Source organism: Gordonia sp. SMJS1 (genome assembly GCF_029866425.1).
Taxonomy (GTDB): Bacteria; Actinomycetota; Actinomycetes; order Mycobacteriales; family Mycobacteriaceae; genus Gordonia; species Gordonia hongkongensis.
In genome coordinates, this window is record NZ_CP123381.1 from 171,276 (window position 1) to 228,946 (window position 57,671).

41 protein-coding genes and 3 pseudogenes (2 of these 44 cut by a window edge) are annotated in these 57,671 nt (G+C 69.4%); 29 read left to right on the forward strand and 15 right to left on the reverse strand.

The annotated features are described in order from the left end of the window. Positions 1 to 1,485 carry the 5' portion of a hypothetical protein gene (locus QAD21_RS00850; RefSeq protein ID WP_280360378.1) on the reverse strand. The gene continues 42 nt to the left of window position 1, outside the view, so the window shows 1,485 of its 1,527 coding nt (coding positions 1–1,485); its start codon is at positions 1,483 to 1,485; its stop codon lies off the left edge, out of view. Positions 1,486 to 1,490: 5 nt separating this feature from the next. Next, positions 1,491 to 3,296, reverse strand: a complete 1,806-nt coding sequence (locus QAD21_RS00855) for an IniB N-terminal domain-containing protein (protein ID WP_280360379.1) — start codon at positions 3,294 to 3,296, stop codon at positions 1,491 to 1,493. Positions 3,297 to 3,645: 349 nt separating this feature from the next. Here QAD21_RS00855 and QAD21_RS00860 point away from each other — a divergent pair, with 349 nt between their 5' ends. From QAD21_RS00860 to QAD21_RS00880, 5 genes are all read left to right on the forward strand, one after another. Next, complete coding sequence (locus tag QAD21_RS00860; protein ID WP_280360380.1) at positions 3,646 to 5,406, forward strand: Hsp70 family protein; 1,761 nt, start codon at positions 3,646 to 3,648, stop codon at positions 5,404 to 5,406. A 35-nt stretch (positions 5,407 to 5,441) separates the two neighbouring features. Further along, complete coding sequence (locus QAD21_RS00865; protein WP_280360381.1) at positions 5,442 to 6,530, forward strand: hypothetical protein; 1,089 nt, start codon at positions 5,442 to 5,444, stop codon at positions 6,528 to 6,530. Positions 6,531 to 7,642: 1,112 nt separating this feature from the next. Then, positions 7,643 to 7,933 (forward strand): helix-turn-helix transcriptional regulator, encoded by a 291-nt coding sequence (locus QAD21_RS00870; RefSeq protein WP_247450837.1) that lies wholly within the window; start codon positions 7,643 to 7,645, stop codon positions 7,931 to 7,933. A gap of 218 nt (positions 7,934 to 8,151) precedes the next feature. After that, positions 8,152 to 8,910, forward strand: coding sequence for an SDR family oxidoreductase (locus QAD21_RS00875; protein ID WP_247450839.1), 759 nt, complete (start codon positions 8,152 to 8,154; stop codon positions 8,908 to 8,910). A gap of 312 nt (positions 8,911 to 9,222) precedes the next feature. Next, positions 9,223 to 9,900, forward strand: a complete 678-nt coding sequence (locus tag QAD21_RS00880; RefSeq protein WP_280361861.1) for a hypothetical protein — start codon at positions 9,223 to 9,225, stop codon at positions 9,898 to 9,900. Between the two features lie 89 nt (positions 9,901 to 9,989). On the opposite strand, the gene arr is transcribed toward QAD21_RS00880, so the two are convergent. From arr to QAD21_RS00900, 4 genes are all read right to left on the reverse strand, one after another. Next, the gene (arr, locus tag QAD21_RS00885; protein WP_238994984.1) at positions 9,990 to 10,445 is read right to left on the reverse strand and encodes an NAD(+)--rifampin ADP-ribosyltransferase; all 456 of its coding nucleotides are present in this window, start codon (positions 10,443 to 10,445) and stop codon (positions 9,990 to 9,992) included. Positions 10,446 to 10,608: 163 nt separating this feature from the next. Then, positions 10,609 to 11,073: a hypothetical protein gene (locus QAD21_RS00890; protein ID WP_280360382.1), complete on the reverse strand. Its 465-nt coding sequence runs from the start codon at positions 11,071 to 11,073 to the stop codon at positions 10,609 to 10,611. Between the two features lie 152 nt (positions 11,074 to 11,225). After that, a complete protein-coding gene (locus tag QAD21_RS00895) occupies positions 11,226 to 12,557 on the reverse strand; it encodes an ATP-binding protein (protein WP_247450843.1) in 1,332 nt (443 codons plus the stop codon). Further along, positions 12,541 to 13,179: a response regulator transcription factor gene (locus QAD21_RS00900; RefSeq protein ID WP_247450845.1), complete on the reverse strand. Its 639-nt coding sequence runs from the start codon at positions 13,177 to 13,179 to the stop codon at positions 12,541 to 12,543. Before QAD21_RS00900 ends, QAD21_RS00895 begins: the two co-directional genes overlap by 17 nt. Before the next feature lie 156 nt (positions 13,180 to 13,335). On the opposite strand from QAD21_RS00900, the gene QAD21_RS00905 reads away from it, so the two are divergent. The 6 genes and pseudogenes from QAD21_RS00905 (at position 13,336) to QAD21_RS00930 (ending at position 23,074) form a co-directional block, all read left to right on the forward strand. Then, a complete protein-coding gene (locus QAD21_RS00905) occupies positions 13,336 to 14,328 on the forward strand; it encodes a hypothetical protein (protein WP_205333935.1) in 993 nt (330 codons plus the stop codon). A gap of 94 nt (positions 14,329 to 14,422) precedes the next feature. Beyond that, a pseudogene (locus QAD21_RS00910) lies at positions 14,423 to 15,837 on the forward strand (NAD(P)/FAD-dependent oxidoreductase). 54 nt (positions 15,838 to 15,891) lie between these two features. Further along, a complete protein-coding gene (locus QAD21_RS00915) occupies positions 15,892 to 18,093 on the forward strand; it encodes a DUF2254 family protein (protein WP_280360383.1) in 2,202 nt (733 codons plus the stop codon). A 49-nt stretch (positions 18,094 to 18,142) separates the two neighbouring features. Next, complete coding sequence (locus QAD21_RS00920; protein WP_280360384.1) at positions 18,143 to 20,878, forward strand: LuxR family transcriptional regulator; 2,736 nt, start codon at positions 18,143 to 18,145, stop codon at positions 20,876 to 20,878. Positions 20,879 to 21,001: 123 nt separating this feature from the next. Next, entirely contained in the window at positions 21,002 to 21,625 is a 624-nt protein-coding gene (locus QAD21_RS00925; protein ID WP_065631305.1) for a hypothetical protein, read from the forward strand. A gap of 45 nt (positions 21,626 to 21,670) precedes the next feature. Beyond that, positions 21,671 to 23,074: a carotenoid oxygenase family protein gene (locus QAD21_RS00930; RefSeq protein WP_280360385.1), complete on the forward strand. Its 1,404-nt coding sequence runs from the start codon at positions 21,671 to 21,673 to the stop codon at positions 23,072 to 23,074. 18 nt (positions 23,075 to 23,092) lie between these two features. On the opposite strand, the pseudogene QAD21_RS00935 reads toward QAD21_RS00930, so the two are convergent. After that, positions 23,093 to 24,206, reverse strand: a pseudogene (locus QAD21_RS00935) (alpha/beta hydrolase). A gap of 503 nt (positions 24,207 to 24,709) precedes the next feature. Here QAD21_RS00935 and gltB point away from each other — a divergent pair. The 4 genes from gltB to QAD21_RS00955 all read left to right on the forward strand — a co-directional run bounded on the left by gltB (position 24,710) and on the right by QAD21_RS00955 (position 32,600). Further along, entirely contained in the window at positions 24,710 to 29,293 is a 4,584-nt protein-coding gene (gltB, locus tag QAD21_RS00940) for a glutamate synthase large subunit (RefSeq protein WP_280360386.1), read from the forward strand. Continuing rightward, on the forward strand, positions 29,286 to 30,740 hold the full coding sequence (locus QAD21_RS00945; protein WP_205333930.1) for a glutamate synthase subunit beta: 1,455 nt from the start codon (positions 29,286 to 29,288) through the stop codon (positions 30,738 to 30,740). Before gltB ends, QAD21_RS00945 begins: the two co-directional genes overlap by 8 nt. A gap of 178 nt (positions 30,741 to 30,918) precedes the next feature. Continuing rightward, a complete protein-coding gene (locus QAD21_RS00950) occupies positions 30,919 to 31,806 on the forward strand; it encodes a cutinase family protein (protein ID WP_137809837.1) in 888 nt (295 codons plus the stop codon). 122 nt (positions 31,807 to 31,928) lie between these two features. Next, on the forward strand, positions 31,929 to 32,600 hold the full coding sequence (locus QAD21_RS00955; protein WP_137809838.1) for a DedA family protein: 672 nt from the start codon (positions 31,929 to 31,931) through the stop codon (positions 32,598 to 32,600). Between the two features lie 746 nt (positions 32,601 to 33,346). On the opposite strand, the gene QAD21_RS00960 is transcribed toward QAD21_RS00955, so the two are convergent. Beyond that, a complete protein-coding gene (locus QAD21_RS00960) occupies positions 33,347 to 33,592 on the reverse strand; it encodes an RNA-binding S4 domain-containing protein (RefSeq protein ID WP_065631301.1) in 246 nt (81 codons plus the stop codon). A 119-nt stretch (positions 33,593 to 33,711) separates the two neighbouring features. Between QAD21_RS00960 and lysX the strand changes: the two genes are divergently transcribed. Together lysX and QAD21_RS00970 are read left to right on the forward strand one after the other, a co-directional pair. Continuing rightward, positions 33,712 to 37,125, forward strand: coding sequence for a bifunctional lysylphosphatidylglycerol synthetase/lysine--tRNA ligase LysX (lysX, locus tag QAD21_RS00965; protein WP_280360387.1), 3,414 nt, complete (start codon positions 33,712 to 33,714; stop codon positions 37,123 to 37,125). A gap of 156 nt (positions 37,126 to 37,281) precedes the next feature. Then, entirely contained in the window at positions 37,282 to 37,803 is a 522-nt protein-coding gene (locus QAD21_RS00970) for a hypothetical protein (RefSeq protein WP_211539245.1), read from the forward strand. A 119-nt stretch (positions 37,804 to 37,922) separates the two neighbouring features. Here QAD21_RS00970 and QAD21_RS00975 read toward each other — a convergent pair whose 3' ends face one another. Then, positions 37,923 to 38,855, reverse strand: coding sequence for an MBL fold metallo-hydrolase (locus tag QAD21_RS00975; protein ID WP_242697019.1), 933 nt, complete (start codon positions 38,853 to 38,855; stop codon positions 37,923 to 37,925). Positions 38,856 to 39,231: 376 nt separating this feature from the next. Here QAD21_RS00975 and sigK point away from each other — a divergent pair, with 376 nt between their 5' ends. From sigK to QAD21_RS01010, 7 genes are all read left to right on the forward strand, one after another. Next, positions 39,232 to 39,846: an ECF RNA polymerase sigma factor SigK gene (gene sigK / locus QAD21_RS00980; RefSeq protein WP_068969995.1), complete on the forward strand. Its 615-nt coding sequence runs from the start codon at positions 39,232 to 39,234 to the stop codon at positions 39,844 to 39,846. A gap of 67 nt (positions 39,847 to 39,913) precedes the next feature. After that, positions 39,914 to 40,822: an alpha/beta hydrolase gene (locus QAD21_RS00985; protein WP_165629244.1), complete on the forward strand. Its 909-nt coding sequence runs from the start codon at positions 39,914 to 39,916 to the stop codon at positions 40,820 to 40,822. Positions 40,823 to 40,856: 34 nt separating this feature from the next. After that, a complete protein-coding gene (rraA, locus tag QAD21_RS00990; RefSeq protein WP_078111901.1) occupies positions 40,857 to 41,351 on the forward strand; it encodes a ribonuclease E activity regulator RraA in 495 nt (164 codons plus the stop codon). 68 nt (positions 41,352 to 41,419) lie between these two features. Beyond that, positions 41,420 to 42,973, forward strand: coding sequence for a succinic semialdehyde dehydrogenase (locus QAD21_RS00995; RefSeq protein WP_165629243.1), 1,554 nt, complete (start codon positions 41,420 to 41,422; stop codon positions 42,971 to 42,973). A gap of 446 nt (positions 42,974 to 43,419) precedes the next feature. Continuing rightward, positions 43,420 to 44,583 carry a PQQ-dependent sugar dehydrogenase gene (locus QAD21_RS01000; RefSeq protein WP_165629242.1) on the forward strand — a complete coding sequence of 388 codons (1,164 nt, stop codon included), beginning with the start codon at positions 43,420 to 43,422 and terminating at the stop codon, positions 44,581 to 44,583. Positions 44,584 to 44,585: 2 nt separating this feature from the next. Beyond that, a complete protein-coding gene (locus QAD21_RS01005) occupies positions 44,586 to 45,401 on the forward strand; it encodes a cyclase family protein (RefSeq protein ID WP_165629241.1) in 816 nt (271 codons plus the stop codon). A 22-nt stretch (positions 45,402 to 45,423) separates the two neighbouring features. Continuing rightward, positions 45,424 to 46,326: an alpha/beta fold hydrolase gene (locus tag QAD21_RS01010; RefSeq protein WP_165629240.1), complete on the forward strand. Its 903-nt coding sequence runs from the start codon at positions 45,424 to 45,426 to the stop codon at positions 46,324 to 46,326. Here the strand turns inward: QAD21_RS01010 and QAD21_RS01015 are convergent. Beyond that, positions 46,306 to 46,953 (reverse strand): hypothetical protein, encoded by a 648-nt coding sequence (locus QAD21_RS01015; RefSeq protein ID WP_165629239.1) that lies wholly within the window; start codon positions 46,951 to 46,953, stop codon positions 46,306 to 46,308. The two genes, QAD21_RS01010 and QAD21_RS01015, sit on opposite strands and share 21 nt — an antisense overlap. A 208-nt stretch (positions 46,954 to 47,161) precedes the next feature. Then, positions 47,162 to 47,854, reverse strand: a complete 693-nt coding sequence (locus tag QAD21_RS01020) for a DUF6474 family protein (protein ID WP_165629238.1) — start codon at positions 47,852 to 47,854, stop codon at positions 47,162 to 47,164. Positions 47,855 to 48,081: 227 nt separating this feature from the next. Here QAD21_RS01020 and QAD21_RS01025 point away from each other — a divergent pair. After that, positions 48,082 to 49,730 (forward strand): annotated as a pseudogene (locus tag QAD21_RS01025) (TM0106 family RecB-like putative nuclease). Between the two features lie 44 nt (positions 49,731 to 49,774). On the opposite strand, the gene QAD21_RS01030 reads toward QAD21_RS01025, so the two are convergent. Continuing rightward, on the reverse strand, positions 49,775 to 50,722 hold the full coding sequence (locus QAD21_RS01030) for a hypothetical protein (protein WP_165629236.1): 948 nt from the start codon (positions 50,720 to 50,722) through the stop codon (positions 49,775 to 49,777). A 293-nt stretch (positions 50,723 to 51,015) separates the two neighbouring features. On the opposite strand from QAD21_RS01030, the gene QAD21_RS01035 reads away from it, so the two are divergent. From QAD21_RS01035 to QAD21_RS01045, 3 genes are all read left to right on the forward strand, one after another. Next, positions 51,016 to 51,591 (forward strand): helix-turn-helix transcriptional regulator, encoded by a 576-nt coding sequence (locus tag QAD21_RS01035; protein ID WP_058253707.1) that lies wholly within the window; start codon positions 51,016 to 51,018, stop codon positions 51,589 to 51,591. Positions 51,592 to 51,715: 124 nt separating this feature from the next. Then, positions 51,716 to 52,228 carry a hypothetical protein gene (locus QAD21_RS01040; RefSeq protein ID WP_058253708.1) on the forward strand — a complete coding sequence of 171 codons (513 nt, stop codon included), beginning with the start codon at positions 51,716 to 51,718 and terminating at the stop codon, positions 52,226 to 52,228. Between the two features lie 42 nt (positions 52,229 to 52,270). Then, positions 52,271 to 53,446 (forward strand): MAB_1171c family putative transporter, encoded by a 1,176-nt coding sequence (locus QAD21_RS01045; RefSeq protein WP_165629235.1) that lies wholly within the window; start codon positions 52,271 to 52,273, stop codon positions 53,444 to 53,446. A gap of 61 nt (positions 53,447 to 53,507) precedes the next feature. Here QAD21_RS01045 and QAD21_RS01050 read toward each other — a convergent pair whose 3' ends face one another. From QAD21_RS01050 to QAD21_RS01060, 3 genes are all read right to left on the reverse strand, one after another. Continuing rightward, on the reverse strand, positions 53,508 to 54,269 hold the full coding sequence (locus tag QAD21_RS01050) for an SDR family NAD(P)-dependent oxidoreductase (protein WP_065631287.1): 762 nt from the start codon (positions 54,267 to 54,269) through the stop codon (positions 53,508 to 53,510). A 137-nt stretch (positions 54,270 to 54,406) separates the two neighbouring features. After that, positions 54,407 to 55,102: a TMEM165/GDT1 family protein gene (locus QAD21_RS01055; protein WP_165629233.1), complete on the reverse strand. Its 696-nt coding sequence runs from the start codon at positions 55,100 to 55,102 to the stop codon at positions 54,407 to 54,409. A 147-nt stretch (positions 55,103 to 55,249) separates the two neighbouring features. After that, a complete protein-coding gene (locus QAD21_RS01060) occupies positions 55,250 to 55,771 on the reverse strand; it encodes a hypothetical protein (RefSeq protein ID WP_058253731.1) in 522 nt (173 codons plus the stop codon). 213 nt (positions 55,772 to 55,984) lie between these two features. On the opposite strand from QAD21_RS01060, the gene QAD21_RS01065 reads away from it, so the two are divergent. Continuing rightward, positions 55,985 to 57,671: the 5' portion of a DUF2232 domain-containing protein gene (locus QAD21_RS01065; RefSeq protein ID WP_280360388.1), read on the forward strand. It continues 455 nt past the right edge of the window; only the first 1,687 of its 2,142 coding nucleotides appear in the window; the start codon lies at positions 55,985 to 55,987; the stop codon falls past the right edge of the window.

A 57,671-nucleotide genomic window follows, 5' to 3' on the forward strand; every position in this document is an offset into this window, starting at 1 on the left:
CCCGGTGTCTGTGTCGCCACCGAGGCCACCGGTCAGGCCTCCGGTGAGACCGCCGGTCAATCCGCCGGTGAGGTCGGCGGTCGTGTCGGCCACGCCTCCGACGGTCGAGTCGACCGCGCCGCCGACGGTGGTGTCGACCGCGCCGCCGAGTTCGGCACCGGTGTCGGTCACGCCGCCCAGGTCCAGGCCGCCGTCCGCGCCGGCACCGCCGCCGGCGTCCACGCCACCACCGACCACTGCGCCGCCGGTCAGACCACCGGTCACCCCACCGACGATGTCGGTGGTCGTGTCGAGGGTGCCGCCGACCCCGGCCTCGAGTGAGCCCGCGGCGTCGCCGACCACGTCCACTGCGCCGCCGGCCGTGCCGGAGATCGCGGTGGTCAGTTCAGATGTGACCTCTGCGGGCAGCTCGGTGTCGAGCGCACCGCCCAGGCCGAGGTCGCCGCCCAGACCGAGATCCCCACCGAGGCCTCCGCCCACGCCTGCGCCGGCGCCGAGAGCACCGTCGAGAACCGGACCGGCGGTGGCGCCCAGATCGGCCTCGCCGTTCCCGGCGCCCAGGCCGGCGAGTCCGGTCTCGAGGGTCCCCTCCAGGCCGCCCTGCAGAGTGCTGTCCAGCCCGGCGACCAGGTCCGTGCCGGTCTCGGCGACGGTGCCCAGGCCGGCCAGTGTGCCCGCGCCCAGGTTGCCGGTGAGGCTGTCGACCACTGTGCCGCCGAGGGTTTCGGTGACCAGGAGCGGTCCGCCCACGGTGATGGTGCCCTCGGGGGAGAGGATGAGGCTCGGGTTGACGATCGCCTCGAGTTCGCCGCTCAGCGCCCCGCCCAGGCCACCCGTCGCCTCCAGGGTCGAGTCCAGGGTCGCGACGAGGCCGTCGGTGGCCGACAGATCCACGTCGAGTGCGGAGCTGAGAACGGTGCTGAGGGCTGCCGGGAGTTCGGCCCCGCCGGCCAGCTGGCCGGCCAGCGAACCACCCAGCTCACCGCTCAGCGCGGTCCCGAGGACGGCGCCGAGGGACGCGCCGAGGTCGGCACCCACATCCCCGCCCGCAGCCAGCACGGCCTCGAGGGTTCCGCCGAGGTCGGCGGCGGTCTCGGTCACCAGGCCCAGTCCCGCGCCGGCGTCGAGTGCGGCGTCCAGCGCCCCGCCCAGCTGTGTGATGAGGGCGCCGTCGACGCCGAGTGCACCGCCGAGGTCCGCGGCCAGCAGTTCGCCGACGTTCAGGCCGGCACCGGCGGCGGCGTCGAGGATGCCCTCGATGCCTGCGGCCGCGCCCAGCACGCCGCCCAGGGTGGCGCCGAGTTCGCCCGCGAGCTCACCGCCGCCACCGACGATCGCGCCCAGTTGCGCGGCCAGGTCGGTGGCCAGGCCGCCCTCGAGCAGACCCGTGAGGTCGGCGCCGAGGACGCCGCCCAGTTCGAGTGCGCCACCCAGCGCGGCCCCCAGGTCGGCGCCCGCGGCAGCACCGAGGACGCCGGTGAGCACGGTGCTCAGCGCGGTGTCGAGGCGGCGCCGGCCGACAACAGTCCGTTGAGCGCGGCTCCGAGTTCGGTGCCGAGACCGCCCGCGACCCCGAGGCCGCCGCCGAGAGCGCCCTCGACCGCGCCACCGAGACCCGCGCCCAGTCCGGCACCGAGTCCCAGTCCCGCTTCGAGTGCGCCGCCGACACCGGCTCCGAGGGCACCGCCGAGACCGAGACCGGTTTCGAGGGCACCGCCGAGTCCGGCAGTCAGATCGGCGGCCAGGCCACCTTCGAGGGCTGCGGCCAGCGTGCCGCCCAGGGCCGCACCGAGACCGGCGGCGGCTTCGCCACCGACTTCGAGGCCGGCGGCCAGAGCGCCGGCGAGAGTCGTGCTGAGATCGCCGCCGGCTTCGAGCAGCGCCTCGACGTCGACGATCCCGCCGGCTTCGAGGACGGATTCGAGCGCCGCGGCGAGTCCGGCCTGTGCGCCGCCGCCGACACCGAGGACGGCGGTCAGGGCGCCACCGAGGACGGCGTTCGCGCCGGCCGCGCCGGTCAAGACCAGTCCGCCGGTCGCCGCGGCCGTCGACGTCAGGGCCACACCGAGTGCGGTGCCGACGGACGCGGCCGCGGTGCCGCCCGCGGCCAGGGTCGAGCTGAGCGCGCCGCTGAGGGTGGCGCCGAGTTCGCCGGACAGGTCGGCGATGGCCTGCGCGTCGAGCAGACCCGACAGCGTCGCCGAGAGGTCACCCGCGACAGCGAGAGTGGAGGTCAGCGCGGCGGTCAGATCGCCGGACAGTTCGGCGCCGAGACCGAGCGCGCCGGTGAGTACCGCCGAGAGCGCGCCGCCCGCACCGAGACCGGCACCGAGCGCGGCCGCGAGGTCGGCGCCGAGTGCGCCGCCCGCGCCGATCGTGGCGCCGAGCAGACCGCCCAGCGTCGCGCCGAACGAGCCGGCGAGTTCGCCACCCAGTTCGAGCGCCGTCGACAGCTGCGCGGCGAGACCGCCCCCGAGTCCGAGCCCGAGGTCGGCGCCTGCGGCGAGGAGTGCGTCGAGCGAAGCCCCGAGCTGGGCGACCAGGGCGCCCTCGGCGCCGATCGCACCGGCCAGCGTCCCGGCGATGACCGGTCCGATGCCTGCGGCGAGCTCGAGGCCACCGTCGACGACCGTCTCGAGCGCGGCTCCCAGCGCGGCACCGAACTGCGCGGCGATCGCGCCGCCGGCGCCCAGGCCCGCGGACAGCGCTGCGCCCAGGGCGACGGCCAGCTGGCCCGCGAGGTCGAGGTCACCGAATGCGATACCGCCGAGGTCGAGATCGGCCAGGGACAGACCCGAGAGGTCGATGTCGCCCAGTCCGATGCCGCCGAGGAGACCGCCGAAGTCGATGTCGCCCAGATCGATTCCACCCAGATCGAGTCCACCCAGATCGAGTCCACCGAGGTCGAGGTCGCCCAGTTCGAGCCCACCGATACCGCCGAGGTTCACGTCACCGAGGTTGACGTCTCCGCCGCCGACGTTGATGTCGCCGAACTCCAGGCCGCCCAGGCCGACTCCGACGCCACCGCCGCCGATCACGCCGCCACCGACCGCGCCGCCGCCGATCACGCCGCCGCCGACCGCCCCGCCGCCGGCACCGATGATCGCACCCAGGCCACCGCCCGCGGCCAGACCGCCTCCGGCGACCAGCGGGGCGGCTGCGGAGATGTCGGCGGGGGTGACGCCGGTGAGTCCGGCGCGATCGATCGCGGCCTGGGGATTGCCGCAGTAGGCGTTGAAGGATTCCTCGTCGCGAAGCAGACCGAGGATGAAGTCGAGTACCGCGTTGGTCGCCATGGCGTCGTTCCTTGCGTCGGGGAGATCGCAGTTCGATCCCGTGTCGAGTTCGACCGTATGGACTTCGGGGCCCGACGACATCGGGGTAAATCCCCAGTCCTGCCGACGACCGGGGGGTGGGTCATCCCCCAAGGGGATTTCGACCGGGGACGGGGTCCGGGCGCCGCCGGCATAGGGGGGTCGGGACTTTCCCCCTAATCCCCGGCCAGGGCTAACACCAGGGGGCCGGTCCGCGACACACTGGGTGAAGTGCGCCGCCGGGGCCGGGGCACGTGACATCGACGGATTGCCCGCACGACGCGGCACCGTCACCGCCCACCGTCTGCAGGTGCGAACAGGAGTGAGCGTCATGGCCATCGGGATCGGTGTGAAGATCGGGTCCGCGAACAGCGTGGCGGTAGCCGCCTCGGAACAGTCCTGGGAGGGCGCGGTCTCGGTCGAGACGTCCGCTCTGGTGGATGCCGACGACTTCCTCGGACGGGTCGGCGACCCGGTCCCGATGCTCGACGACCACGGCCGCACGATCGCGGCCGCCGACCTCTACGCCGACGCGGTCGCGGCGCTGGTCGCCCGGCTCGACCTCGGCACGGACAGCGTCGACTCGACACCGTCCGACGACGTGCACCTGACCGTCGTGCACCCCGACAACTGGTCCGATCAGGCCGTCGAAGACGCCCGGGCGGCACTTGGCGCCCACCCCGACTCGGTGCCGGCGGACGCGATCACCTGGGTGCCCGAGTCACGGGCGACCCTGGCCGCAGCCGAACACGCCGAGGGCGCCTTCGGCGACGGCGCGGTCGTCGTCTGCGACCTCGGCGCCACGGGGCTCACCGTCTCCGCCCTGGCCACCGGCTCCGATCCGGCCCCGGTCGGCCGTCCGTTGCATCTGGACACCGTGAGCGGCAACGAGTTCGACCGCCTGCTGCTGGCGCACACCCTGCGGGTGACCGGTGCCGACGCCGAGGTCGACGCGGGTCTGGCCGACCCAGCCCGGAGCGGCGCCATCCTCGACGACGTGAACCGGCTGCGGGAAGAGTGCCGCCGGGCCAAGGAGTCCCTGTCGGTGGACACCGACACCGTCGTCGACGTGCGGATCGGGCAGGTGAGCACCGAGGCGCGGCTGGTCCGCGACGACATCGAGGACCTGCTGCGCGCACCGGTCATGGAGGCGGTCGCGCTGGTTCGTGAAGCGGTCTCCGCGTCCGCCGTCGGCCACGACTCGTCGGGCGCGCACGCGGCCCCCGGGATGAAGCCGGCCGGGGTGTCCGCGGTCCTGCTCGGTGGCGGCGGTGCGGCGATCCCGCTCGTCACCGAGATGCTGTCCTCGACCCTGCGTCTGCCGGTAGTCCTCGACCCCGACCCCGCGTCCGCCTCGGCAGCCGGCGGTGCGCTGATGGCCGGCACGACGCTCGCCGCCCGCCGGTCGGCGAGCGCGCCGGCCGCCGCCACGACCGCGGCCCTCGTCTCGGCCGCGCCCGAGGAGCGGCCGCTCCGCGAGATCGTCCCGGCTCCGAGCACCCCAGTCGCCGAGCCCGCTCCCCGGTTCTCGCGTCGTAAGCGGGGCACCCTCATCACGGTCGGCGCCGCCGCACTGGCGCTCGTCACGGCAACCGGCCTCTCCGTCGGCACCGGACTCGTCGGCTCGGTCGGCGAGGCGACGCCCCCGCCCGCGGGAGCGGCGACCACCACGGCCACCTCGACGCAGAACCCCGGTGGCGCCCCGGGCACCACCGCGACCGGTGCGCGTCCCGGCACCACCGCGGCACCGGTGACCGGTACGGGGACCCGGGCTCCGGGTACCGCAACCGATTCGCCGCGGCGGACCGCGGCCGGCGCCCCGTCTGCGGGCGCCCCGTCTGCCGGCGCCCCCGCGCCCGGAAGCACCCCCGGCCGGCCTGCACCGGCGCCCGCGCCTGCTCCAGCGCCCGCACCAGCACCAGCACCAGCACCAGCGCCGGCGCCCGCTCCGGCTCCGGCACCAGCGCCTGCACCGGCGCCGGACTACCCCGAACCGGACACCGGCGGTGGCGGCATCACCCCGGGCGGGGTCCTCGACGGCACCGGCCGGGTGCTGTGCGGCGTCACCGGCGTCGTCGGCATCGACTGCTGAATCCGTTGACTCCCCGGTCACCCCTGGACCGTTCGATGACCCCGACGACACCGGTCTCCACGATCGGTGACCGTCCGGACCCGTCCTCGGCCGCGTCGCGCACCTCGTCGTGGGTGGCGAGCATCGTCGATCGCGCGCAGGCGGGCCATCCGCTGTGCGCCGTGGCCGTCGGCACCCCCGGCAGCGGACGCTCGGCACTGCTGAACGCCGTGCACGAACAACTCCGACGACGGGACCTCCCGGTGAGTGTGGGGCTGCCCGCCGCGGACGGCGCGGGTCCCGTGTTCGTGCTGGCCGACGACATGCATCTGTGGCCGGTGGCCATGTTCGAGACCGCGCTGGGCATGCTCGACGCGGGAACGATCGGGCTGATCGCCACGATCGAACCGCGGGAACTGGACCCGAACGTCCGCCGGTTGCGCGACCGCGCCCGACCGTTCGGGGCGGTCCTCGAACTCGAGGCGCTGGGTACCGCCGATGTCCTGACCCGCGCGTCCCGCGCCGGGCTGACCCTCGCGCCGACCACGGCATCGCTGATCCGTCGACGCTGTGGCGGTGCGCGAGCTCCCATCGACACTGTGCTGCGGGCGCTCCGGAGCACTTCGAGCAGCGCCTCGCGCGTCATAGACGAGCCGGGGGCCGACGAAATCGCCGTCATCGATCGGGTGTCCCGCGAGTGGCACCATCGGCTGCTGCGCGGACTCGATCCGCTCACGCTCGCGGTGCTGGCCCTCGCCTCGGTCCGGGCGCCCCTCGACCCCGACAGCGTCGCCGAAGCGGCGGGCACCGACCGAGCCGCCGCGCTCGAGGCGTCGACCGGGCTCGCGGGTGCGGCCTGTTACGCGGCGCGGACGTCTTCGTCTCGGCTGCGGCCGGTCCACTGCGTGATGTGTTGGGAGACAAGCAGATCGACGAGCTACGACGCAACTCGGTCGTCGTCGGACTGCGTGCGACCGAGCTCACCCCCGACACCGCGCTGCTCGCGGCCGAGGCTGGTGTCGACGACCCGCGGATCGTCGACGCGCTGCTGGCCGGCGCGGTCGACGCGACCGCGGCGCGGGCGGTGGTCCTCCTGCAGGCCGCCGATCGGGTGGAGCCGGGGCGTGATGACGTCCGGCTCCTGATGGCCCAGCGTGCCCTGGCATCGGGGGATCTCGACGGTGCGGGTGCCGCGGCCGACCGTCGGCTGGAGTCGGCCGCACCCACAGACGAATGGGTCGCGGAGTGGGTGGAGCTCGCCGCCGCAGTCGCGGCGCGGCGCGGACTCGCCTCGCACGCCGCCGACCTCTACCGCTGGACGGGACCCGATCTTTCTGCATCGCAGTCGTTGTCGGCTGCAGTCGCCCTGCTCGCGGTCGGAGACCGCGCGGCGGCCACGGCCATCGGCGCGGCCGATCGTGGCCGCGCGCCGGTGGCGAGTCGGGCCACACGGTCGCTGGTGGTCCGCGGGCTGCTGGCCACCCTCGACGACACGGCCGAGATGAGTACCGGCGACGCGGTCGACGTCGTGGTGCGCGGGATCTCAGCGGGAGCGACGTCGTCCCGAGGCCCGTCTGCGGCCCGAATTCTGCACGCGGCCGCCGCGGTGGCGTTGAACCTCGGCGACACCGCTGCCGCGCAATCGATCCGGACGGTGGCGGCGGAGCCGGCCCGAACCATTCTCGACGCCGAGGCCGCGCTCACCGTCGGCGATCTCGAAGCGGCGGCGCGTCTGCTCCCGACGGCGGAACCGCAGGGGATGTCCGAACGCCTTCGGGTGCAGGCCATCCGGCTCGGGTTGGCCCGGCGCCACGGTGACCTGTCCGCGCTGTCGGACGCGTGGCAGGACGGCCTGTCGCTCCTCGCCGCCATCGAGGTGGACCTCTACCTGTTGCGTTCGCTCGGCGAGTTCTGGATCGCCGCAGCGCGACTGGGTCAGATTCCCGCGATTGCGCGGTATGTGGACGCAGCCGACCGGTTGCTCGCGGATCTTGGCGACCCCCCGGCGTGGTCGGCGTCGTGGGACTTCGCGGGCGTCCAAGCCGTTGCCATCACGCGCGACCAGTCCGCTGTGGCGCACCGGTTGACTCGTCTCGACCTCGCCGCGCCGCAGAACCGCACGGCCGGGTCGTTGTCGACCGGTGCGCGCGCCTGGGTCGCGCTGAACGACGCCGGCGAATCAACGGAACCTGTCACAGCCGCCGTCGAAGCGCTACGGAGCATCGGATTACACTGGGAGGCAGCGCGTCTCGCGGGTATGGCCGCGTCTCGCGCCGACGATCCTGCGACCGCGGCCGGCCTCCTGGACACCGCTCGCTCGGCCGGTGAAGATCGGCGGCTGACTCCACAGGTCGGCGGGCCGCTCACCGGTCGCGAAGCCGAGGTCGCCCACGAGCTGCTGCAGGGTTTCACCTACCGGGAAATCGGTGAGCGCCTGTACATCTCGGCAAAGACCGTCGAGCATCACGTCGCCCGGATCCGACGCCGGCTCGACGCCGGATCACGGTCGGAACTGATGGCTGCCCTCCGCGCGGCTGGGTATCGGTAGGCAGGCTCGCGCCGCCTGTGCTGAAAACCGCCCGACAGCGGCCCGGCGCGAGCGATATGTTGTCTGTCCGTTTCTGTGGGGCGGTCTTCCGGGACGGAATGACTCAGTGCCACGGTCGAATTCGAGAACCGACAGCAGATGATCACGGCTATGACCGAAGATCGGGGCGAGGCGACCGCCGCCTTCCTGGAGAAACGAGCACCGAGGTACCGACGACGATGACTTCTGACCTGTTCGATGTGAGTGGTAAGACCGTGCTGGTGACCGGCGGGACGTCGGGTATCGGGGCGATGATCGCCCACGGACTGCACAACCGCGGGGCCCGGGTCCTCATCACCGGTCGCAACGACGACGCGCTCGCCGAGGCGCGCGCCGCGGGACTGACTGCGTTACAGGCGAATCTGTCGACGCCCGAGGGCGCACGAACCCTCGCGCAGCAGGTGGCGTCGGACACCGACACCCTCGACGTCCTGGTGAACAACGCCGGCGCGACCTGGGGTGCGCCCCTCGAAGAGTTCCCGGACTCCGCCTGGGACCGGGTGCTGAAACTCAACGTCCAGACGCCGTTCGTGCTCACGCAGACGCTGCTGCCGTTGCTGACCGGTTCTGCGACGGCCGAGAACCCGTCGCGGGTGATCATGATCGGCAGTGTCGACGGGATCCGGGTGCCGCGCACCGCGTCGTACTCCTACTCGTCGAGCAAGGCGGCCGTCCATCAGCTGACGCGGCATCTCGCGCGGGACCTCGGACCGCGTCACGTCACCGTGAACGCCATTGCGCCCGGGCCTTTCGAGTCCAAGATGATGGCACCGATCCTGGCCGAGCTGGGCGAAGAAGTCGCGGCAGCATCGCCGTTGGGCCGTATCGGTCGAGCCGACGACATGATCGGCACGGTCGTGTACCTCGCCAGCCGCGCCGGCTGTTACCTCACCGGGACGGTCATTCCGGTCGACGGTGGGATTGCGACGACGCTCTGAGTCCACGAGTCCAATTGACGAAATACGGCACACAGTCAACGAAATTCGATGCACAGTCAATGGGATTCGGCGCACAGTCACCGGGTGGTGCGGAATAGGCAGATAGCCGGGATTTCCGGATTTAAAAGCGAACATGCGACATGGTCCACTGATGCACTGTGCGTGCAGGTCAGGTTCGCTGTGTAAAGGTGTTCCTCATTCAGATGCCTTTAATCGCGCTGGTATCTGATTAATCCCTTTGTTAGCTTGCGGGAGTTCGATGGACCCGAACGACAAAGGAGGAAAGAACCAGTGCGAAGAAATCTCATTCGTGTGACGACGGCTGGCGCGACCCTCGGGGTCGCGGCTCTGATCGCTCCCGCGGTGGCAACAGCAGCCCCCGTATCGGAGGCGAACTGTGCCACGGTCTCCACTCCGGCCAATCCGGCGGGGTGGGGCAACACGTTCGGTGACGAGCGCGGCCAGGCCGGCAAGGTGACGGCGACCAATGTTGTTGATCAGGACGGGTCTCTCGAGTTCGTGACGACAGAGCAGACACCGCGCCAGGCGTCGTACAAGAGTGCCGGGCAGCTCAAGCTGACGGAGGCCATCACGAAGCCGCTCACGTTCAACAAGTCCGACGGGCAGGCGAACTGGCAACTCCGCGTGACCGGGGCCAACTCCGGTGAGAGCAATGGATTTGCGACGCTCGTCTGGACCGCGCCGGCTGGTGCGGGCAAGGCGGATGCCGGCGGATCTGACCAGTGGTGGTCCACCCGAGATCTCGGCACGATCAAGAGAGGCACCAACGCCACCCTGGATGATCTGGTGAAGGCCGCCAATTCAGAGGGCCACACCACCGTGGTCGACCACTACGGAATCTCCAGTCAGCCCAACGAAAAGACCGGCAAGGTCAATGTCGACAACGTCTCGTTCAACGGCTGCACCACCAACTTCGCCGCATCGGGTGCCGGCGGAGCCTTCGGATCGCTGGAGAACATCTTTCCCTGATCCGTGAGTTCGACTCTGCAGCAGGCGCTCCGCGGCCGATGACCGGTCGCGGAGCGCCGCCGTCGCGGCGAGAATGTCGTGACGGCCGGCTAGTCGTACAGAACCGCTTCGCCCCGCTGCCGGAGTGCTTCCAATCCTGCGCGGAACTGTCGGAGGTATTCCGGCGAATGTCCCACCCAGTCGATCATCTCGCCGACGACCCGGACCGGCTGGGCGCTCCGGTAGGAATGGGTGGGGTTGCCGGGAAACTTCTTGTCGGTGACGTTCGGATCGTCGTGTACGTCGTCCTGGGGTTCCACGACGTAGACCCGGGGGCGCCCGTCACCCACCGCCATCTCGGCCGCGAGCACCGCGCCGTCGAGCACCTTCGTCATGTAGACGTAGTTCGAGATGTGCTCGCGCCGGTAGTTCGATCGGTGACCGGGGGTCAGGAAGTCGCCCACCCGGAGGTCGGCGCGGGTGCCGTGGAAGTAGGCCCCGGACTCGTGCACCCGGAATCGTTCCGGGGTACCCGCCATGTCGGGGTGGTCTGCACTCTCGGGCATCGATGGCCTCCTGCGTCTCGGTCGTCGTCGAGCGATTGTGCACGGCCACCAGGGCCTTGCGGCAAGCCCCCGTCGTCGACATATGGTGGAAGTGGCGGGGTTCGGGGGCGGGCGACCCGCCCCCGAACCCATCTCCTTCCTCCTTCTCACCACGTGTTCGACCTCACCACTGGTCGAAGCCGACGTTGACCTGTGGGTATCCGGTGTCGATGTGGTTGTTCATCCAGTAGTTCTGGGCGTGGGGTCCCCAGATGCTGCTCATGGCGGTGTTGACGTTGTGGGGGTGGTTGGTGAGTTGGTAGTTGGCGGTGGGGCCGAAGGCGCCGATGCGGTAGATGGCGTTGACGTCGAGGTGGTTGGTGAAGGGTGCGGTGGCGGTGATGGTTTCGGTGGCTCCGGGGTAGAGGATGTGTTGGGGTGCGTTGATCCATTGGCCGCCGTCGGCGTTGGCGCCTTGGAGGTATTCGGGCTTGTCGGTGTGGTTGGTGATGGTCATGGCGACGGTGGGTTCGCCGGGTCGGGTGATGGGTAGGGTGCCGGCGTGGGCTGCGCCGGCGGCGCCGAGGGCGATGCCGGTGGCGGCGACGAGTCCGAGGGTGGCGGTGGCGATGCGGGTGGTGGTTTTCATGGTGGGCTCCGGTGTGGTGTGGGGGTTGTGTTGGTGACACCACTGACTCTGCCGGGGATGGGGCGTGAAGGGATTCCGCTGACCGGGTGATGGGTGGGGTGAACGGCACGTCCACCGATCGGGGGACGCGGTGGCCACGGGCGCTGCGCGCCTCACACCTCGCGGGCGGGAACCTCGACGATCGCGACGGTTCCGCCGCCCGGATGGTTCGACAGCGACAACGTGCCACCGCTTCCCTCGACGCGCACGCGTCGCGAGGCAAGTCCGATGTGGCCCTTGGCTTGTCGTCGACGCATCAACTCGTCGACGTCGATGTCGGCAGGTAACCCGATGCCGTCGTCCACGACGACGAGGCGCGCTCGCCCGTCATCGAACTCGGCGGTGACGTCGACCGTCGTCGCGGACGCGTGTTTGGTCACGTTCGTCAGCAATTCGCGCGCGGTGGCGAACAGCAGCGAGTCGGCGGACGTGCGTAGTTCGGGCGGCCAGCCCGCGGTGTCGACGGAGATCGTCGGGGCACCGGCGCGGCTACCGAACGAGGCGGCGAGGTCGGTGAGGGCCACCGACAGACCGGCCTGTTCGAGAACGGCCGGGTGCAGCTCACTCAGCGTCGAACGCAGCAACTGCGCCGCGTCGCGCAACGCACCGTCCACGCGATCGAGGGTCACCGGATCGGCGGAGTCGCGTAGCGTGGCGAGTTCCTGACGCGCCGCCAGCACATACTGCAGGGCCCCGTCGTGGAGGTTGTCGGCGAGATCTCGGCGTTCGCGTTCCTCGATCTCCATCGTTGCGTCTAGCAGCCGGGCGCGTTCGGCGGCGAGCGCCCCGATGGTCTTCACCCGGGATCGCTGTAGGCGGGACAACAGGATCGCGCCGACGGCCAACGCCGCGACGACGAGGATGCGCAGGACGATCACCGACCACGGCTCGCCGTTCGACGTGCGGGCCAGCATGGAAGAGACGGCGTACACCGCGGTCGTGACGATCACCACGACCGCACAGGTCCTGGGCTGCAACGCGATCGCCGCGATCATCGGCACGAGGACGAATCCGCTGAGGAGAACGTCGGTGGTCCAACTCAATTCGTTGGACTGGCTGGCGGCGACGGCGAGCGCGGTGAGCAGGAGGAGGTCGATCGGCAGCGCGATCCACGAGTACCGGATCATCGCCGATTCATGGCGGACGACCACGACCGCCCCGCCGATGCACCAGGCCGCGTAGAGAATCGCCGTCACGACGCTGAACGTCTCCGCGTGCGCGGGTGGGTCGAGGCTGACGGTCAGCAACACGAACAGCGACAGAGATAGTCGGAGGACCACCTGAATCCGGATGCCACGGATCGCGTGGCCGATCAGGATGTCATGGATCCGCGGCTCGTCGGCGAACTCGTCGAGACCCAGATAGCGTGTCGCCCCCGCGATCTCGACGCTGCCACCGTCGTCGACCCCTGGCTTCGAGGGGTCCGCGCTATTCGAGGAGCCCACGGCGCATCGCCTCGGCGACCGCGGCCGCACGGTCGGACACGCCGAGCTTCTCGTAGAGGCGCTGGGTGTGCGTCTTGACCGTGGACGCACCGATGTAGAGCTCGGCGGCGACCTGTGGAATCGACTGTCCGCGTGCAAATCCCGTGAGCACCTGGCGCTCCCGCTCGCTCAGGGCCGGCGCATCACGCTGGGTCTGCGCGCGGATCTCGCCGGCCAGTCCCGCGGCGAGTTCCGGCGGTACCACCGTCTCTCCCTTGGCCACCCGGGTCACCGCGCCGACGATGTCGTCGCGATCGGCGTCCTTCGACAGATAACCGGCCGCACCCTCCTGCAGCGCCCGGAAGACGATCGGGCCGTCGGTGACCGCGGACAGCAGCAGCACCCGGGTCGGCAACCCGTCGCGTGACACCGCATGGGCGACCTCGACGCCGGTCATGTGCGGCATCTGGTGGTCGACCACCGCGACGTCGGGTTTCTCCCGACGGATCAGCTCGAGCCCGGCCAGACCGTCGGCGGCCTCGCCGACGACCCGTACCCGTCCACTGGCCGCCAGGCCACGGGATACACCGTCGCGGAAGAACGGGTGATCGTCGACGACGACCTTGGTGACGAGGGTGTTCATCGGATCAGGATAGGCGGGGTGAGGACCTGAACCGAGCCGAACAGTGCTCCCGTCCCCGAATGGGTCATACCGAGAGACCACCCCGCGCCGGTCGCGCAACTCGACGCGATTTGGCAACCTCGGATCGGGGACCGATACCGAGGATCGGAGTGGGGGATGTATCGACCGGACCTGCACCTGGGAGCGCTGAGGGGCCCGCTCCCGCGATCGCCGCTGCATGTGCTGCGGACCTATCTGGCGGTGACGACGCTGCTGTACGCGGTGGGCGTGGCTCTCACGCTGTTCCCGACCGACGACTCGGCGACCCTGTCCGACCCGACCGGGGGACTGGTCGCCGTCGTGCTGGGCCTCGCGGCGCTGGGGTGGCTGTCGGTGCGGCCGCAGCGCCCGCTACCGGCCATGATCGCGGCCGGTGTGGCCACCCCCGCGGTGATGGCGTTCCACGAGCTGATCAGTGCCGAGTTCCTCTGCATGATCGCGGCGATGTTCCTGGCGATGTACGTCCGTGCCACTCTTCCGCGTCGGCAGGCGTGGGCGTTCATCGGTGTGCTGACGGCCGGGTGCGTCGTCGCGCTTGCCGTGGCGCCCGCACCGAAGTACCTCAGCACCTACATCGTCGTCGCCGTCGCCATCCCGGCGGCGGCCGAGTCGTTCGGGTTGCTGACGCGGACGCTGCTCACCGCGGTCTGTGCTGACCCGCTGACCGGCGTGTTCAACCGCGCGGGCTGGGAACTCGCGACCGCGGGGCTCCTCGACGGACGGCGGTCGGCCGCGGCGGTCACGGTGATCTCGTGGTCAGTCGACGACTCCGGGACGACCGACGACCCGCGCGAGCGGGAGCAGCGACTGGTTCGCCGGGCCCGGACCTGCGTCGAATTGCTTCCCGCCGATTCCGCCCTGGCACGCCTGGCCGATTCGGAGTTCGCGATCTGCGTGGTGCACGACGACGATGGTCCACCCGGGCAGGCGGCGGCGTTGATCGAGGAGCTGCGTCGACACCTGCCCGATGCCTCACTCGCGGCGTCCACCGCGCCCGCGCCGGCAGCGGACGTCGCCGCCCTACGCGCGCAGGCGTCGTCCCGCCTGGCGTCCGTCAGACGCAGCGAGCCCGGGCCGGCCCGACGTTCCGATCACCCCGACATGCAGTGAGGCGGGCGGCTCATCCGGGCAACCACCATGTCGAGCCCGGCATCGAGTTCTGCGATCGCGGTTGTGCCGGTGCACATCGAATACGATGCCGCTCATGACCTCGGCCATCGTGGTGGGGGCGGGGCCCAACGGGCTCGCCGCCGCCATCACCCTCGCGCAGCGGGGCATCGAGGTGACCGTGCTGGAGGCGGCCGAGACGATCGGTGGTGGTGCCCGCTCGTCCGAGCGAATCCTGCCCGGTCTGCTGCACGACGACGGTGCTGCCGTGCATCCGATCGGGCTGGCGTCGCCGTTCTTCCAGAGTCTCGGACTCGCCGACCACGGCCTGGAATGGGGTTGGCCGGAGATCGACCTCGCACATCCGTTGCCCGACGGCCGGGCCGGCGCCATGATGAACTCGCTGGACGAGACCAGTCGGCTTCTCGGGGTCGACGGCCCACGATGGCGGAGCCTGTTCGGTCCGTTGGCGGAGAACTTCGACGACCTGGCGCAGGAAGTGCTGGGCCCGCTCCTGCACGTGCCGCATCATCTCGGCCCGCTTGCCCGGTTCGGGCCCGCCGCTCTCCTGCCCGCAACCGTCCTGGGACGGGTGTGGCACACGGACGAGGCGGCGGCCTTGTTCGCCGGGAACGCCGCCCATGGGTGGTACCCGCTCACCCGGCCGACCACTTCTGCGTTCGCGCTGATGTTCGCCGCCATCTCGCATCGGTATGGCTGGCCGATCATCAAGGGCGGGACGGCCCGAATGCCGGCGGCCCTCGCCGCGGTGCTGACAACGCTGGGCGGCCGCATCGAAACCGGCCATCGGGTCAGCTCCCTCTCCGACCTCCCACCGGCGGATGTGATCCTGCTCGACCTGGAGCCCGGCGCGGTCGCCGACCTTGCGGGGGACGCACTCCCGAGCCGAGTCCGTAAGGCGTATCGACGGTTTCGGCGGGCGCCGCCGCGGTCAAAATCGACCTCGCCGTCGACGGCGGAATTCCGTGGCGGGACGAGTTCTCCGGTCGGGCGGGCACCGTGCACGTGTGCGGCTCCGCCGCCGAGGTCGTCGCGTCCGAGGCCGAGATCCATCGTGGCCGGATGCCGGAGCGGCCCTTCGTCCTCGTCGCCCAGCAATATCTGGCCGATTCGGCGCGGTCGGTCGGTGACGTCCATCCGGTGTACGTCTATGCACATGTGCCGCATGGCTACAGCGGCGACGCCACGAACGCCGTGCTCGCGCAGCTGGAACGATTCGCGCCGGGGACGCGCGATCGGATCGTCGGGTCCGTCGTGCGCACGCCCGCAGATCTCGCCGCGAGCAATGCCAACCTCGTCGGCGGCGACATCATCGGCGGGGCAAACGATCCCCTCCAGGTCGTGATGCGCCCCCGGATCGCGGCCGACCCGTATGCCACCGGAATCCCGGGTGTCTACATCTGCTCGGCGTCCACGCCACCGGGCGCCGGAGTGCACGGAATGTGTGGCCACAACGCGGCTCTGAGTGCACTGCGCCGGCTCGGCCCGTAGATCAGAGTCGCGATTGCCCGCGAGAACCCCCGGCGCTGCCGCTAGGGTCGGGGGATGACCGGGTGGTTCGATGAGCGGATCGTCGAGACCGGTCGTCTGCCGTTGTTCTTTCTGTTGCTCGCCTTCGTCCTGACCTTCCTGTTCATCCGCTTCAGTGTGCGGATGATCCGCGCTGAGGTCAGTTGGTGGCCGGGCAACGTGACGCCGGGCGGGGTGCATGTGCACCACGCCTTCTTCGGCATGATGGCGATGTTGGTGGCGGGCTTCGGATTCGTCGCGGTCGACCCGCTCCGGACACCGGTGATCGACTGTGTCCTGGCGGCCCTGTTCGGCATCGGAGCGGCGCTCGTGCTCGACGAGTTCGCGCTCATCCTCCACCTGCGCGACGTCTACTGGGCGGAGGAGGGGCGGACGTCGATCGACGCGGTGTTCGTCGCGATCGCCATAGGTCTGCTCTTCCTCCTCGGGTTGCAGCCGTTCGGGGCGTTCGAGGTCGTCGGGGACATCCGAAACGAGAACGGCCTGGTGGCACGGCTGGTCGCGGGGGGTGTCGTCGTGCTCAACGTGCTCCTGGCGATCGTCACCCTGATCAAGGGCAAGGTCTGGACCGGCCTGGTGGGCATGTTCGTCCCGGTCCTGCTGTGGTTCGGTGCCGCGAGACTCGCGCGGCCGCGATCACCATGGGCCCGGTGGCGATACAAGAACCGCCCCCGCAAACTGGCTCGCGCGATCGGGCGTGAGCAGCGATATCGAGAACCGTTGATGCGATGGAAGATCGTCGTGCAGGAGGCGGTGGCGGGGCGTTTCGGGGTGCCCGACGCGCCGGCTCCCGTTCCGGTTCCCCTGCCGGAGTCCGTCCCGACGGCGGTCGGCGTGGTGACCGAGAAGGTACCGAGCGCGCTGGCGACCGCTATCCGATGGCGGCGCACGCGCCGGGCCCTGCGCACGGTCCCGATCTGGCGGCTGCCGGTCGTGCTGGTGACGTTCGCGATCGTCGCCGCGTGGACCACCGTCGGATTCGACGAGCTGCTCGAACTGGAGGTCGACCCGGGAACCCTGGCGACGCTGCTCAGCGTCATCGCCGGTTCGATGGCGACCCTGACCGGTCTCGTGTTCACCGCCGTCACGCTCGCGATGCAGTTCGGGGCGTCGTCGATCTCGGTGCGGGTGATCCCGATGCTGCAGCAGGAACCCGTCATGCGGTGGTCCACCGGCTTCTTCCTCGCGACCTTCGTCTACAGCGTGATCATCGCGATCGACCTGTCGGTCGGGGGTCCGGACGAGCCGACCCCCGGCCTGTCCACGGCAATCGCGTTCATGCTCACGACCGTCAGCGCGTACCTGTTCATCGCGCTCGTCGGGAAGGTCGGGACGATCCTGAACACCTCGCGCCTGCTGCAGTGGATCGCCGACGACGGCCGGTCGGCGATCGTGCGGCAGCTGCCGCCGGCGGACAGGCACGACGAGAGCGCCGCCGCAACCGAGTTCGGTACCCGCTCCGATTCCGACGCGAGCGACGCCGAGCTATTGGGGACCGGCCCGGGCGCGGCGACGGACCCGAATGCGACGGATGAGATGCGAACGCAGATCAGGCTGGGCGAGGTGACCGCGCGGGGGCGGGTCCTGCTGGCGGTCAACGGTGATCGTCTGCGGCGGTACGCGGCGTCGTGGAACGTCCGGATCGACGTGCTCGTCGCCGTCGGCGACCATGTGCCGCACGATCTCCCGGTGATCGAGATCGTCGGTGATCCGACCCATGTGGAGAAGCGCCACGTGCTGGCCTGTCTGCTGTTCGGGGACACCCATCAACCCTCGGTGAGTCCCGCCGCGGCGCTGCAGGCGATCTCGGACATCGCGCTCAAGGCGATGTCGGCTGGGAGCAACGATCCGAGCGTCGTGGTCCAGGCGCTCGACCACACCGAGGACCTGTTGCTCCTGCTGGCTCCGCGGCTTCGCGGCGAACAGTTCTCGAGCGACCCCTCGGTCCGCGGCATCCGGCGCAGCTGGGCGGACTACGTCGCGATCGGGACCGACGAGATCCGACGGCACAGCACCGGCCAGGTTCAGGTGCAACGCCGCCTGCGCGCGCTGTTCGAGTCCCTTCTCGCCGGGTGCGGGCCCGCGCAGCGCGCGCCCGTGGCCGAGCGACTGGCCGTGCTCGACGCGCAGGTCGCCCGCGACTGGTCCGACGACCTCGACCGGCGACTGGCCGCGGCTGCGGACCGGCAGGGATACGGGTCGGAGTTCGGCCGGTGAGGTGAGCAGATGGATCACGCGAATCGGACACAGCCGATACCCTGAGTCCGTGCTCGCGTCCCAGTCCGCCGACCGTCGTGCGGTGGTCGACGAAATGCACGACTTCGTCGCCGCTGCCCAACGCGATTCGGGTTCCGCCCGCCGTGGGGTCGGCGTGATCACCGCCGGCCCGGGCGCCGGAAAGACCCATACGCTCCGGGAACTGGCCTCTGCCACTGATGGTTCCGTTCGCACGGTGCGGGCAGACGAACTGTCGTGGCGCCAACCGTTCGGACTCGCCGGGCAGCTGCTCGGAGTGGATCTGCCGACCCCGGTTCCCGATGGCTTCGACGACGATCTCTACGCGCGCGTGGACACGCTGTGTGCCGACGGGCCGCTCGTGCTCGTCGTCGACGATGCCCACCACGCCGATGCGGCGACCCTGGAACTGTTGTCCCGCCTCGTCCCTGCCACGCGGGTCCTACCGCTGGTGATGCTCCTCGGCCGGCGGCCGCTCCCAGAACGGGATCTGCTGAACCGGTTGGTGGCGCGAGTGGAGGTCGTCGACTGGTCCCTGCCCCCGCTGGGCGCCGACGAGGTCCACCGGATCTCGATCGAGACCGTCGGTGCCGCACCGGACGTCGAACTCTTCGGGCTGCTCGGTGCATCGGGTGGGAACCCGATGCACGTGATCTCGGTGCTGCGCGCGCTGCAGCAGTCGGGCGGTCTGCGGATCGTCGACGGTCACGCGGCGGTCGACGCACGCACCGCGTCGGGGGTACCGAGTGGACTCGAGGACGCGATCGCCGAACACGTCGCCCTCCTCGACGGTCGTGCCCGCGAGCTGACGCAGAAGCTCGCGGTCTGGGGCCGCCCGGCGACGCTCGCGCAACTGGCCGCGGTCGACGCGGTTCCGCCCGCCTCGCTGGTCGGGCCGGCCCAGTCGGCGATCGACGCCGGGATCGTCGGTGTCGACGACGGAGGAGCGTTGCGCTTCACGCACGACCTCTACGCCGACGTCACCTACGGACAACTCGATCCGATGCTGCGCTCGGTGCTGCACGACGCGATCGCCAGCCATCCCAGTACCCGGCACGATCCGCAGTCCGTGGCACATCACCGAATCGCCTCGGGCAGTGACGAAACCGCGATGTTCGCGGCGGTACGCCGCGCCGAGAGCGAACTCGCCAGCACACCGGCGGTCGCGGCGGAACTCCTGGAGACGTTGGCCGGCACCGCACGTCCGTCGGCGGGGGTCAACACCGCACTCGCGCTCGCCCTCGCCCGAACCGGACAACTCGACCGGGCCTCACGCGTCGCCGAGGACGGCATGGGACTGGCGACCGAGATCGCCGAGTTCGCCGAGCTGCATCGGATCCTGTTGTTCGCCCTGATCGCCAAGGGGGACACCGACCGGGTGCGGGACCTGATCGACGAGACCCTGCGACTCCCGGTCGGCGACGACGTCGCCGGCACGCTCACCGACCTGCGGCACTACGTGGGCATCCTCGACGGACGAAGGCCCGCGCCGGACACCCCGTTCTTCGACGTCCAGCGGGACGCGTCCACCCGATCGGTGTCCGGCCTGATCGCCGAGGCACTACGCCGGTTCCTGCGCGGCGAGGTGGAGGAGGCGCTCGGGACCGCGCTGCTCGCCTCGCGTCGGGACGCGGCGGAATCCGCCGGCGGCACACTGTCGACGTCGTCGGCCGACATCTGGCCGTCGCTGATCGAACAGTATGCGCACGGCCCGGCGGCCGCGGCCGACCTGCTCGCGGGTGCCGCCCGGTTGCGATCGAGCCGGGGCGCCGACTGGATGACCGCCTACCACGAGTTCACCCGCGGCGGAATAGCTCTCGGGCTCGGCGACCTCGACGACTCGGCGGCATCTTTCGATGCCGGACTGGATCGCGCGGACTCCGCGGACATGGGCTGGAAGTCGATGGCGGTCGGCGGGCGGGCCATGGTCGACGTGCTGCGCGGCGATCTGGCGGCCGCGTCGACCCGCCTCGACGCGTGGGACGACACGGGACTACCGGACCAGTTCGGTTTCCCGGTGCCCACCCACGCCCGCGCCCTGCTGCTCGAGGCGAACCGGAAACTACGTGCGGCCGCGACGACAGCCGGCAGCGCATGGGACCACGGCCGCCGGTTCGGTCTGTACTCCTGGCTGCCCACCGTCGTTCTCGAGACCGCGCGGATCGGCGCGCGTGCGGGCGACACCGCGCTGCTCGGCAGCATTCTGGACGGGCTCGACGAGTTCCCGGTACCGCCCGCGCGGCCCATGTCCGGGCCCGTCGCGGTGGCCCGCGCGATGTGTTCGGTGGTGCTCCACGACGCGGACCCGTTGACGATCGTGCACGCCGCCGACGAGTACGCCGAGATCGTGCAGGCGGTCGGGGACCGGCAGTCCGAGGCGTGCATGTGGGAGGAAGCCGCGTGCGCGGTCGCCCTTTCGGGAGACCGGGACCGCGCCCGCGAGCTCGCCCGGCGAGCGATGCGACTGACGCGTGCCATGGGAGCAAGCACCAGCTCCGCACGCGTGGCCTCGCGGTTGCGTCCGTTGGGGATTCGGCTCGGCCCCGCGGCACGCGACCGGCCGACCCATGGTTGGGACAGTCTCACCAAGACCGAGACGACCGTCGCCGAACTGGTCGCGGCCGGCATGAGCGGCGGCGAGATCGCCGACCGACTGTTCATCTCGACCCGCACGGTGCAGACCCACGTCTCCCACGCCCTCGCCAAACTCGGCCTGCGCACCCGCGTCGAACTCGCCGCGTTCGTCGTGGGTCGGCAGCAGAACTGAGCATCGTCGCACGGTTGGCGCAGTTTTCTCCGTCATGACGCAGATGTACGCGTCATCGGTACGGCGGACAGTGGGTGTACCCCCAACGAGGACCCACCTCGGCCGTACCGAAGGAGACCACCCGTGAACGCCAAATCGATGATCTTGGGACTCGCCCCCTGGTTCGTGTTCGCCTGGGCGGCCGAACGCCTGGGTGCCGACCACGTCACGCTCGCCGCGATCGCCGCCTGCGCGCTGGCCCTGGCCGTCACCATCTACGAGGCCGTCCGCACCGGCGGCGGTTGGAAGATCATCGACGTCGCCGGGGTCGTCCTGTTCGGCGTCATCGCGCTCATCGGCATCGTCGGTGATACTCAGGTCGACGAAGCGCTCGTGTTCTTCGGTCGCGGTGGTTCGGCGTTCGTCCTCGCCGCGGTCATGGCCGTGTCCGCGTTCACGGTCCCGTTCACCGAGCAGTACGCCCGCGAGACCGTCGATCCCGCCCTGTGGCACTCACCCGTGTTCCGCGCGAAGAACCGCCAGATCAGCCTCTTGTGGGCCGGGGCGATCGCACTCATGGGCTGCTCGCACATCGTTGCCGGATTGCTGGCGTCGTCGGCGTCGGTGTCCGGCAGCCACCCGGGCAACATCCTGCTCAACTGGGTCGTGCCGATCGCGCTGATCGTGTTCGCGGTCAAGCGGACCCGGGCAATCGCCGACGCCGCGCCCAGCGCACCCGCCGCCTCCACCGCCCCGACCGCCGGCTGACCCCCGCGGCACAGCCCTCCTACCGACCCGTCCGAAGGACATCCGATGACCATCGCCACGCCCCCCACGCCCGCCATCGTCGACCTCGCGCATCACGCCCACCTCACCGGTGTGTACGCCCCGCAGCGGGAGGAGGTCGATGTCACCGACCTGCCCGTCCGCGGCGAGATCCCCGCGGATATGCGCGGCAGCTACCTGCGTAACGGCCCCAATCCGCGTTTCGATCCCATCGGATCGTTCGTCTATCCCCTCGACGGTGACGGCATGGTGCACCGGATCAGCATCGACGGCGGTCGCGTCGGGTACACCAACCGCTTCGTCCGGACCCCGATGGTCATCGCGGAAGAGGCTGCCGGACATGCACTCTGGTCCGGGCTCACCGACGGGTACACGCCACCCGCGAGTGTTGTCGGGGACGAACTCGCCGGCACCTACCGCGAACTGCCCGACATCAACATCGTCCGCCACGGCGGACGGTTGATGGCGATGGCCGAATCCGACCAGCCCTACCTGCTCGAGCCGTCGACACTGGCGACGCTGGCCAAGACCGACTGCGACGGCGCGATGCGGGTCGGCAGTACCGCGCACCCGAAGATCGACCCGGCCACCGGCGAGATGGTGTTGTTCAACTACAGCCTCGAAGCGCCGTATCTCACCTGGTCGATCGTGAATCCGGACGGGACGGCGGCAACCGGGCCCAACCCGGTCGACGGTCTGGACAAGTCGGTCATGATCCACGACATGGCCCTCACGTCGCGGTATCTCGTACTCTTCGTGTGCCCGTTGATCTTCGACCTCGAAGCCGCGATGACCGGTGGCTCGCTGCTGTCCTGGCAACCCGACGACGGCACGCGCATCGCCCTCATCCCGCGCGACGGCGGCCCGGTGCGCTGGGTCCAGACCGACCCGTTCTGGGTGTGGCACTTCGCCAACGCCTTCGACGGTCCGGGCCCCGACGACGGTGTCACCGTCGACTACGTGGAATGGAGCTACCCGGGTGGCTTCGCCGCCGAACCCCGGCCGGCGACGTCGGCGCTCACCCGCGCGATCATCCGCCCGGATGGCACCATCACCCGGAACACGATCAGCGACAACGCCTTCAACATGGAGTTCCCGCGAGTCGACGACCGGTTACTCACCCGGGACCACCATCGCGTGGCAACGGTGGCGAAGGGACCCCGCGACACCGATGCCACCGACAGTCTCTGGTTCCACGATCTCTCCGCCGGCACCGAGACCTTCTGGAGTCCCGGAACCGCGATCGGCGAGCCGATCTACATCCCGGGCGCCGAACGCGATCACTGGGGCGCGATCGGCACCGACCCCGCCGACATGCGTTCGTATTTCTACCTTCTCGCCGCCGACGAGCCGACGGCCGGGCCGGTTGCTACCGTCGAACTCCCGATCCGCGTCCCCGCCGGGCTGCACGGCGCGTGGCTCGCGGACTGACCCCCTGACAAACCCACCCTATTTCCGTAAACCCATCCCGTCGGAGCGTGCTGGGTTTGTGGAAAAGGGGTGGGTTTGCGAGTCGGAAGGAACCGGCGCGGTCACCTCGACGAACCGCGCCGCGATGTCGATGGCCGACCGCGCCTCGGCCGACAGGCGGGGTATCAGTTGGAAGATGTGACCCTGGTCCGGCCAGGCCTGGATCACCGACAACCCCGTCCGGCGCCGTGATCTCGTCGTGGGTGGCCCGGGCGTCGGCCCCCATCACCTCGCGCGCCCCGTATTGGATGAGCGTCTTGGGCAGGGTCATGTCCGGGGTGAGACGGACGCGCATCCGTGGATGATCGGGGTCGGCGGTCCGGGTGTAGAGCCGCAGGATCTTGCGGGCGGACATCGCGTCGATGATCGGGTCCCGCACCCCGGTTCGCTGATTACGCACGGCCAGTTGAAAAGTCGGGTCGTAGAGCGGTGAGAACAGCACCATCGAACCCGGCTGCGGGGTCCCGGTGGCGTGGTTGACGGCGAGCAGGTCGAGCGCCAGGTGGCCGCCGGCGGAGTCACCCGCGACCACGATGTCCTCGGCGCGGTACCCCTGGGACAGCAGCCAGCGATAGCCGCGGACGGCGTCGTTGCCCGCGCACGGCCAGGCGTGCTCGGGGGCGAGCCGGTAGTCCAGGCTGAAGGCGGGCAGCCCGGTCTTGTTGCCGAGCCGGCCGACCAGGCCCCGGTGCGTTCGCGGCGAGCACACCACGTACCCGCTCCCGTGCATGTAATACAGAATTCGCGAACCGGGGTCCGGCGCGCTCGCCTGCCGGCCGATCACCCATTCGCCGCGCACCTGCCCACCCCGGAAGTTCTCGCGCACGATCTCCACCCGGGTGTTGGCCGGAGGCGGGTTGATCCGCTCGATGGTCCGGTTCAGTCCCGGGCGCGTCCGCTGGATCATCTGCGCGGTGACGCGGGGGTGGCTGACCCCGGCCGCGGTCATCATCGGCCAGGTGACGCGGGCCAGATAGGCGTTGACCGCTCGGGAACGCCGCGAACCGTACGGATCGACGCCCAGGCGGCCGAACGGATGCGCGAGGAGATCGGCTTCCGAGGTGGGCTCATCGGCCGGTACGGTGACGCTCATCACCTGACGGTAGTGGCTCGACGACGTGCGGGTGCGGGATCGGTCAGGGCGAGACCCGGCCGCAATCGGGCCGCGACCGTCGACGCTCCCGAAACGCCGCGCGGGCCGTCTCCGGGGCGGACCCCGAATCGCCGGATTTCCGTCTGACGTGCACCGGCGGTGTCTCTGTGGTAACCGGATTTCGAGAGTGGGCCCTTCGCGTGGAAAAATGACTCACAATGCTCATACGGCTGCCCGGGGGCGCTCTGGCGTGCTGCGCGCGGTAGCTGCGATGAGCAGGGTGGTTCGGGTCCCGACGATGCGGCCCGAAGGGACCGTCAGCAACGGCGCTGACCGGGACTCACCGCCGCTGTGATCGTCGGCTCTGCCCAGGTCAGCCCCGATGCGGGTGGAGCACGACGACGCCGGGGACATCGTGGTCCGCGGCCCGACACGGCCGGTGTGGCCCCAGACATCGACGACGGGTAGTGCGTGCACTCCTCGCGCGCAAAGTGAGGCGAACTATGAAGCAGGCTCCGGGACCGGTGGGTCTCTACGACCCACGCAACGAGCACGACTCGTGCGGCGTGGCGTTTGTCGTGGACATGCACGGGCGGCGCAGTCGCGACATCGTCGACAAGGCGATCATGGCGCTGGTCAATCTCGAGCACCGCGGCGCCGCGGGTGCCGAGCCCAACACCGGCGACGGTGCGGGCATCATGATCCAGGTCCCGGACCGTTTCCTGCGGGAGACCGTGGACTTCGAGCTGCCCGCGGAGGGCAGCTACGCGACCGGTATCGCCTTCCTGCCCCAGGGCTCGGAAGACGCCCGCCTCGCGTGCGAGGGCGTGGAGAAGGTCATCGAGGCAGAGGGTCTGACCCTGCTCGGCTGGCGCGAGGTGCCGACCAACGAGAACTCGCTCGGAGCACTTGCCCGCGATGCCATGCCGACCTTCCGTCAGGTGTTCGTCGGCGGCGCCGAGGGCATGGAACTCGAGCGCCGCGCCTACGTCGTGCGCAAGCGGGTCCAGTACGAACTCGGCAACAAGGGCGCCGGCGCCGACGGGCCCGGACGTGAGACCGTCTACTTCCCGAGCCTGTCCGGACGCACCTTTGTCTACAAGGGCATGCTGACGACCCCGCAGCTGCGGGAGTTCTACGTCGACCTGCAGGACTCGCGTGTCGAGAGCGCGCTCGGTCTGGTGCATTCGCGCTTCTCCACCAACACCTTCCCGTCGTGGCCGCTGGCGCATCCGTTCCGCCGCGTCGCCCACAACGGCGAGATCAACACCGTCACCGGTAACGAGAACTGGATGCGGGCCCGCGAGGCGCTCATCGACACCGCGGCCTTCGGGGCCGACGCGGCGTCGAAGATCTTCCCGATCTGCACCCCGGGTGCGTCGGACACCGCCCGGTTCGACGAGGTGCTCGAGCTGCTCCACCTCGGTGGACGTTCCCTCCCGCACGCCGTGCTCATGATGATCCCGGAGGCCTGGGAGCGTCACGAGTCGATGAAGCCCGAGCACCGGGACTTCTACCGCTACCACTCCGCGCTGATGGAGCCCTGGGACGGACCGGCGTCGGTGTGCTTCACCGACGGCACCGTCGTGGGTGCCGTGCTCGACCGGAACGGCCTGCGGCCCAGTCGGATCTGGGTCACCAAGGACGGGCTCGTCGTGATGGCCTCCGAGGTCGGCGTGCTCGACATCGATCACTCCGACGTCGTGCAGAAGATGCGTCTTCAGCCCGGCCGCATGTTCCTGGTGGACACCGCTGCCGGCCGCATCGTCGACGACGAGGAGATCAAGGACGAGCTCGCCGCCGAGCACCCCTACGGTGAGTGGCTCGAGCAGGGACTGGTCGCGGTCGACGACATCGAGGCGCCGCCGCATCAGCACATGCCGCACGACCGGGTCGCGTTGCGCCAGCAGGTGTTCGGTTACACGCGTGAGGAACTCGACCTGCTGGTCGCGCCGATGGCGAAGACCGGTGCCGAGGCACTCGGCTCGATGGGTACCGACACCCCGATCGCGGTGCTCTCCAAGCGCCCGCGCATGCTGTTCGACTACTTCCAGCAGCTGTTCGCCCAGGTGACCAACCCGCCGCTCGATGCGATCCGCGAAGAGATCGTGACCAGCGTCGGCGGCACCATCGGCACCGAGGCCGACCTGTTGAACCCCGGCCCCGAGTCGTGCCGTCAGATCGAGCTGCCGTCGCCGGTCCTCGACAACGACACGCTCGCGAAACTGGTGGAGATCAACTCCAACGACGGGCTGCCCGGTTTCCGCAGCGTCCACATCCACGGCCTCTACCCGGTGGCCGAGGGTGGCGCCGGTCTGCGCAAGGCCCTCGACGAGGTGCGTGCGAAGGTCAGCGCCGCGATCGACGACGGCGTGAACCTGGTCATCCTGTCCGACCGCGAGTCGGACGAGACCTACGCACCCATCCCGTCGCTGCTGCTGACGGCTGCGGTGCACCACCACCTGGTGCGGGAACGCAAGCGCACGCAGGCCGGTCTCATCGTCGAGTCCGGTGACTGCCGCGAGGTCCACCACGTGGCCGCGCTCGTCGGTTTCGGTGCGGCAGCGGTGAATCCGTACATGGCCTTCGAGTCGATCGAGGACATGACCGAGCGCGGTGTGCTCGGCAACCTCGACTTCGCCACCGCGCAGAAGAACTACATCAAGGCCGCCGGCAAGGGCGTGCTGAAGGTGATGAGCAAGATGGGCATCTCGACCCTCGCCTCGTACACCGGCGCACAGCTCTTCCAGGTCATCGGTATCTCGCAGGAGACCGTCGACGAGTTCTTCACCGGGCTCAACAGCCAGCTCGACGGCATCGGTCTCGACGAGATCGCCGCCGACGTCGCGACCCGCCACGCGCTGGCATTCTCCGATCGCCCGTCCGAGCGCGCCCACCGCGAGCTCGAGGTCGGCGGCGAGTACCAGTGGCGCCGCGAAGGCGAGTACCACCTGTTCAACCCGGACACCGTCTTCAAGCTCCAGCACTCCACGCGCACCGGCCAGTACCAGGTGTTCAAGGAATACACGAAGCTGGTGGACGACCAGTCCCGCCAGATGGCGTCGCTGCGGGGCCTGTTCGACTTCAATTTCGGTGACCGCGACCCGATTCCGATCGAGAAGGTCGAACCGGCCCGCGAGATCGTGAAGCGGTTCTCGACCGGCGCGATGAGCTTCGGTTCGATCTCCGCGGAGGCGCACGAAACCCTCGCGATCGCCATGAACCGGCTCGGTGGTCGCTCGAATTCCGGTGAAGGTGGCGAGGATCCGCGGCGCTTCCATCACGACGAGAACGGTGACTGGCGTCGCAGCGCGATCAAGCAGGTCGCGTCGGGCCGTTTCGGCGTCACCTCGCACTACCTGTCGAACTGCACCGACATCCAGATCAAGATGGCGCAGGGTGCGAAGCCGGGTGAGGGCGGGCAGCTGCCGCCGCACAAGGTGTACCCGTGGGTCGCCGAGGTCCGTGGATCGACGCCGGGCGTCGGCCTCATCTCGCCGCCCCCGCACCACGACATCTACTCGATCGAGGATCTCGCGCAGCTGATCCACGACCTGAAGAACGCCAACCCGCAGGCCCGCATCCACGTGAAGCTGGTCTCCGAGGTGGGCGTCGGCACCGTCGCGGCCGGTGTCTCGAAGGCGCACGCCGACGTCGTCCTCATCTCAGGGCACGACGGCGGTACCGGCGCAACGCCGTTGACCTCGGTCAAGCACGCCGGTGCGCCGTGGGAGATCGGCCTGGCCGAGACCCAGCAGACCCTGCTGCTCAACGGACTCCGCGACCGGATCGTCGTGCAGGTCGACGGCCAGCTCAAGACCGGTCGCGACGTCGTGGTCGCCGCCCTGCTGGGTGGCGAGGAGTTCGGTTTCGCCACCGCGCCGCTGGTGGTCGCGGGTTGCATCATGATGCGGGTGTGTCACCTCGACACGTGCCCGGTGGGTGTCGCCACCCAGAACCCGCTGCTGCGCGAGCGTTTCGCGGGCAAGCCGGAGTTCGTCGAGAACTTCTTCCTGTACATCGCCGAAGAGGTCCGGGAACTGCTGGCGCGCCTGGGCTTCCGCACCCTGCAGGAGGCCGTCGGTCACGTCGAGGCGCTCGACACGACCAAGGCGCTCGCGCACTGGAAGTCGGAGAAGGCGGGCAAGCTCGACCTGTCGTCGATCCTGGCGATGCCCGAGTCGCCGTTCATGAACCAGGACCTGTACTGCTCCGGCGTGCAGGACCACGGCCTGGACAAGGCGCTCGACCAGCAGCTCATCGCGCAGAGCCGCGAGGCCATCGACCACGGCACGCGGGTGTCCTTCACCTCGAAGATCACCAACGTGAACCGCACAGTCGGCACCATGCTGGGCCATGAGGTCACCAAGGCCTATGGCGCACAGGGTCTTCCCGACGGGACGATCATCGTCGACTTCACCGGATCGGCCGGCAACAGCTTCGGTGCCTTTGTTCCCAAGGGCATCACGCTGCGCCTCGAGGGCGACGCCAACGACTTCGTCGGCAAGGGTCTCTCGGGCGGTCGCCTCGTGGTCCGTCCGGCACGCAACGCGCCGGACGACTTCGTCGCCGAGCACAACATCATCGCCGGCAACGTGATCGGCTTCGGTGCCACCGCGGGCAAGATCTTCCTGCGCGGCATCGTGGGTGAGCGCTTCTGCGTTCGCAACTCGGGCGTCACCGCGGTGGTCGAGGGTGTGGGCGACCACGGCTGTGAGTACATGACGGGTGGACGCGTCGTCGTCCTCGGCGAGACCGGCCGCAACTTCGCGGCGGGCATGTCCGGCGGTATGGCGTTCGTCTTCGACCCCGAGGGCAAGCTGGCCGACAACCTCAACACCGAGCTCGTCGACCTCGAGCCGCTCGAGGACGAGGACATCGAGTTCCTCGCCACGATCATCGAAGAGCACCGCGCCGAGACCGAATCCCCGGTCGCGGCAGCACTGCTCGGCGATTGGGACACCGCCCAGACCAAGTTCGCCAAGGTCATGCCGCGCGACTACAAGCGTGTGTTGCTGGCCATCTCCGAGGCGGAGAAGACCGGGCGAGACGTGAACGAAGCGATCATGGAGGCCGCACGTGGCTGACCCCAGAGGATTCCTCAAGCACCCCGAGCGGGAGCTGCCCGACCGCCGCCCGGTGGAACTGCGTCTGCTGGACTGGAAAGAGGTCTACACCGACTTCGACAAGGGCCATCTGAAGACGCAGGCGAGCCGCTGCATGGACTGCGGTATCCCGTTCTGCCACAACGGCTGCCCGCTGGGGAACCTGATCCCCGAGTGGAACGACCTGGTCTACAAGGACCAGTGGCGCGACGGCATCGAACGTCTGCACGCGACGAACAACTTCCCGGAGTTCACCGGCCGCCTGTGCCCGGCTCCGTGCGAGGCGTCGTGCGTGCTGGGGATCAACCAGCCGCCGGTCACCATCAAGCAGGTCGAGGTCGAGATCATCGACAACGCCTTCGACAACGGCTGGGTGACCCCGGTCATGCCGTCGGAGAAGACCGGCAAGTCGGTGGCCGTCGTCGGCTCCGGGCCCGCGGGACTCGCTGCGGCGCAGCAGCTCACGCGTGCCGGACACGACGTGACGTTGTTCGAACGGGCCGACCGCATCGGTGGCCTGCTCCGTTACGGCATCCCCGAGTTCAAGATGGAAAAGCGCCACATCGACCGTCGTCTCGCGCAGATGGAGGCCGAGGGCACCGTCTTCCGCACCGGCGTCAACGTGGGTGTCGACGTCACCGTCGAGCAGCTGCGCGCCGACTTCGACGCGGTGATCCTCGCCAACGGTTCGACCATCGGTCGCGATCTGCCGATCCCCGGGCGTGAGCTCGACGGCATCCACCAGGCCATGGAGTTCCTGCCGCAGGCCAACCGGGTGCAGCTCGGCGACGAGGTCGAGGGTCAGATCTCGGCCAAGGGCAAGAAGGTCATCATCATCGGCGGTGGCGACACCGGCGCCGACTGCCTGGGCACCTCGCTGCGCCAGGGCGCGGAGATCGTCCACCAGTTCGAGATCATGCCGAAGCCGCCGATCGAGCGTGCCGAGTCGACCCCGTGGCCGACCTACCCGCTCATGTACCGGGTGTCGTCCGCACACGAAGAGGGCGGCGAGCGCGTCTTCTCGGTCAACACCGAGCAGTTCGTCGGTGAGGACGGCAAGGTCACCGGGCTCAAGGCGCACGAGGTCGTCATGCGCGACGGCCGTTTCGAGAAGGTGGAGGGTTCGGACTTCGAGCTCGAGGCGGACCTGGTGCTGCTGGCCATGGGCTTCGTCGGCCCCGAGCGCGAGGACCTCCTCGACAAGATGGGCGTCGAGTACGACCCCCGCGGAAACGTCAAGCGCGACGGCAACTTCGCGGCTGTCGGTCAGCCGGGTGTCTTCGTCGCCGGCGACGCCGGGCGCGGACAGTCGCTCATCGTGTGGGCCATCGCCGAGGGGCGCTCGGCCGCCGCGGCCGCCGACGCGTTCCTCACCGGGGCGTCGGACCTGCCCGCACCGATCGTGCCCACGCAGGTCGCGCAGCGCTGATCGCGCGTCGCACTCAGCAGTACTCGACTCCCGCTCACCCGCTCAGGGTGGGCGGGAGTTCTGCGTAGGCAGATCCGTCGTTCCACGGGAGTTCCGCAGGCGGCAACACGCCCGCCGGACGCCCGACCTAGACTCGGCGGTAAAGCTGCCTCCTCGGCTGGTACGAAGGGAACGGACCATGCGTCGGATCATCGCGACCGTATGCGCCCTGCTGTGTGCGATCCTGGCCGGCGGTGTGCTCGCCGTCCCGACGGCGACTGCCGCGCCCCGGGGGTGCCCGGAGATCTACGTGCTCGCGGTCCCCGGGACCTGGTCCAACGGCGCCAGCCCGGGTGTGCTGGGGGAGGTCACCGCCGGGCTCGGACCGGAAACCCGCGTGCAGTACGTCGGATACGACGCGACGGCGTTCCCGTGGGAGAAGGCGATCTACGGCAAGTCCAAGGCACAGGCGGTTGCCAACACCACGGGGCTCGCCCTTCAGATGCTCCGACGATGCCCCGGTACCCGGATCGCGCTCGTCGGCTACAGCCAGGGCGCCGACGCCGCCGGTGACCTCGCATCCGAGATCGGCACCGGTCGCGCCGCGATCCGTCCGGGTCAGGTCGCGGGGGTCGTGCTGATCGCGGACCCGCGACGGTCGAAGCGGGACAATCTCATCGGCCCCGCCCTGAGGGGTGAGGGAAGTGGCGGACCACGCCTCGACGGCATGGGGTGGGTCCTGCCCAGGGCGTTCACCCTCTGCGAACCCACCGACGTCTACTGCAACGTGCCACGCGACTACTACGTGACGCGGATCGTCGGCTACCTCGCCGAGACCAGCGACCCGACGCCGAGCCAGATCGTGCAGTACCAGGCCGAGGCGGGCGCGATCTTCTCCGAACTGCTCACCCTCGGCGGCCCCGGCGAGATCGCGCAGGAGCTCGGTGACGCGCGCGCTCGCGAGCAGATCAGGTCGTTCAACCAATTCCTCCAGTCCGGGTCGCACGGCACCTACCGGGACTTCGAGGTCCGTCCCGGCGTGACTGCGGTGCAGTGGGCCAACCGGTTCCTCGCCGGCCTCGCCTGACGGCGCCGGTCGACTGACCTGCACGAGAACCGGATGAATCGGACGTCCGACTAGAGTGGCGGCCGAAGTGGTCACCGAAGCCGGGGACCAGCCGCCCGCCCTCGGACAGACGGACACATTCCTTGCCAACGCAGCTCGCCGCCATACTCGCCCAGACCGACCCGTCGCAAGGTCACAGCGGTTTCATCGGCTGGATTCTCGACCTCATGGACACGCTCGGCGAGCTGGGTGTCGGGGTGGCGATCCTCCTCGAGACCTTCCTGCCGCCCATTCCGTCCGAAGCCGTTCTTCCCGGCGCCGGCTTCCTCGCCTACGAGGGCCGTATGAACGTCTGGCTCGCCTGGGCCGCGGCGACCATCGGTTCGCTCGTCGGGGCTTGGCTCTGGTACTGGATCGGCGCGGCTCTGGGCCGCGATCGCACCCGGCGACTCGTCGGCCGGATGCCGCTGCTCGACTACGACGACTTCGACAAGGCGGAGGAGTACTTCGTCCGCTGGGGCGGAATGGCGGTTCTCCTCGGTCGGTGCGTGCCCCTCGTCCGATCGTTCGTCTCCATCCCGGCCGGGATCGAGAAGATGCCGTTCTGGCGTTTCACCGCCTACACGACGCTCGGCTCCGGCGTGTGGAACGCATTGTGGATCGGGATCGGCTTCGGCTTCGGTCCGGCCATCGCCCCCGCGCTCGAACGGTGGAGTGGCGTGCTGAGCAACATCGTGATCGCCGTGCTGGTCCTCATGGTCGCCTGGTTCGTCGTGAAGCGGGTCCGCCGACGCCGCGCCAGTGCCGCGGGATAGCGGGCCGGAAGAGTGGGACGACCCGTGGAATACCTCGTGCGGAAGCGCGGTTGTACCCCGCGACGGTGACGGACTCAATGCCCCGGGTCCCACCCTTTGCCGCTTCGAGCGGCCTGTTTGCCGAGAGGCGCACTGACCGCCATCGTCGTCCATCACACCGAAGCCGCCGGCCCGATTCCCGGGTCGGCGGCTTCGGTCGTTCGACGGCAACCGCGGTGGGCGAGTGGTCGCCTGCCCGCCCGGGTCATTCATGCAGGTGAGGGGCGCGTCGCTACGCGCGAGGTAACAGTTCTCGTGCGACGATCGATCTAGCCGTCGTGTGCGGCACTCGCCGTTTCGGGAACCGGAGCTGCGGGATTCACACGTGTCGGCAGTCGCGGGGGCGTGGCGAAAGCTACTGGAAAGTCCGGCGACACGACCGGGAACAGCCGCTACAGTAAAACAAAGTTCCAGTCCGTTGTAACGAATGTGAAGTATCAGGAAGTGATTGGTCATGAAGTTGGCTGACACATTTCACTCGCCCCGCCGGGGCTCTCTGTTGAACTCGCTGACCGGCTGGCGACTCGGAGGCCGCCGCGGTTCCACGACGATGTTCCCCGCCGAAGCGGAACGACTCATCACACCCGCCGAGCTCAGACGGTTCGGCGTCCGGTCCTAGCGCCCTTCGAGGCTCGCTTCGCTCGCACCTCAGGGAGCAGGAGGTCGTCGCTCGCACCTCAGGGAGCAATGGGGGACGCTTCTTCGGATCAGGGGGCAGGTGGCACGTCGCCTTCGGTGACGACACGCACGCTCATCCCGCCGACCGACACCACATCGCCGATCGTCAGCTGACGGCCGCGCCTGGTCTCCACCTCGTCGTTGACCGTGACCAGACCGTCGGCGACCACCTCCTTGGCCTCGGCCCCTGACTCGATCAGGTTGGCGAGTTTGAGGAATTGGCCGAGTCGGATGGAGTCGTCCCGGATCGTCACGTCGTACACGGCTTCGATCATGCCGGTCCACCGCCCGCCGGGCCACCTCGGCCGTCGGGGACGCAAGACGATCTGTGCCGGACGGGGCCCATCCGCGTGGAGTGCCGGGACATACCTCTCATCCCGACTACCTTTTACGCATGGCCACCGACACCCCCCTCGCGCCGGTCGACCCCGAGAATCCCGGCGAGCACCGCGACGTGGGACCGCGGACGCCCACCGCGGCCGACCGCAGGTCCCTCGCGCTGCTCGACAAGATCCGACGGCCCTCCGGGTTCGGGTCCCGAGCCCCGCACATCGCCGGCACGATCGTCGGTGTCCTGGCGGCAATCGCGTTGCTGTCCAGCCTCTTCCCGGCGATCCGGCATCTGATCCACGACCCCCGCCGCTACGTCGACGACTACATCATCACCCTCCCCGACACCAGCTTCGCCTGGGCGTTCGTGCTCGCCCTCATCGCCGTCGCGCTCTCGGCCCGCAAGCGGATCGCCTGGTGGATCAGCGTCATCTACCTGATCCTGTTCATGGCGACCAACGCGTTCTATCTCGTGCCGTCGCTGGCCGACGACCTGGGCGTGACGCGGTGGGACCGCACGAACATCTACCTCGGACTGTTCATCGACGCGCTTGCCCTGATGTTCCTGCTGTCGACGTACCGTCAGTTCTACACACGGGTCCGCAAAGGCGCCGTCCTGGCGGCGTTCGGCACCCTGATCGCCGGACTGGCGATCGCGACGCTGCTGGGCTGGGCCTTGGTGTGGGCGTTCCCGCACACGCTGACCCGAGGCGACCGGTTGCCGTACGCGTTCAACCGGGTCGTGGCGTTCGGCGCCATCGACCAGGATGCCTCGTTCGACGGTCGGCACACCCACCTGTTCGTCAACGGCCTGCTGGGACTGTTCGGCGCCCTGGCGCTGATCGCCGCGGCCGTCGTGCTGTTCCGGTCGCAACGGCTGCGCTGGCTCATCACCGCCGAGGACGAGGCCCTCATCCGGGCGCTGATCACGCGGTTCAACGACGACGATTCGCTGGCGTACTTCTCGACCCGCCGCGACAAGGCCGTCGTGTTCTCGCCCGATGGTCGGGCAGCGATCACCTACCGGGTGGAGGTAGGCGTCGGACTGGCGGGCGGTGACCCGATCGGCGATCCGGAGTCGTGGCCGGATGCCATCGCCGAATTCCTCACCCTGTGCGAGAAGTACGGGTGGCACCCGGCGTCAATGGGGTCGAGCCCGCGCGGCGCGGCCGCCTTCGACGCCGCCGGTTTCGTCTCGCTCAACATCGGCGACGAGGCCATCCTGCACACGCGCGAGTTCAGTCTCAGTGGGCCGGCCATGAAGGCGGTGCGCCAGGCCGTGACCCGGACCCGTCGTGCCGGGGTCGGTGTCCGTATCCGACGGCACAACGAGATCGGCGACACCGAGATGGCGAAGATCGTCGCGCGCGCCGACGACTGGCGCGACACCGACGAGGAACGCGGCTTCGCGATGGCGCTCTCGCGCATCGGCGATCCCGCGGACGGCGACTGCCTCCTGGTCGAGGCCGTGATGGACGAGGGCACCCCCGACGAGCGGGTCGTCGGCATGCTGTCCTTCGTGCCGTGGGGGCGTCGTGGTGTCTCGCTCGACCTGATGCGTCGTGACCGGCACGGGCCCAACGGCGTCGTGGAGACGATGGTCGCCGAGTTGTGCCGTAACTCAGAGCAATTGGGCATCACCCAGGTGTCGCTGAACTTCGCGGCGTTCCGGGCGTTCTTCGAGCAGGGTCCCCAGATCGGGGCCGGGCCGGTGATGCGGATGGGCTACTCGATCCTCATGTTCGGCTCGCGGTTCTTCCAGATGGAGTCGCTGTACAAGTCGAATGCGAAGTATCTGCCGGACTGGCAGTCGCGCTACCTGTGCTTCGAGGACAGCCGGATCCTGCCCCGGGTGGGCCTCGCCGCGATCGTGACCGAGGGTTTCATCACGTTGCCGCGCTTCGGACGGGCCAAGCACTACACGCAGGGGCCGCCGTCGATCCCGCCCGGTGTCAACGCGCCCGCGCTCATCGCCGAGCTCGACGCCGAGGCAGCCACACCCGAGGGTGCGGTCGTCCACCGGCCGGAACAGGTGCGCGTCCGACTCGAGAAGATGGACCGGCTCGTCGAGCGCGGCTTCGATCCGTACCCGCCGGCCGATCAACCCACTCATACGATCGCGGCGGCCAAGGCCGAACCCGAGGGAACCGTCGTCACCGTCGCCGGACGCGTGACGCGACTTCGGGACTTCGGCAAAGTGGTGTTCGCCGACGTCCACGACTGGTCCGGCGAGGTGCAGGTGCTGGTCGAGGATTCCCGGATCATCCCAGGCACACCCGATTTCGGTACCGACGTCGACCTCGGGGATCTGATCCAGGCCCGCGGCGTCGTCGGCACGAGTCGGAAGGGTGAGCTGTCGATCCTGATCGACGCCTGGCGGATCAACGGCAAATGCCTGCGTCCGCTACCCGACAAATGGGCCGGCCTCACCGATCCGGAAGCGCGTGTCCGCCAGCGCTATGTCGACCTGGCGATCAACGAGCAGACGCGAGCATCGCTCGCCACCCGCAGCCTCGTCGTGAAGTCGTTGCGCGACTTCCTCTCCGCGCGCGGCTACCTGGAGGTGGAGACGCCGATCCTGCAACAGATCCACGGCGGCGCGAACGCCACCCCGTTCCAGACGCACATCAACGCCTACAACCTCGACCTGTATCTGCGGATCGCCCCGGAGCTCTACCTCAAGCGACTGTGTGTCGGAGGTGTCGAGAAGGTCTTCGAGATCGGCCGCAACTTCCGCAACGAGGGTGTCGACTTCAGCCACAACCCCGAGTTCACGAGTCTGGAAGCCTATGAGGCGCACAGTGATTACCTCAAGATGCTCGACCTGACGCGCGAGATGATCCAGTACGCGGCGACGGCGGCCTACGGGGAACCGGTCATCGTGCGCACCGATGCCGACGGAAACGAAGAGCGCGTCGACATCTCCGGGGAGTGGCCGGTCAAGACCGTTCATCAGGTGGTCTCGGAGGGCGCGGAGCAGGAGATCACGCCGGAGACCTCCGTCGAGGAGTTGCGCGCGGTGTGTGACCGCCTGGAAATCAATCACCGGCCCGACTGGGACGCCGGGCAGATCGTCCTGGAACTGTACGAGCACCTCGGCGAGGATCGCACCACCTTCCCGACCTTCTACACCGACTTCCCGACGTCGACGTCGCCCCTCACGCGCGCACACCGGAGCAAGCCGGGCGTCGCCGAGCGGTGGGACCTCGTCGCCTGGGGCGTCGAACTCGGTACGGCTTACACCGAACTCACCGATCCGGTGGAGCAGCGGGCACGCCTCACCGAACAGTCGATCCTGGCTGCCGACGGTGATCCCGAGGCCATGGAACTCGACGAGGACTTCCTGCAGGCACTGGAATACGCGATGCCGCCGACCGGAGGTCTGGGTGTCGGTGTCGACCGCGTGGTCATGCTCATCACCGGACAGTCGATCCGCGAGTCGCTCGCGTTCCCGCTGGCGAAACCGCAGGACGCTTGAGGTGCCTTGGCACCCTGGGGTCCTGTGTGATGAGCGTTCCTAAGCGTGATGTACACCATCCTCAATCTGTGCGACGCTGAAGACGCTGCGCAGCGCAACTTGTCTCATGAATAGCTGACCTGGAGGCTCAGAGAGATGAAAAGTGCGCGGAGAGTTGTGGTTTCGATCGCCGCGTCGGCCGTGATGCTGACGGGATCGGGTGTGGGACTCTACGGCGGTGTGGCCGGGGCGGCACCCGTTGGCGAGGGTCACGGCCTGAGTACCCCTGCGGGAGCGGGTTTCAGCTCGTTCCCGACGATTTACCAGAACTGGTTCTGGCCCAACGTCGGTGTCCGTATGGAGTTCAATACGCTCTTCAATGCGGCGCAGACGCGTGACATCGCGCGTACCGGGATCGTGCCGGCTTTCGCCGGAACGGATCTGCCGTACAGCGGGATCGGCAGGTGGCTCGATCGAGGGGAACTCCAGAAACTCGTAATGACCGGTGGGTGTTTCGCGGTCGGCATCCGGCGGACCGAGGTGCTGTCTCCGGTGACGAAAAAGAAGGTCGCGTGGGCCGTCCAGACCTACCGCACTCCCGGGAACACGCCCCGGGATGTCGCGGCCGTCTGCGAAACCGGCGGGGACAACGGAGGCGGCGGGGACAATCAAGGCGGGGATTCGAATCAGGGCCTCTGATTCTGATCCGGCCACCGCTCGCCGAAACCCGCCTGACCCGAGGTGACAGTTGAGGTGTCGCACGGGACAGGTCCATGCGTGTGACTTCTTCACGTTTGAGCCCGCCCCCCCCGTTCGCCTCAGCCGCAGAGTGCTCCGACGGCGTCGTGGTCGTGGGTGGGGATCACGCGCACGGTGTGGCGGGCCAGGTGGAGCCGGTGCAGCGTCGCGAACGCCGCGTCGCGGTCGTCGTCGACGAATTCGCCGGGGATGCTCGGCTTCTGGCGCAGGCGCGCTACCTGCTCGAAGTGCCAGGCCGCATCGCCGGCGAGCAGGACCGGGCCGGAGGACGTGCGGGCCAGGACGCCGACGCTCCCGGGGGTGTGCCCGCCGAGGTCGACGACGACCACGGAGCCGTCGCCGAACAGGTCGTGGCTCGCGACGAATGTGGACACGGGCGGGCCGTCGAGTTCGTAGTCGAGGATCGGTCGGCCGTCGGTCAGAGCCGCCCGCACCCCGCCGACCGGTGGTCGCGTGCCCGCCAGTATCCATTCGCGTTCGGGCCGAGGTAGCCACACCGGCAGGCCGGGCAGGTCCAGCAGGCCGCATACGTGATCCCAGTGAGCGTGCGTCGGCAGGGCGAAGTCGGGGGAGCGGTGCAGCGGCCGCAGCTCGAGACCGTCGGCGGTGCTGACCGTCGACCGCGGCGGGGTGATCAGCGGGCGCAAGATCGTCGGCAATTCGGGCAGGACGCGGTGATGGGCGTCGCGGCAGAAGCCGGGATCGACCAAGAACGCGGCCTCGGGGTGCTCGACCACGAAGGTCGTCATCGCCGACGACGCGCGACGCAGGGTACGAGCTCCCTCGGCGAGGCCGGCGAGCGGTACCCGTCGCGCAACCTGGGGCAGGGCGCGCACCCGGACCGTCACCTCGCCGTCGGGGAGCCCGGCGTCCTCGATGGCGTCGATGAGTCGCCGGTCCGGCGGGCGCGGCCGGAACGCGCCGCGCACGGCGAGCGCACCCGTGCGCAGCATCTCGGCTGGCGCCGGGCCCGGCTGGCGAAAGGTGGCCACCGCGTATTCCTACCCCGACCGCTAGGTGCCCGCGCCGATTCCGGGCAAGCGGATGTCATGTGTAGTTCACCGCGGAGAGGTTTTGGGTACCACTCCGCCGTCGTTGAATGGTCCTGGCCCTTCGAAGGGCCTGCTGTCCTCCCAACGGGCTACAACCGAACACAATGTGTAACGACGCGCTAGAGTCCAACGACCTATTCATCGACCCCCGACGTCTGACGAGAGGTACCGGAATGGTTGTCGAAGAGCTCGCACACCAGGACCGTCGGGCGGACCGTCGCTGACATGCAACCGACCCACATCCGGTTCACGGCGACTCCCGGGCAGCCACCGAGTCTTCCCGTGCCTCGTCCCCGACCCGGCAGCACCTGAAACCGTGGCGCCGAGGGAGAGCGACGCCACCGCGAATGCGGATCATGGGGGCGGGGGAGAATCGCAGGTCCTACGGGACCTGCTGGCCCTGGTGGCCGAAGGCGACCGTGCGGCGTTCACGCGTTTCTACGACCTGACCAGTTCGCGGATCTATGGCCTCGCCGTCCGGGTGGTGCGTGATCGGCACTACGCCGAGGAGATCGTCCAGGAGGCCTACCTGCAGTACTGGCAGCGTGCCGCCGATTACGACCCGACCCGCGGATCGGTGATCACCTGGATGATGACGATCGCGCACCGGCGCGCCGTCGACCGGGTCCGTACCGAGGACATGCAGACCGAGCGGTTGTCGGAGTACGGCGTCCGGGCCGCCGAACCCGAGATGACGCAGGATCTTCCGCTCGAAGCGGTGCTGCGGTCGGTGGAGGTGAGCGCAGTGCATACCTGCCTCGGACATCTCACGGAGCTGCAGCGAGGAAGCCTCGAGATGTCGTACTTCGGCGGACTCACCTATCCCGAGGTGGCGGCACGCACCGACACACCCCTGCCCACCACGAAATCCCGCATCCGGGACGGCCTGAGACGGCTGCGGAGCTGCCTGGACGCGCAGGACGACCGCTGACGGATCGGCTGTGAGCGCGTCGTGCCGTCCGGCGACGCCGCGCCATCCGCGCGGGCACACTGGACGCGTGCACGAGACGACACCCGACGCGGGTCTGGATTCACCCGGTGAGTTCGTGACGGTCGGGGAGCATCGGCTCCACGTGCTGGACGAGGGTTCGGGACCGCCGCTGCTGCTGATGGCGGCGCTCGGGAGCAACTGGTTCGATCTCGATCCGTTGGTGGCGCGGCTCTCCTCGTCGTGGCGGGTCATCCGCTATGACCGGCCGGGTTACGGGCTGTCCGATCCCATCGGCCGGGGTCATCACCCGTCGCTGCTGGGCGAGGTGGAGCGGATGGCCGCGGTGCTGGACGCTCGGGGTATCACCGAACCGGTTGTCGTCGTGGGGCATTCGCTGGCGTCGCTGTATGTGGAGGCGTTCGCACGCCGATATCCCGAGCGGACCGCGGGCGTCGTCATCCTCGACGGGTCGTTCGTCCTGGTGCCGTGGCGGATCGTCCCGCTGTCGTTCCGGGTGGGCAACGCCCATCGGGTGGTCGGTGCGGCGCGTGCGGTGACGAGCCGCGTCGGGATACGTCGCTGGCCGAGTTTCCAGGTGTGGAGCCGCGTCGTGCCCGCGCCACCGGAGGGTCGAGGCGAGCAGCAGCGCCGATGGAGTACGCGCGTCTTCGGGCAGCCGCCCTACCTCCTGGCCCTTCTCGTCGAGAACGCCGCGTTCGGGTCGATGAACCAGACGTTGCGAAGTCTGCGACGGTCCGAGCCGATGCCGGACGTCCCGGTGATCGTCGTCGTGGCGTCGTCGAAGCTGCCGGGGTGGCGTTCCTTCTGGGACTGGAAGCAACGGCGTTACGCGGACGTCCTCGGGGCTGGTGAGATCGCGGTACTCCCGAGGGCGCGGCACTTCCTCGTGTCGGAGCGCCCGGACGACGTCGCCGAGATCATCGGCGGGGTGCGGCCCATCCCTACCCGCGAGTAACCAGCTACTTGCGGTTACACCTAAACTGTTCGGCATGAGCGAGCTGACCTTCACCCCGACGGCCGACCTCGTCGACGACATCGGCGCCGATGTCCGTAGCTGCGACACCCAGTTCACGCAGTTCGGCGGAAACCGGGAGTTCGTCGGACGTGTGTCGACGGTCAAGTGCTTCCAGGACAACGCCCTGCTGAAGTCGGTTCTGGGTGAATCCAACCCCGGCGGGGTGCTCGTCGTCGACGGCGACGCGTCGGTCCACACCGCACTGGTCGGAGACCTCATCGCCGAGCTCGGCCGCTCCAACGGCTGGGTGGGGATCATCGTCAACGGCGCCATCCGCGACGCCAAGACCATCGGCGGGATGGCGATCGGGGTCAAGGCCCTGGGTACCAACCCGCGCAAGTCGACCAAGACCGGCGCCGGTGAGCGCGACGTCCCGCTGACCATCGGCGGCGAGACCTTCACCCCCGGCGACATCGTCTACTCCGACGACGACGGCATCGTGCTCGTCGCCGCAGGAGACAACCAGTAGAGCCCCGACCGCAGACCACGATCCACATCGAACACCCGGACACCCGCACAGCGCTGAGGAGCACCGCCATGCCGAAGCCCACCGCCGACTATTTCGCTCGCCTGGGTGCGCTCGTCGCCATCGACGACGCCGCGAGTCGTCCCACGCGCCCCGTTGTCGAGGCGTTCAGCGGGACGGAGATGGCGACCATCCCGGTCGCCACCGCCGACGATCTCGAGGTGGCGGTCGCCCGGGCCCGCCAGGCGCAGGAGGGATGGGCGGCCCGCACGCCGGCCGACCGCGCCGCGATCATCGACCGCTTCTCCGACCTGGTCCACCGCAACGCGGCGTCGCTGATGGACATCGCGCAGGCCGAGACCGGCAAGGCCCGCATCTACGCGCAAGAAGAGGTCATCGACGTCTCGATCACCGCGCGGCACTACGCGACGAACGGCCCCAAGCTGCTCGCCGACCGCAAGGTCAAGGGCATGCTGCCGGGCGCGACCAGCGTGCGCGTGCGGTACCTGCCCAAGGGTGTGGTCGGCATCATCAGCCCGTGGAACTACCCGCTGACGCTGGCCGTGTCCGATGCGGTGGCCGCCCTGATCGCCGGCAACGGCGTCGTGATCAAGCCGGACAGCCAGACGCCGTACTGCGCGCTGGCCCTGGCCGAGTTGCTGTACGAGGCGGGTCTGCCGCGTGAGCTGTACGCCGTGGTGCCCGGACCGGGAAGCGTTGTCGGACAGGCGATCATGGCCAGCACCAACTACGTGATGTTCACCGGCTCCTCGGAGACCGGGGCCACCCTCGCCGAACAGGCCGGGCGTCGGCTCATCGGCTTCTCGGCCGAACTCGGCGGCAAGAACCCGATGGTCGTCACCGCGAGTGCCGACATCGCCAACGCCGTGCGCGGCGCGGCGCGTGCGTCGTACTCCAACTCCGGGCAGCTGTGCATCTCGATCGAACGGATCTACGTCGACAAGAAGATCGCCGACGACTTCGCCGAGCGGTTCGCCGCGTATGTCTCCACGATGAAGCTGTCGGCCTCCTACGACTTCAGCGCCGACATGGGTTCGCTGGCCTCGGCCGCCCAGATCGAGACCGCCGAAGCGCACGTCGAGGACGCGGTCGCCAAGGGCGCGAAGGTGCTCGCCGGCGGCAAGCGTCGCGCGGACCTGGGCCCCTTCTTCTTCGAGCCGACGGTCCTCACCGACGTCACCGACGACATGGTGTGTTTCGCGAACGAGACCTTCGGACCGGTCGTCTCGATCTACCCGGTGGACTCCACCGACGAGGCGATCAAGCTCGCCAACGACACCGACTACGGCCTCAACGCCAGCGTCTTCGCCGGTAGCAGCGCCGAGGCGCAGGAGGTCGCCGAGCAACTGCGCGCCGGGACGGTGAACATCAACGAGGGTTACGCCGCGGCGTGGGCGTCGACGGCGGCCCCGATGGGCGGCATGGGTATCTCCGGCATGGGACGCCGCCACGGTGACGAGGGTCTGCTGAAGTACACCGAGCCGCAGACCATCGCCGAGCAGCGTTTCATCGGCATCGACCGCATGCCGGTGGTCCCGACGAGCATCTACCGCGCCATCACGCCGACCGCCGTCCGCGCCCTGAAGTACCTGCCGGGTCGCTGAGAACCCCCTCGTCCGAAGCAACCCGTTGTGCTCGGAGCGAGCCCAACCACTGCTCCCTGAGCTGAGGAGCGAGCTTGCGAGCCCGACCTCTGCTCCCTGAGGAGCGAGATTGCGAGCGTCACGAAGGGTCTTCGCAACCTCGTCGCCGGACCCTTCGTGACGCGCCTCCGCAAGCTCCGGGCGCTCCTCAGGGAGCGGTGGTCGGCCGCGGCCTCCGCAAGCTCCGGGCGCTCCTCAGGAAGCGGGGTTGGCCGCGGCCTCCGCAAGCTCCTGGCGCTTTTCTGGGAGCGGTGGGGTCTCATCTCGGATCAGAGAGCACGAGTCACGCGGCGAGACGCCGGTTGTCCCGCATCATCGGCGTCACCGTGGTTACGGTAGGCCCTGTGACCCGGAGCCCCCGCCTGCGCAGAGACCCCGTAACCCGATCCCGTCGGACGCGTCTGAGGGTGCTGACCGCGGCCGTCTCGGCTGCGCTCGTCGGCGCCCTGGTGTCCGCGCCGGCCGCCGACGCGGCGCCCGGGCTGCGGGTGACGACCGTCGCCGACGGACTGAGCATCCCGTGGGGCGTCGTCGTCGCCCCTGACGGGACGGTGCTGACCGGCGAGCGGTCGGGCCGGTTCGTCGCGGTGCGTCCGGGCGGGCAGCGCGTGAACGTGCGGGCTGACCTGTCGCGCATCTTCGCGCAGGGCGAGTCCGGACTGATGGGTCTCGCCATCGATCCGCGGTTCGAACAGACCCGTCGCGTGTACTCGTGCCAGGCGGAGTCGACCGTGCCCGGCGCGCCCGGGGTCCCGGGATCGTTGTCGAACATCCCCATCGAGTTCCCGCAGACCGGTCACACCATCCAGGTCGTGTCCTGGCGGGTGGGCGCCGACTGGACTCAGATGGCCCGCGAACGAACTGTGCTGAGCGGCATTCCGGTCAACGCGTCGGGTCGGCACGGCGGTTGCGGTCTGGCGGCCACCGGCGACAGCCTCTGGGTCGGTACCGGTGACAACGCCACCCCGTGGATTCCGCAATCTCGGACGTCCCTGGGCGGCAAGGTGCTGAACATCAACCTCGACGGCACCCCGGCCCCGGGTAACCCGAACCCGCGCAGTCCGATCTACAGCCTCGGACATCGCAACGTACAGGGCGTGGCGGTCCAGCCCGGCACCGGTCGCGTGTACGCCATCGAGCAGGGCACGAGTCGCGACGACGAGCTGAATCGCATCGTCGCCGGGGGCAATTACGGCTACAAGCCCGATCGCACACCGATCATCTACGACGAATCGGTGCCGATGACCGATCCGGTCCGGGTCCCCGGCGCGATCGGTCCGGTCTGGAGTTCGGGCAACGAGACGATCGCTTTGCCGGGAATCGCATTCCTGCCCGAAACCGGTTGGGGCGCATACAACGGCGGCGTCGTGTTGACGGCGCTCAAGGGCAAACGACTGGTGTTCCTGAAGCTCTCCGACGACGGCCGGCGGGTGGTGTCGGAGACGCAGGCGTTGCAGGGCGCGCACGGCCGCTTGCGTGGCGTGGCCGTCGCGCCCGACGGTTCGCTGGTCCTGACGACCAGCGACGGCGAGGGCTCGGACCGTATCCTGCGCGTGCGCTCGGACGGCTGATCGTGTGTGACGACGCGATCGTCGAGCACGTCCACGACGAAGCCCGTCGGATGTCTCGTCGCACGGCGCTGCGCGTGGCAGCCGGTGTGGCAACCGGGATCTCGGCATCGGTGGCGGCAGGCACCGGGCTGGCTGCTCCGTCCCGCGGAGCGCCGGGTCACGCGCCGGCGGGCCGGGTCGTCGACCTCACGCACACGTTGTCGCCGTCGTTCCCGGTGTGGCCGGGCAACCCGCCGATGGTGACGGTTCCGACGTCTCGTGTGCGAGGGCGTGATTCGGGCTTCTCGACGAACTGGGTCTCGTTCGCCGAACACACCGGCACCCACGTCGATGCACCGGCGCACAAGATCGGCGGCGGGATCAGCGTCGACCGTATCGACCCGGCCGACCTCGTCGCGCCGCTCGTGGTCATCAGCATCGAGTCCAGGGCACGCCGAGACCGGCGTGCCGAGTTGACCGAACGCGATGTCGCCGAGTGGGAGTCGAGGAACGGCCCCATCCCGCGCGGCGCGCTGATCGCGCTGCACACCGGGTGGCAACCACGAACCGGCGGTGCGGATGCCGCCGGCTTCTCGCCGGCCGCGGTCGGGATGCTCGTGGCCGAGAGGGGAGCCGTGGCCATCGGGACCGACACGCTCAGCGTCGACGTTCGCGGGGCCACCGGTGCCCACACGGCGATCCTCGGCAGTGGGCGCTACGCGGTCGAGGCCATGGCGAACCTGGAAGCCGTTCCGGCCCATGGCTCGACCGTGATCGTCGGCGCACCGAAGTTCGCCGGTGGTACCGGCGGTCCGGCGCGCGTGATCGCCATGGTGTGAATCGGACACAGAAAGGTCATCGATGACGACGCGCATCACCCGGTTCGACCGCGGATCCCACACCTTCGACGTCACCGACGAAGGTCCGATCGACGGTGAACCGATCGTGCTGTTGCACGGGTTCCCTCAGCGGGCCTCGTGCTGGGAACTGGTCGCGGAAATCCTGCACGACAACGGGTTCAGGACCCTCGCACCGGACCAGCGTGGGTACTCGCCCGGTGCTCGCCCCGCACGCCGACGGGACTACGTGCAGAGCGAACTGACCGCGGACGTGCTCGCCCTGCTCGACGCCGCCGGCCTCGAACGAGCCCACGTCGTCGGCCACGACTGGGGCGCACTCGTCGGGTGGGCGGTCGCCGCGCACCATCCCGAGCGGGTGAAGACGCTGACCGCCCTGTCTGTTCCGCACCCAGGGGCCTTCCTGCGCTCGATGCGCCACGGACAGATCTTCCGGTCCTGGTACATGGCCGCCTTCCAGGTTCCGGTCCTGCCCGAGAAGTTCCTCGGCTGGGCGATGCGAACACAACCGGACTTCGGGGAGCGGATGGGACTTCCGCAACCGTTCGCGTCGCGGATCGCCCGTGAGATCGGTGAGTACGGCGCCCTCCCCGGCGCGCTGGGTTGGTATCGCGCGATGCCGCTCCCCGACAAGCGATCCGCGCCCCGGCCGGTCCGCGTCCCGACCACGTTCGTGTGGGGCGACGCCGACCCGGCCATCGGCGAGGAAGCGGCCCGCCTGTGTTCGGGGTGGGTCGACGCGAAGTACGAGTTCATCGCGTTGCGCGGCGCCGACCATTGGCTGCCGGAGGCGCACGCCGACGACGTTGTCGCTGCGGTCCTCGACCGGGTCGGCGATCTCGCCCCGGCGAACGGTTCGACCACCGCCCCGTCGGCGGTGGGACCGTCAGCGCAGGACTCTGCGTAACACGACGAAAACAATGAGCGCGACCACAGCTGCGAGCCCGGCATACGCGGGCGTGAGATTGGTGGTCGGGGGTTCGGTGGGCGTACCCGATCGCAACTGCGCGAACGTCGCACGGGCGGCGTCTGATTCGGCGACCACATCGACCGGCGGATGCGTGGGCGCGGGGGTGGGATCGGCGGGCGCGGGGGCCGAGGACGCGGTCGGGGCCGGCTTCGGGGAGTGCGTCACCGGCGGCTCGGGGGGCGACGCCGGGGTCGTGGCCGACGATACTTGAGGCGCTTCGGGTTCCGGGGTCGGAGTCGGCGGATCCACTGGCTCCGGGGCGGGCGGCGCCGACTTCGGCGGCGCCTTCTTGGCCGGTGCCTTCTTGGCTGCCGACTTCTTCGCCGGTGCGGCCCCGGCGGCCTTTTTCGCGGGGCTCTTCTTCGCCGCCTTCTTCGGCGGGAGCTTGTCGCCGCCGGATTCCGCGGCCGCCGTCTCCGGCGAGGCCTTCTTCGCTACCGGCGCGGCGGGTGCGGCGTCGGGTACGGAAGCGGACTCTTCCGGTGCGGCGATCGGGAACAGCGCCTGCTCGTCTTGGTTCGACTCACCGGCGGACGGCGTGGCGTTCGGATCCGGCTCGGTCATACGGCGCTCCCTCGCAAGTATCCGGCAGGCGCCCGGCAACTGCTGCGCCGCGCGACACGTTCGCACCCATCCTAATGGTGTGCCCCGGAACCGGGCACCGGCGACCGGATCCCGCAGCCTGTTTCCACACGTGCCGCTGATCGCTCGCCGATCTCACCCAAGCGTCCGCCGCCCACCGGCACGGCGAGGACCCGGCTCGGACCGTGGGTCAGGAACGGACCCCGAGCCGCGCGAGGATGTCGGCGTCGACGGCTTCGAGTTCGTCGGCGATGGACTTGTGGGCGGTGCGGCGCTGACCGGCCGACATCGTCTCGGCGGTCTGCACCGCGATGTCCAGATTGTCGAGGCGTTTGGTCATCGCCGCGACGAAATCCGTGGAGTCGGAGCTGGTGTCCTGCGCGACGACCTTCTCCAGTGCCGTACGGGTGGTCGCGATTCGCGCGGACAGGGTCGCTCCGTGACCGCTGAACTGGCGCAACACCTCCGGTGAGACCCCCGCGCGGCTCGCCTGCAGTGTGGAAAGCTGTTCGCGTCCGGCGACCGCGGCCCGGTAGACGACGGGTGCGGCGATCGGTGCCACGAGCCGGGCGACGGTGAGGTAGCGCTTCACACTGGCCGGGCTGAGAGCCTTTGCGTCGGCGGCGGCCTGCGCCTCGACGGCGAACTTCTTCGCCTCGGCCTTGCTCACCTTCGTCTGGGACTTGGCGAGCTGCCTGGCGGTCTTGCGCTCGGCCTTCATCTCCTTCTGGAAGTACTTGTGCTCGTTCTTGCGCCGGGCTTTGTGTTCCTTGCGCCGCGACTTGGCGTCGAACTTGGCCTCCAGCTTGGCTTTCGCCTTGAGAGCCTTGGCCTCTGCCTTGCGCTGAGCACGAGTCGTACCGTCGGAGGAGAACAATCCCATCGAATGCCCTTTCGCTGCTGCCGAGAAGACCGCAGTCGACCCCCGGCCTGCTCTCGTTCCGCTCCCGGCGCCGGTGTCGACCGGCTCGCTCGATCGCGTCCGGCGCCGCACTTCATGGCCCCGCTCGCTTCGCTCCCGACGTCAGGCGCGCGTGATAACAAGTACAAGCATGACATGTGGTTGTATCCGACCACGTGTCCGTCCGTTCGAGCCCGGAAAGGGATGGCGTGGTCCCTGTCGTGTTGTCGCCGCGCGACCTCGCCGGTTGCGAGCACCGGGTCGCCCTCGACTTCGCGCACGACAGACGTCCCGCCGACGAACCCGATCCACCCGGAGTGCAGCGCCGCAAGGAGGCCGCGGCCGATCACCGAGCGGCGATCCGCGAGCTGCTCCGCGGGGTACACAGCGATCAGCCGGGCGCGTTCGTGGTCGTCGACGCCGATGCGAGCACCGCTGAGCGCGTCGCGGCCACGCTGCGTGCCTGCGACGCCGGGGCGTCGTGGATCTGGAACGCGACCCTGCCGACCGACCGGGAGCACGGGCGCCGTGGCCATTCCGAACTGCTGGTGCGGGTCGGGGACGGCTACACACCGGTCATCGTCGTCAATCACCGGGTCAGCCAGCCGGCGAAATCGACGCCGGAACCGGACGGGCGTGCGCCCAGCCTGGTGACCAGTCCGTTCTGGATGTGGGCACCGAGCCCCGACCCATATCGGACCGGCCGCCGAACCGACGGGACAACCTCCGGCTGGCTCATCTCACCGCCATGCTCGTGGAGATCGGCAGGGCGTCGTCGACCGACACGACAGAGTTGCGCGGCGGCGTGATCGGCGTGGACGCGGACTGCATCGTCGTCCTGGACACCGGGGCGATGCTCGAGGACTACTCGGCGATCCTCGAGCATCGGCTCGCGGTCGCGGGTGGGCAGGTCCCCACCGAGCCCCGCCGGATCAGCGAATGCCGTTCGTGCCCGTGGTGGGTGCGCTGCGGACCGGAGCTCGAGGAGAAGCGCGACGTCAGTCTCGTGGCGAGCGGCAACCAGGGTTCGGTCCTGATCAATGCCGGGATCACGACGATCGACGAACTGGCCGCACAGCGCGGGGCACCGGAGGGCTGGCCGGGAGGCGTCCGGTTCGGCGACGCGATCATCAACGCGATCGCCTGGCTCACCGGCACCGAGCTCGTCCGGCGCGTCGACTCGCCGCGGGTCCACCGCGCCGACATCGAGATCGACGTCGACATGGAGAGCTACGGCGAGCACGGGGCGTATCTGTGGGGGACACTGCGCACCGACACCACCGACTCGTCCGCGCCCGTCGAGTACCGCCCGTTCGTCACCTGGGACCCGCTGCCCACGCGCGACGAAGCGCGGTCGTTCGCCGAGTTCTGGGGATGGCTCATGGCCGAACGCGCCGCCGCCCGCGAGGCCGGGAAAACGTTCGCGGCCTACTGCTACTCCCAGCAGGCGGAGAACCGATGGCTGCTGGGGTCGGCCGACAGATTTGCCGGCGAGCCGGGCATCCCGGCGCGCGCCGAGGTCCAGGCCTTCATCGCATCGTCGGAATGGGTGGACATCTACGAGGCGGTCGGCGAGAACTTCATCTGCCCGCGGGGCAAGGGCTTGAAACGAGTGGCGCCGGTCGCGGGGTTCTCGTGGCGCGACGACGACGCGAGCGGCGAGGCGTCGATGGAGTGGTACCGGGCGGCTGTCGCGCTCGGGGGCGGGCGCCCCGACGACGGGCAGCGCCGGCGACTTCTCGAATACAACGAAGACGATGTCCGTGCCACAAAAGTGTTGCGCGAGTGGATGACCGACGGCGCGGCCGCGCAGGTGCCCCACGAGCGGGATCTGCTCGACCGGTTCCGGGCGAGCTGACGACCTCAGCCGAACCGCTGGGTCGAACGTCTCGTCGCCGCGTGTCAGGGACGCATCGAGCGCAACGAGTCGAGGAACGACCCGCTGCCGAGCAGGGCGACGGCGCCGAGCAGCAACAGTGCTCCCGGCGCCACGCCGAGGACGAACTTCCGCATCGATGTCAACGTCGAGTCCTCCGGCACACCGGGCGAGGCCTGCGGCGGATCGACCGGCGGACCCGCTGCACCCGAAACCGTCTGCGAGGTGTCGGTGCCGTCGGCTTCGACGTCGGTGTCGGGCTGGGGAGAACGACGATCGGTGTCCGGCCCGCTGCCGGAGCCGGAGTCCGGAATCGGCCTGGTCGAACCACCTCCACCAGGCGGGGCGACCGTCGGTACGTCGGCGACGGCCGGACCGGTGTTCGCGGGGGCGCCGGCCGGGTCGGACCCGCTCACATCGCCGTCGGACGCCGAGGGAGCGTCCTCCTCCCGGCGGGTGCCGGGGGACGGGTCGTCACCGTCGCCATCGCTCCCGGACGTGGTCTCGCGCCCGGACGTCGACGGATCCGGATCGTCGGTCGTGGTCGTGGTCGTGGTCGTGCTCGTGGTCTCGCTCGTCGTGTCCGACGTCCCCGGCATGGGCGACGATCCACAACCGCAGCCCGTGGGATGAGACGGTGCGGAGGACTCGTCCGTGGTCTCGGGATCGGTGCTCTCGGGGTCCGTGGATTCGGGTTCGGTCGTCTCGGGGTCGCTGGTGTCCGAGTCGTCGGTCGGCGAGCCCGCGGGTGTGTCGGTGTCGGTGTCGGTGTCGTCGACCTCGTCCGTGTCATCGGGATCGCTGTCGGCGTCACCCGCCCAGTCGGCGCCTGGCGCATCGGGGCCCGGTGGAGCTGTCGACGCCACCCCGGGCGCCACGACGATGAAGAGGATCGCGGCGAGAGCGATCAGAAGGACGGCGAGACCACGCGGCTTGGTACGGGCGCCCCGGTGGGTCGGGAGACGGTGGCTCATCGTTCGTCAGGCGTACAGTCGAGGGGGTGAAACATCGTCGCTGACACCATGCGGCGGATCGACGCGCACCGCGGGCCGAACCCGAATGTTCATCTGACGGATCCACGTCGGCAACCCATGACCCCCATGAATGTGAAGAACGCCACACTATCGATCGTTACACCATCTTCACAGGTGATACGCGCAGAGCGCGGCGGTCCGGTACTTTCTGATCGTACCGATCGTTGCAACGGCCGTGTACAGCGGGCTTTAATGCTTGCAAATTCAAATTTTGCGTTTCGGAGAAGATTGTCATGACTTCAGGAGGGGCGGAGAAGCCTATGGGCGACACCGGACGCACCGACTCCGATCGTTCGAGGACGACGGACGCGGATGCTCTCGACCCCGGGCTGTTCGCCCGGCGGCTCGAGGAACTGTTCCGGACGGTTCCTGGTCCGAACGGTAGGGCGTACAGCGCGAAGGCGATCGCGGCGCGATCGACCGAGCGGGGGTTCCGACTCGGCGAGTCGTATCTGAGCCAACTGCGATCGGGGAAGGCCAAGTCTCCCTCGTTCCGCACGGTGGAGGGCATCGCGGCCGCTTTCGGGGTCGACGTGCACTACTTTCTCGAGGATCGGGCCGCGCAGCGTACCCGCGACGAGATCGATCTGATGCGGTTGCAGGCCGACACGAACGTCCAGCTGGCGGCCTTCCGCCTGGCCGGGTTGTCGAGTGATTCGGTCACGGTGGTGAACGAGCTGATCAAGGTGCTGCGCGAGCAGCAGGGTCTGCCCAAGGATCCGCCGGACGTGATCGCGGCCGGTCTGAGCGACACCAAGCCGTCGGCCGATTCGCGGCTTCGCGTCGTCGGAGACCACAGCGACGACTGACCGCCGGTGAGGCGTTCGCGGAGCCATTCGTTCCGGACCGAGGGGTGTCGGCCCGGACAGGCCAGCGAAGTCGATCGCTGCGGGTGGATTCCGGCGTGGTGCGCGCTCGTGATTCGATGAGCTCATGCGTCGATCCGAGCGCGCATTGCGCGCGTTGTGCCGCGCCGAGCTGAAGGGGCTCGATCTCGATCTGCCCCTCGACGTGGCTCAACTCTGCGAACGGTACGGTGACCGTCGCGGTCGGCCCATCCGGTTGATCGAGCATGCACTGCCCGCGGGGGTTCCCAACGGCATCTGGCTGGCCGCGACCGACGCGGACTACTTCTTCCACCAGGCCCACACCTCACGCTTGCATCGCAACCAGATCGTCGTCCACGAGTTCGGCCATCTGATCGCCGGCCACCAGATCCTCGGTGAGGCCTCGGCGGCGGGGATCGCCGCCCTGACGCAGGACGAGTCGGCAGCCGCGCTCCGGCGCACGTGCTACTCCGACGACGCCGAGTGGGAAGCCGAGATGCTCGCCTCGTTGATTCTCGGCTGGGCCGAGGACGCCGGCACCGGCGTCGGGAGCACCGCGTCGCACGGCGAACTGCGTGGACTCCAGAAACTGTTGGGGGGTCATCGCGGATGGCTGTGACACGCCGGTCGGTTGCGGCACCGGGAAGAATGTGAGTCCCTGTTGGGCGTGATCACTGTCGCGGGCGGGGGCCCGACGGTCAATCTGCTGGCCTCCGGGGTGGACGTCGGGATCGGCGCGGTCAACGCCGTCGCCGCGGGCGTCTTCGCCCTCGCGTTCTGCTGGCGCCTCGATCAGATCCGCCGTGCGGGATGGGGGTTGCAGCCGCTGGCGATGATGATCGCCGTGGCGGCGCTGACCCTCGCGTTCGTCGTCGTCGACGACTCGGTCGCCGACGTGCTCAACGAGGTCGGTTTCACCGGCCTGTCGAGGGTGGCGTTCTACGCGCTCCTCGCGATCGGGGTCGCGGCGCTCGTGGTGGTGTTCTTCTTTCCCGGGAAGGTCACGCGCGAACGCCGGGCCGGATGGGAGGCGTTGCCCCTCGTCGTGGCACTCGTCGGACTGCAGGTGACAATGCTGGTCATCCCGGTCGAGATCCGGACCGCGACCATCGACGAGTGGACCGTCCAGAACTGGGGTTTCGCGCTGTTCATGCTGATCGCCAGCGGTTACCTCGCCTACGGCTTCGTCGCCTGCGTCAACAGCGTCCGAAAGTTTTATGCGACGGCGGACGGCTATCTCCGTGTGTCCCTTGGTCTTCTGATGACGGGTCTGACGTGTCTCGCGGTCGGCGCCGTCTGTCAGATCGTGTTCGTGATCGTGTCCGCGACGAACGTCGTCCGGTCGCCGTGGCTCCTGACGACGAATCGGGCCGTCGCCATCGTCGGCGTCGTCACGTTCCTGATCGGAATCAGTTATCCGATGGTCTACGCGCGGGTTCAGTCGGTCGCCGCCAACCGACGTCGTCGACGCCTCGACGCCGAACTCGTGCCCCTGTGGCGACTGGTGACCGACGCGGTCCCCGGAGTGGTGCTACCGGATGCCGGCCGGCTGACGCCGACCACCCGATTGCATCGGCGCGTCGTCGAGACCCGAGACGCGTTGACGCAGTTGAGTCCTCGGGTCCCGGCGGTGTTCGGGTATGCCGAACCCGAGGTGCAGGCGAGGCTGTTGCGGGCCGCCGTGGCCGGACACGATCCGCGAGAGGGTCACGGCGGTGCCGTCCGAGATCTGGCGCCGGCGGATGGCGAGGGTCTCGAAGCTGATGCCGTGCCGTTGATCAAACTGGCCCGGGCGCTCGACGCCGTGCAGTTGGTCGAGGAGCCGGCCGACCGGTGACGCGCCGGCCGGCCCTCGAACACGCGAAGTCGCCTCAGGTGAATCCAACGAGTCGGTCGGACTAGCGCGGCGCCATCCGGATCGCGCCGTCCATGCGGATGGTCTCTCCGTTGAGGTAGTTGTGCGCGACGATGAACTCCGCCAGTTGCGCGTACTCGTCGGGCTCGCCGAGACGTTGCGGAAACGGGATGCCCTCGGCGAGGGTCTTCTGGAACTCGGGGGTGACACCAGCCAGCATCGGCGTGCTGATGGTGCCGGGGGCGATGGTGCACACGCGCACGCCGACGCGTGCGAGGTCGCGGGCTGCCGAGATGGTCATCGCGTGCACACCACCCTTCGACGCCGCGTAGGCGATCTGTCCGATCTGGCCTTCGAACGCGGCCACCGATGCGGTGTTGATGATGACGCCGCGCTGACCGTCGCCGTCGATGGTGGACTCTTCCTGCATGCGGTTGGCGGCCAGTCGCATGACGTTGAAGGTGCCGACCAGGTTGATGTCGATGACCTTGCGGAAGAGGTCGAGCTCGTGCGGGCCCTTCTTGCCGAGTATCCGTGCGGCCCAGCCGACGCCGGCGCAGTTGACCGCGACACGCAGCGGTGCCCCGGACTCGGCGATGGTGTCGATGACGGCCTGGACCTGGGTCTCGTCGGTGACGTCGGCCGCGACCAGCGTGACTCCTTCGGTGGGCGCGGCCTTGTCGATCGAGGCCTGCAGGTCGAGGCCGAAGACCTGGGCGCCGGCTGCGGCGAAACGCCGTGCGGTGGCCGCACCGAGGCCGGAGGCCCCGCCGGTGACCAGTACGGAAGCGCCTGAAACGTCCATGTGTGAGGTGATCCTTTCGCGGTACCCGACCCGTTCTCCTGCCGGCCGCGCCGCCGTCGTCGGCGACGCCGCTCCGGCTCGTGCTGCAGTTTCACGATAGTCAGACGGCTCGCACCAACCGCAAAAGACCCCCTGGACTACCGAACGAGCGCTCGGACGCCCTCGTCGGAACGGAGGCGGTTCTCCCGGCGGATCAGCACGATGCCGATCCCGGTGATGATCACGACTGCACTGAGCGTGCCCGCGATCACAGGTACCGACGCACCGATCAGACCGTCGGTGATGAGCCAGGCCGCGAAGGCGAAGAAGAGAACTGCCGCGCCGATTGCGATGACGCGCTCGGGAAGGTGGCGGCCGAGCAGGACACCCACGCCGATGGCGAGTGCGTCGGCGGCGACCATGCCGAGCGTGGACCCGATCCAGACCCCGAGCCAGTCGTTGTCGGTGGCCAACGTGATGGTCGCGAGCATGGTCTTGTCGCCCAGTTCGGCGAGGAAGAACGCCGACATGACGGCGAAGAACACCGAGGCGCCGACGCGGGTCGCCCGACTGGACTCCTCGTCGTCGAGCCGGTCTCCGCGCAGCGTCCAGAGGCCGAAGACGAGCATCGCCAGGCCGGCGAGGATCGTCAGAAGCGTGGTGGGTATCGACAGACCGAGGAAGTGGCCGAAGAACACCGAGACCGCGTGCACCGCGGTGGTGGCCACAGTGATCGCGAGGAGGATGACCCACCAGCGGTAGCGCAGGGCGTAGGTCATCGCCATCAGCTGTGACTTGTCACCGAGTTCGGCCACGAAGATCACGCCGAAGCTGAGGAGCAGGGCGGCAATCACGGACGCCAGGTTAGTCAGCGCTAACTCGGGGACGCAACTCGTCGAAGACCCGTATTTCCGCAGGTAGGCCATCAAAAACAGATGTTCGGGGACCCGTATCCACGGGGTCGGTGACCCGTCGTGCGGCCTTCGGGCGGCCGCCCCGCCCTACGCTGCGAGAAGCATGGCCAGCACGGCGGTGTCGGGGTCGGCGTTGGGGTCGATACCCACCTGATTGCGGAGGTTGACCACCGTGCCGTCGGCCTCCGCCTCGGCCCATCCCGCCCGGTGTTCGAGCCCGAGTTCGGGGAGTCCGGGCAGCAGCACGCAGCCGGAGGCGACCTGCGAACACTCGGGCAGGGACGGGCGCGTCTGCGACGGGGGATGCAGCATGACCAGCGCCGGCGGATTGTTCAGGAAGCGGCCCGCCTCGACGAAGCTGTCGTCGACGACATTGCCGATCGCGACCATCATCCCGACGGTGTCCGCCTCACCCTGCTCCGGACGCTGCTCGACCACGCCGAAGATCGTCGTCGTGGGCAGGAAACCCGGCCGGCAGGCGATCCGGACCGAGGCCACAAGCGTCTGCGTCCACTCGAGCGTCGACTCCGGCCAGCGGCCCGAGATGAGAATGCCGTTCAGCGTGCCCTCGTGCTGGAACGGTGTGAGGCCGATCGGAATCGATTGCATCATGTCCTCCTCCGACCCGGGCACGACCTCGGGTGATCCACGGACTGGGGACCGACGGCCGACCCTGGTGAGAAGACCATCCACCGGTGGCGAGGCGCCGACAACTCGAATCACCGTGTTGTGATGGATCTTTAACATGCGAACGAACGACAGCGGCGGTCGCGGAGCACTGTCCCCGCCGGTGGGGGCGACGGCACCAGGCACACTGGACCGGTGAAGAACTCGCCCCCGCTGCGACCCATGGAGTTCGCGTCCGTCGCGATCTTCGGCGGACTGACCGTCGCGGCGGTGGTCATCGCGTCGGTCATCCCGCTGGCCCAGGCCGCCGGACTGCTCGCCCCGGTGCCGCTCGCACTCATCGCGGCGCGTACGCGGCCGCGGGCCCTGGTCACCGCCACGGTCGCCACCACCGCGGTGGCGTTCGCGATGGCGGGCACCGGCGCGATGGCAACCGTCCTCGGATCCGCGCTGGTCGGCGGCCTGGTCGGCGACATCAAGCGCCGGGGCCGGGGGATCGGTGTGCTCGGGGTCGCCACGCTGGTCGCCTCGCCGGTGCTCGGTGGGATCTCCGTGCTGATCCTCCTGATCCTGGTGCCGCTACGTGAACTGACGATCGAGGCGATGACCAACTCCATCCACGGCGTCGCGAAGTGGCTGCACGGATGGGGCCCGACCGGCGGCGTCGCCGATGGGCTCGACGCCATGAGCCGGAGCATCGCCGACGACTGGTGGGTGTGGGTCTGGGTGTCGGGAACCCTCGGCACCGCGATCTCGCTGCTCGTCGCGTGGTGGATCCTCGGTTCCGTGATCAGTCGGCTGCGGGACGTGCCGAGCGAGGACACTCTCGATGCCGTCCCGTCGGGGTTCGCCCCGGCCGCGGTGGTCGCCGCGGCCAACGATTCGGGCATCGCGCCGCTTCCGCTGGTCTTCGAACGCGTCGGGTTCGCGTATGCACCGGAGGCGCGCCCGGTGCTGCACGACATCGACCTGCGGATCGATCCCGGTGAGTTCGTCGCCGTCGTCGGCGCCAACGGTTCCGGGAAGTCGACGCTGGCGAAGATCCTGGCCGGGCGCGACCCGTCCACCGGTGTGGTCCACCGGCCGGGCCTGCCCGGTCTGGGCGCGCACGGCGGGACCGCGCTCGTCCTGCAGCGTCCAGAGATACAGATGCTGGGTTCCCGCGTTGCCGACGACGTCGTCTGGGGTCTGCCGCCCGGCGTCGACGTCGATGTCGAAGCACTGCTCGACGAGGTCGGTCTCGCCGGACTCGGTGACCGGGAGACCACGGACCTGTCCGGCGGTCAGCAACAGCGGCTGGCGATCGCCGCGGCGCTCGCCCGGGATCCGCAGCTCCTCATCGCCGACGAGGTGACGTCGATGGTCGACCCGGAAGGCCGGGGACAATTGCTGGCGCTGCTGGCGGGCCTCCCGGCACGCCGGGGGATCGCCGTCGTCCTGGTGACGCACCGCGGCAGCGAGGCGGCGGCGGCCGATCGGGTGATCCACCTGGCCGGGGGACGCCTCGTGCCGCACGCGCCCGACTGGATGCCGGGTCCCGACGCCGACCTGGGCGCGCCGAACCCGCGCCCGTCGCCCCCGCCCGCACCGACCTCGCGGATCGGCGGGCCACTCCTCGTGCTCGACCAGGTGGGTTATGCGCACCTGCCGGGCTCACCGTGGGAGGTCGTTGCCCTGCAGGACATCTCGCTGACGGTCTACCGCGGCGAGGGACTCCTCGTAGTCGGCGGCAACGGATCGGGCAAGACGACCCTCGCGTGGATCATGGCCGGCCTGCTCCCGCCCGGGACCGGTACCTGCCGTCTGCTGGACATCCACGAGAAGATCACTCCCGGAGCGGGTTTCGACGCCGGAACGCCGATGACGGAGCGGGTCGGCGCGG

Bases quoted from the DNA above. Each gene is read 5' to 3' on its own strand.
- QAD21_RS01050 (WP_065631287.1), bottom strand. From the start codon at position 54,269: ATGGACGTTTCAGGCGCTTCCGTACTGGTCACCGGCGGGGCCTCCGGC.
- QAD21_RS00995 (WP_165629243.1), top strand. From the start codon at position 41,420: ATGCCGAAGCCCACCGCCGACTATTTCGCTCGCCTGGGTGCGCTCGTC.
- QAD21_RS00875 (WP_247450839.1), top strand. From the start codon at position 8,152: ATGACTTCTGACCTGTTCGATGTGAGTGGTAAGACCGTGCTGGTGACC.
- QAD21_RS00865 (WP_280360381.1), top strand. From the start codon at position 5,442: ATGACCCCGACGACACCGGTCTCCACGATCGGTGACCGTCCGGACCCG.
- rraA (WP_078111901.1), top strand. From the start codon at position 40,857: ATGAGCGAGCTGACCTTCACCCCGACGGCCGACCTCGTCGACGACATC.
- QAD21_RS00870 (WP_247450837.1), top strand. From the start codon at position 7,643: ATGGCCGCGTCTCGCGCCGACGATCCTGCGACCGCGGCCGGCCTCCTG.
- QAD21_RS01010 (WP_165629240.1), top strand. From the start codon at position 45,424: ATGACGACGCGCATCACCCGGTTCGACCGCGGATCCCACACCTTCGAC.
- QAD21_RS01060 (WP_058253731.1), bottom strand. From the start codon at position 55,771: ATGCAATCGATTCCGATCGGCCTCACACCGTTCCAGCACGAGGGCACG.
- arr (WP_238994984.1), bottom strand. From the start codon at position 10,445: ATGCCCGAGAGTGCAGACCACCCCGACATGGCGGGTACCCCGGAACGA.
- QAD21_RS00950 (WP_137809837.1), top strand. From the start codon at position 30,919: ATGCGTCGGATCATCGCGACCGTATGCGCCCTGCTGTGTGCGATCCTG.
- QAD21_RS00930 (WP_280360385.1), top strand. From the start codon at position 21,671: ATGACCATCGCCACGCCCCCCACGCCCGCCATCGTCGACCTCGCGCAT.
- QAD21_RS00915 (WP_280360383.1), top strand. From the start codon at position 15,892: ATGACCGGGTGGTTCGATGAGCGGATCGTCGAGACCGGTCGTCTGCCG.
- QAD21_RS01030 (WP_165629236.1), bottom strand. From the start codon at position 50,722: ATGAGCCACCGTCTCCCGACCCACCGGGGCGCCCGTACCAAGCCGCGT.
- QAD21_RS00860 (WP_280360380.1), top strand. From the start codon at position 3,646: ATGGCCATCGGGATCGGTGTGAAGATCGGGTCCGCGAACAGCGTGGCG.
- QAD21_RS01040 (WP_058253708.1), top strand. From the start codon at position 51,716: ATGCGTCGATCCGAGCGCGCATTGCGCGCGTTGTGCCGCGCCGAGCTG.
- QAD21_RS01015 (WP_165629239.1), bottom strand. From the start codon at position 46,953: ATGACCGAGCCGGATCCGAACGCCACGCCGTCCGCCGGTGAGTCGAAC.
- gltB (WP_280360386.1), top strand. From the start codon at position 24,710: ATGAAGCAGGCTCCGGGACCGGTGGGTCTCTACGACCCACGCAACGAG.
- QAD21_RS00855 (WP_280360379.1), bottom strand. From the start codon at position 3,296: ATGGCGACCAACGCGGTACTCGACTTCATCCTCGGTCTGCTTCGCGAC.
- QAD21_RS00900 (WP_247450845.1), bottom strand. From the start codon at position 13,179: ATGAACACCCTCGTCACCAAGGTCGTCGTCGACGATCACCCGTTCTTC.
- lysX (WP_280360387.1), top strand. From the start codon at position 33,712: ATGGCCACCGACACCCCCCTCGCGCCGGTCGACCCCGAGAATCCCGGC.
- QAD21_RS00960 (WP_065631301.1), bottom strand. From the start codon at position 33,592: ATGATCGAAGCCGTGTACGACGTGACGATCCGGGACGACTCCATCCGA.
- QAD21_RS00905 (WP_205333935.1), top strand. From the start codon at position 13,336: ATGTATCGACCGGACCTGCACCTGGGAGCGCTGAGGGGCCCGCTCCCG.
- QAD21_RS01020 (WP_165629238.1), bottom strand. From the start codon at position 47,854: ATGGGATTGTTCTCCTCCGACGGTACGACTCGTGCTCAGCGCAAGGCA.
- QAD21_RS01035 (WP_058253707.1), top strand. From the start codon at position 51,016: ATGACTTCAGGAGGGGCGGAGAAGCCTATGGGCGACACCGGACGCACC.
- QAD21_RS00890 (WP_280360382.1), bottom strand. From the start codon at position 11,073: ATGAAAACCACCACCCGCATCGCCACCGCCACCCTCGGACTCGTCGCC.